General features: G+C 59.9%; 55 protein-coding genes (2 of these 55 only partly in view). 20 read left to right on the plus strand and 35 right to left on the minus strand.

Annotated features, from left to right (window positions below):
• Positions 1–858 carry the start of a DUF1217 domain-containing protein gene (locus tag GDN47_RS14330; RefSeq protein ID WP_152093626.1) on the minus strand. The gene continues 1,659 nt to the left of window position 1, outside the view, so only the first 858 of its 2,517 coding nucleotides appear in the window; it begins with the start codon at positions 856–858; the stop codon falls past the left edge of the window.
• 318 nt (positions 859–1,176) lie between these two features.
• On the opposite strand from GDN47_RS14330, the gene GDN47_RS14335 reads away from it, so the two are divergent.
• Complete coding sequence (locus tag GDN47_RS14335) at positions 1,177–1,743, plus strand: DUF6101 family protein (RefSeq protein ID WP_069613709.1); 567 nt, start codon at positions 1,177–1,179, stop codon at positions 1,741–1,743.
• Between the two features lie 69 nt (positions 1,744–1,812).
• Here GDN47_RS14335 and GDN47_RS14340 read toward each other — a convergent pair whose 3' ends face one another.
• From GDN47_RS14340 to GDN47_RS14350, 3 genes are all read right to left on the minus strand, one after another.
• Positions 1,813–2,268, minus strand: a complete 456-nt coding sequence (locus tag GDN47_RS14340; protein ID WP_113330474.1) for a GNAT family N-acetyltransferase — start codon at positions 2,266–2,268, stop codon at positions 1,813–1,815.
• Positions 2,269–2,308: 40 nt separating this feature from the next.
• Positions 2,309–3,271: a 4-hydroxybenzoate octaprenyltransferase gene (gene ubiA, locus GDN47_RS14345; RefSeq protein WP_113330473.1), complete on the minus strand. Its 963-nt coding sequence runs from the start codon at positions 3,269–3,271 to the stop codon at positions 2,309–2,311.
• A gap of 74 nt (positions 3,272–3,345) precedes the next feature.
• A complete protein-coding gene (locus GDN47_RS14350) occupies positions 3,346–4,131 on the minus strand; it encodes a MipA/OmpV family protein (RefSeq protein WP_371865514.1) in 786 nt (261 codons plus the stop codon).
• 300 nt (positions 4,132–4,431) lie between these two features.
• Here GDN47_RS14350 and GDN47_RS14355 point away from each other — a divergent pair, with 300 nt between their 5' ends.
• Positions 4,432–5,319 carry a three-Cys-motif partner protein TcmP gene (locus GDN47_RS14355; protein WP_233789926.1) on the plus strand — a complete coding sequence of 296 codons (888 nt, stop codon included), beginning with the start codon at positions 4,432–4,434 and terminating at the stop codon, positions 5,317–5,319.
• Here the strand turns inward: GDN47_RS14355 and GDN47_RS14360 are convergent.
• The 3 genes from GDN47_RS14360 to GDN47_RS14370 all read right to left on the minus strand — a co-directional run bounded on the left by GDN47_RS14360 (position 5,295) and on the right by GDN47_RS14370 (position 9,904).
• The gene (locus GDN47_RS14360; RefSeq protein WP_152093629.1) at positions 5,295–6,044 is read right to left on the minus strand and encodes a DUF5131 family protein; all 750 of its coding nucleotides are present in this window, start codon (positions 6,042–6,044) and stop codon (positions 5,295–5,297) included. The genes GDN47_RS14355 and GDN47_RS14360 overlap by 25 nt on opposite strands.
• A gap of 146 nt (positions 6,045–6,190) precedes the next feature.
• The gene (locus GDN47_RS14365; RefSeq protein ID WP_145322687.1) at positions 6,191–7,450 is read right to left on the minus strand and encodes a cyclopropane fatty acid synthase; all 1,260 of its coding nucleotides are present in this window, start codon (positions 7,448–7,450) and stop codon (positions 6,191–6,193) included.
• A 144-nt stretch (positions 7,451–7,594) separates the two neighbouring features.
• Positions 7,595–9,904, minus strand: a complete 2,310-nt coding sequence (locus tag GDN47_RS14370) for a Tex family protein (RefSeq protein WP_152093630.1) — start codon at positions 9,902–9,904, stop codon at positions 7,595–7,597.
• Positions 9,905–10,150: 246 nt separating this feature from the next.
• Here GDN47_RS14370 and purD point away from each other — a divergent pair, with 246 nt between their 5' ends.
• The 3 genes from purD to GDN47_RS14385 all read left to right on the plus strand — a co-directional run bounded on the left by purD (position 10,151) and on the right by GDN47_RS14385 (position 14,237).
• Positions 10,151–11,419 carry a phosphoribosylamine--glycine ligase gene (purD, locus tag GDN47_RS14375; protein ID WP_152093631.1) on the plus strand — a complete coding sequence of 423 codons (1,269 nt, stop codon included), beginning with the start codon at positions 10,151–10,153 and terminating at the stop codon, positions 11,417–11,419.
• Positions 11,420–11,633: 214 nt separating this feature from the next.
• A complete protein-coding gene (locus GDN47_RS14380; protein WP_152093632.1) occupies positions 11,634–12,062 on the plus strand; it encodes a plant virulence effector HPE1-like domain-containing protein in 429 nt (142 codons plus the stop codon).
• A gap of 360 nt (positions 12,063–12,422) precedes the next feature.
• Complete coding sequence (locus tag GDN47_RS14385) at positions 12,423–14,237, plus strand: methyl-accepting chemotaxis protein (RefSeq protein ID WP_152093633.1); 1,815 nt, start codon at positions 12,423–12,425, stop codon at positions 14,235–14,237.
• 74 nt (positions 14,238–14,311) lie between these two features.
• Here the strand turns inward: GDN47_RS14385 and GDN47_RS14390 are convergent, their stop codons facing one another.
• From GDN47_RS14390 to GDN47_RS14415, 6 genes are all read right to left on the minus strand, one after another.
• Complete coding sequence (locus tag GDN47_RS14390) at positions 14,312–14,806, minus strand: 2-thiouracil desulfurase family protein (RefSeq protein WP_145322677.1); 495 nt, start codon at positions 14,804–14,806, stop codon at positions 14,312–14,314.
• Positions 14,807–14,820: 14 nt separating this feature from the next.
• On the minus strand, positions 14,821–16,935 hold the full coding sequence (gene glyS, locus GDN47_RS14395) for a glycine--tRNA ligase subunit beta (RefSeq protein ID WP_152093634.1): 2,115 nt from the start codon (positions 16,933–16,935) through the stop codon (positions 14,821–14,823).
• A gap of 85 nt (positions 16,936–17,020) precedes the next feature.
• A complete protein-coding gene (locus tag GDN47_RS14400) occupies positions 17,021–18,955 on the minus strand; it encodes a DUF2207 domain-containing protein (protein ID WP_152093635.1) in 1,935 nt (644 codons plus the stop codon).
• A 94-nt stretch (positions 18,956–19,049) separates the two neighbouring features.
• Entirely contained in the window at positions 19,050–20,306 is a 1,257-nt protein-coding gene (locus tag GDN47_RS14405; protein ID WP_173002506.1) for a 3-phosphoshikimate 1-carboxyvinyltransferase, read from the minus strand.
• Between the two features lie 87 nt (positions 20,307–20,393).
• The gene (locus tag GDN47_RS14410) at positions 20,394–20,945 is read right to left on the minus strand and encodes a LemA family protein (RefSeq protein ID WP_113353865.1); all 552 of its coding nucleotides are present in this window, start codon (positions 20,943–20,945) and stop codon (positions 20,394–20,396) included.
• Positions 20,946–21,073: 128 nt separating this feature from the next.
• Entirely contained in the window at positions 21,074–22,033 is a 960-nt protein-coding gene (locus GDN47_RS14415; RefSeq protein WP_152093637.1) for a glycine--tRNA ligase subunit alpha, read from the minus strand.
• 119 nt (positions 22,034–22,152) lie between these two features.
• Here GDN47_RS14415 and GDN47_RS14420 point away from each other — a divergent pair, with 119 nt between their 5' ends.
• The gene (locus GDN47_RS14420) at positions 22,153–22,437 is read left to right on the plus strand and encodes a hypothetical protein (RefSeq protein ID WP_112722704.1); all 285 of its coding nucleotides are present in this window, start codon (positions 22,153–22,155) and stop codon (positions 22,435–22,437) included.
• An 8-nt stretch (positions 22,438–22,445) separates the two neighbouring features.
• On the plus strand, positions 22,446–22,760 hold the full coding sequence (locus tag GDN47_RS14425; protein ID WP_152093638.1) for a type II toxin-antitoxin system RelE/ParE family toxin: 315 nt from the start codon (positions 22,446–22,448) through the stop codon (positions 22,758–22,760).
• A gap of 122 nt (positions 22,761–22,882) precedes the next feature.
• Here the strand turns inward: GDN47_RS14425 and GDN47_RS14430 are convergent, their stop codons facing one another.
• The 4 genes from GDN47_RS14430 to GDN47_RS14445 form a co-directional block, all read right to left on the minus strand.
• Positions 22,883–23,074 (minus strand): hypothetical protein, encoded by a 192-nt coding sequence (locus GDN47_RS14430; protein WP_069612441.1) that lies wholly within the window; start codon positions 23,072–23,074, stop codon positions 22,883–22,885.
• Between the two features lie 16 nt (positions 23,075–23,090).
• On the minus strand, positions 23,091–23,951 hold the full coding sequence (locus GDN47_RS14435; RefSeq protein WP_113353862.1) for a S49 family peptidase: 861 nt from the start codon (positions 23,949–23,951) through the stop codon (positions 23,091–23,093).
• A 109-nt stretch (positions 23,952–24,060) separates the two neighbouring features.
• Positions 24,061–24,837, minus strand: coding sequence for a tRNA1(Val) (adenine(37)-N6)-methyltransferase (locus GDN47_RS14440; RefSeq protein ID WP_113330986.1), 777 nt, complete (start codon positions 24,835–24,837; stop codon positions 24,061–24,063).
• An 8-nt stretch (positions 24,838–24,845) separates the two neighbouring features.
• Positions 24,846–25,076 carry a putative signal transducing protein gene (locus GDN47_RS14445; protein WP_069612438.1) on the minus strand — a complete coding sequence of 77 codons (231 nt, stop codon included), beginning with the start codon at positions 25,074–25,076 and terminating at the stop codon, positions 24,846–24,848.
• Positions 25,077–25,184: 108 nt separating this feature from the next.
• Between GDN47_RS14445 and GDN47_RS14450 the strand changes: the two genes are divergently transcribed.
• From GDN47_RS14450 to moaB, 4 genes are all read left to right on the plus strand, one after another.
• The gene (locus GDN47_RS14450; RefSeq protein WP_069612437.1) at positions 25,185–26,201 is read left to right on the plus strand and encodes a polyprenyl synthetase family protein; all 1,017 of its coding nucleotides are present in this window, start codon (positions 25,185–25,187) and stop codon (positions 26,199–26,201) included.
• Positions 26,202–26,325: 124 nt separating this feature from the next.
• Positions 26,326–28,182: a tetratricopeptide repeat protein gene (locus GDN47_RS14455; RefSeq protein ID WP_152093639.1), complete on the plus strand. Its 1,857-nt coding sequence runs from the start codon at positions 26,326–26,328 to the stop codon at positions 28,180–28,182.
• 7 nt (positions 28,183–28,189) lie between these two features.
• Positions 28,190–29,104 (plus strand): 4-(cytidine 5'-diphospho)-2-C-methyl-D-erythritol kinase, encoded by a 915-nt coding sequence (locus tag GDN47_RS14460; RefSeq protein ID WP_152093640.1) that lies wholly within the window; start codon positions 28,190–28,192, stop codon positions 29,102–29,104.
• Positions 29,104–29,658, plus strand: coding sequence for a molybdenum cofactor biosynthesis protein B (gene moaB, locus GDN47_RS14465; RefSeq protein WP_095434093.1), 555 nt, complete (start codon positions 29,104–29,106; stop codon positions 29,656–29,658). Before GDN47_RS14460 ends, moaB begins: the two co-directional genes overlap by 1 nt.
• Positions 29,659–29,689: 31 nt before the next feature.
• Here moaB and GDN47_RS14470 read toward each other — a convergent pair whose 3' ends face one another.
• Positions 29,690–29,998, minus strand: coding sequence for a hypothetical protein (locus GDN47_RS14470; protein WP_069612433.1), 309 nt, complete (start codon positions 29,996–29,998; stop codon positions 29,690–29,692).
• Positions 29,999–30,276: 278 nt separating this feature from the next.
• A complete protein-coding gene (locus tag GDN47_RS14480) occupies positions 30,277–30,795 on the minus strand; it encodes a glycosyl transferase (RefSeq protein ID WP_069612432.1) in 519 nt (172 codons plus the stop codon).
• Positions 30,796–31,036: 241 nt separating this feature from the next.
• Here GDN47_RS14480 and GDN47_RS14485 point away from each other — a divergent pair, with 241 nt between their 5' ends.
• Positions 31,037–32,194, plus strand: a complete 1,158-nt coding sequence (locus tag GDN47_RS14485) for a PA0069 family radical SAM protein (protein ID WP_113330981.1) — start codon at positions 31,037–31,039, stop codon at positions 32,192–32,194.
• A gap of 105 nt (positions 32,195–32,299) precedes the next feature.
• On the plus strand, positions 32,300–32,959 hold the full coding sequence (gene rnhB / locus GDN47_RS14490; RefSeq protein ID WP_152093874.1) for a ribonuclease HII: 660 nt from the start codon (positions 32,300–32,302) through the stop codon (positions 32,957–32,959).
• Positions 32,960–32,963: 4 nt separating this feature from the next.
• On the opposite strand, the gene GDN47_RS14495 is transcribed toward rnhB, so the two are convergent.
• The 12 genes from GDN47_RS14495 to GDN47_RS14550 all read right to left on the minus strand — a co-directional run bounded on the left by GDN47_RS14495 (position 32,964) and on the right by GDN47_RS14550 (position 45,114).
• Positions 32,964–33,728, minus strand: a complete 765-nt coding sequence (locus GDN47_RS14495; protein ID WP_152093642.1) for a phosphotransferase — start codon at positions 33,726–33,728, stop codon at positions 32,964–32,966.
• A 117-nt stretch (positions 33,729–33,845) separates the two neighbouring features.
• Entirely contained in the window at positions 33,846–34,337 is a 492-nt protein-coding gene (locus GDN47_RS14500; RefSeq protein WP_069612429.1) for a F0F1 ATP synthase subunit B, read from the minus strand.
• Positions 34,338–34,340: 3 nt separating this feature from the next.
• A complete protein-coding gene (locus GDN47_RS14505) occupies positions 34,341–34,934 on the minus strand; it encodes a F0F1 ATP synthase subunit B (protein ID WP_069612428.1) in 594 nt (197 codons plus the stop codon).
• 78 nt (positions 34,935–35,012) lie between these two features.
• Positions 35,013–35,240: a F0F1 ATP synthase subunit C gene (locus GDN47_RS14510; protein WP_015338972.1), complete on the minus strand. Its 228-nt coding sequence runs from the start codon at positions 35,238–35,240 to the stop codon at positions 35,013–35,015.
• A 66-nt stretch (positions 35,241–35,306) separates the two neighbouring features.
• On the minus strand, positions 35,307–36,059 hold the full coding sequence (locus GDN47_RS14515) for a F0F1 ATP synthase subunit A (RefSeq protein ID WP_092709533.1): 753 nt from the start codon (positions 36,057–36,059) through the stop codon (positions 35,307–35,309).
• Positions 36,060–36,137: 78 nt separating this feature from the next.
• Entirely contained in the window at positions 36,138–36,482 is a 345-nt protein-coding gene (locus GDN47_RS14520) for an AtpZ/AtpI family protein (RefSeq protein ID WP_113330978.1), read from the minus strand.
• Between the two features lie 313 nt (positions 36,483–36,795).
• Positions 36,796–37,974: a cell wall hydrolase gene (locus GDN47_RS14525; RefSeq protein ID WP_152093643.1), complete on the minus strand. Its 1,179-nt coding sequence runs from the start codon at positions 37,972–37,974 to the stop codon at positions 36,796–36,798.
• 169 nt (positions 37,975–38,143) lie between these two features.
• Positions 38,144–40,009, minus strand: coding sequence for a potassium transporter Kup (locus tag GDN47_RS14530; protein ID WP_371864861.1), 1,866 nt, complete (start codon positions 40,007–40,009; stop codon positions 38,144–38,146).
• A 53-nt stretch (positions 40,010–40,062) separates the two neighbouring features.
• A complete protein-coding gene (locus GDN47_RS14535) occupies positions 40,063–41,040 on the minus strand; it encodes a magnesium transporter CorA family protein (protein ID WP_113330975.1) in 978 nt (325 codons plus the stop codon).
• A gap of 413 nt (positions 41,041–41,453) precedes the next feature.
• Complete coding sequence (apbC, locus tag GDN47_RS14540; protein WP_152093644.1) at positions 41,454–42,614, minus strand: iron-sulfur cluster carrier protein ApbC; 1,161 nt, start codon at positions 42,612–42,614, stop codon at positions 41,454–41,456.
• Between the two features lie 622 nt (positions 42,615–43,236).
• Entirely contained in the window at positions 43,237–43,977 is a 741-nt protein-coding gene (locus tag GDN47_RS14545) for a helix-turn-helix transcriptional regulator (protein ID WP_371864862.1), read from the minus strand.
• A 321-nt stretch (positions 43,978–44,298) separates the two neighbouring features.
• The gene (locus tag GDN47_RS14550) at positions 44,299–45,114 is read right to left on the minus strand and encodes an IclR family transcriptional regulator (protein WP_371865503.1); all 816 of its coding nucleotides are present in this window, start codon (positions 45,112–45,114) and stop codon (positions 44,299–44,301) included.
• Positions 45,115–45,232: 118 nt separating this feature from the next.
• Between GDN47_RS14550 and GDN47_RS14555 the strand changes: the two genes are divergently transcribed.
• The 5 genes from GDN47_RS14555 (at position 45,233) to GDN47_RS14575 (ending at position 49,486) form a co-directional block, all read left to right on the plus strand.
• Positions 45,233–46,003 (plus strand): SDR family NAD(P)-dependent oxidoreductase, encoded by a 771-nt coding sequence (locus GDN47_RS14555; RefSeq protein ID WP_152093646.1) that lies wholly within the window; start codon positions 45,233–45,235, stop codon positions 46,001–46,003.
• A 37-nt stretch (positions 46,004–46,040) separates the two neighbouring features.
• A complete protein-coding gene (locus tag GDN47_RS14560) occupies positions 46,041–46,973 on the plus strand; it encodes a 2-dehydro-3-deoxygalactonokinase (protein WP_152093647.1) in 933 nt (310 codons plus the stop codon).
• On the plus strand, positions 46,973–47,608 hold the full coding sequence (locus tag GDN47_RS14565; protein ID WP_152093648.1) for a 2-dehydro-3-deoxy-6-phosphogalactonate aldolase: 636 nt from the start codon (positions 46,973–46,975) through the stop codon (positions 47,606–47,608). Before GDN47_RS14560 ends, GDN47_RS14565 begins: the two co-directional genes overlap by 1 nt.
• A gap of 3 nt (positions 47,609–47,611) precedes the next feature.
• On the plus strand, positions 47,612–48,499 hold the full coding sequence (locus tag GDN47_RS14570) for an SMP-30/gluconolactonase/LRE family protein (RefSeq protein WP_113353851.1): 888 nt from the start codon (positions 47,612–47,614) through the stop codon (positions 48,497–48,499).
• Positions 48,500–48,850: 351 nt separating this feature from the next.
• Entirely contained in the window at positions 48,851–49,486 is a 636-nt protein-coding gene (locus GDN47_RS14575; protein WP_152093649.1) for a PRC-barrel domain-containing protein, read from the plus strand.
• A gap of 87 nt (positions 49,487–49,573) precedes the next feature.
• Here the strand turns inward: GDN47_RS14575 and GDN47_RS14580 are convergent, their stop codons facing one another.
• The gene (locus tag GDN47_RS14580) at positions 49,574–50,929 is read right to left on the minus strand and encodes a putative bifunctional diguanylate cyclase/phosphodiesterase (RefSeq protein WP_152093650.1); all 1,356 of its coding nucleotides are present in this window, start codon (positions 50,927–50,929) and stop codon (positions 49,574–49,576) included.
• 127 nt (positions 50,930–51,056) lie between these two features.
• On the minus strand, positions 51,057–52,790 hold the full coding sequence (locus GDN47_RS14585; RefSeq protein ID WP_152093651.1) for a response regulator: 1,734 nt from the start codon (positions 52,788–52,790) through the stop codon (positions 51,057–51,059).
• 344 nt (positions 52,791–53,134) lie between these two features.
• Here GDN47_RS14585 and mutL point away from each other — a divergent pair, with 344 nt between their 5' ends.
• Positions 53,135–54,967, plus strand: a complete 1,833-nt coding sequence (gene mutL, locus GDN47_RS14590) for a DNA mismatch repair endonuclease MutL (protein ID WP_152093652.1) — start codon at positions 53,135–53,137, stop codon at positions 54,965–54,967.
• Positions 54,968–55,129: 162 nt separating this feature from the next.
• A complete protein-coding gene (locus GDN47_RS14595) occupies positions 55,130–55,360 on the plus strand; it encodes a DUF2093 domain-containing protein (protein ID WP_069612411.1) in 231 nt (76 codons plus the stop codon).
• A gap of 26 nt (positions 55,361–55,386) precedes the next feature.
• On the opposite strand, the gene lpxK is transcribed toward GDN47_RS14595, so the two are convergent.
• On the minus strand, positions 55,387–56,433 hold the full coding sequence (lpxK, locus tag GDN47_RS14600) for a tetraacyldisaccharide 4'-kinase (RefSeq protein ID WP_113330964.1): 1,047 nt from the start codon (positions 56,431–56,433) through the stop codon (positions 55,387–55,389).
• Between the two features lie 84 nt (positions 56,434–56,517).
• Positions 56,518–57,083 carry the 3' portion of an HAD family hydrolase gene (locus GDN47_RS14605; protein ID WP_113330963.1) on the minus strand. Its footprint extends 166 nt past the window's final position, so 566 of the gene's 732 nt are visible here — the last part of the coding sequence; the start codon falls outside the window, past its right edge — the gene reads right to left on this strand; the stop codon is at positions 56,518–56,520.

A 57,083-nucleotide genomic window follows, 5' to 3' on the forward strand; every position in this document is an offset into this window, starting at 1 on the left:
ACTTGCGGTGCTGGCATCCTTGGCCGAAGCATTGAACTGGTCTGCCGTAATGTAGGACGGAATATTGAATGCCGTCTTGACGTACTGGAACAGCTGCGGATTGGACGTCAGCTGATCGACCGAGGTGACGCTGCCGATATTGGCCTCGTAATAGGCCGTGTCGCCGTCCGGCGTCGATGTCTTGACCGTGCCATCGGCATTGAAATTGAATTCCGCCACTAGGGCCTTGTCGGCAGTGCCGCCATTCTGATTGACGTAGCTGTTCGGATCGCTGAGATCGCTCGTCAGCATCTGCTTCAGAGCCGAATTCGACACATAGGTCGGGTCGATACCGTAGGCCTGCAGCACATAATTACGCAGGCGGGTATTACCGAGCAGGTCATCGACCGTCTTAACCGAGCTGATATTCTGGCTGTAATAGGTCGTTTCGGTCGCCGCCGACGTCTCCTCATTCGTAAAGGATTGTTGGTAAAGCCCGATGAGGTCGTCTTCCTGCGTGCTGGTTTGTGCCGTATTCGTCGTACCCGTCGCGCTCGTGCCGAAATTGAACGCCGCAGCGAATTCTTTGTAGCGCGGATCGGTGAGCTTATTGGCGAAACTGCTGGAGTCGCTGAGGTCGCTGGTCAGGACCTGTTTCATAAAGGCCTTGGCATAAGTCATGTCCGAAAGCCCGTAGGCTTCCATTGCGTAACTGTATAATTGATAGTCATTCAGGAAGCTGTCGACGTCAGTTACTTTGCCGATATTGGCGTTGTAATAGTCGATCAAACGCTTGTTTTGCGACTGCTGCGCCACCTGGTTGAGTGAGGTCGCCATATCTCTGGTTGCGATCGTATAACCAAGATAAGTGGAAATCATCAGCAGAATCCCAATAGATCTCTAATAAAGGGGGCGAATCTGGCTGACATTATTTCATACAAACCTTACCTGAGACTTACACGCACTCACCTTATGCGTGCACTATACTGACGCACCACCCTGCCCTGTGTTCACCTTATGGAAACCCTGATGCATTCGAGTTTGCTAACCATTTGAGGACGCAAAGTTTTCTTAACCTCGATTTTTAAGCTGTCTGGAAGGGACGGCGCCTAATCTGCCCAACAACGAGAGGACAAAAGTTCTCCGAGAGAAGACCGGAACAACCGGCTCTCAGGTAAAGCAAGGGTAGAAAAATCGATGACTAATACCGTCCTGAAGCCCGACTGGGCTGGAACCACACTGCGGCTTGATCCGGCGCGCTTCCCGCAACAGGTCAGCTACGCCATGCGAGGTGCCGAAGGTGATGTCACCATTACGATCGACGAGCGCGGCGCAGTGCTGCGCAAGATCCTGCCGTCCAGCGGCCTGCCGCTGTCCGTTGCCTTGCCCAAGCGTGCATTCCAGGGTGTAGCCGCCCGCGCCATAGATCACGGCGACGGCGAAGTCACCGTCACGCTGGAACTGCATCACTCCGATCCGGACCTCTGCATCCCCCTTCTCGTGGCCCACGATTTGAGCGACATCGCCGCCGACTGGCGCTCCTGGTCGGAAGCCTTCCGTATTCCGATGCTGATGATCGAAGCCGACGGCGTGGCCCGTCCGCTGGAAGAACATCTCGGCGGTGTCCGCTCGCAGGACAGCCAGCCGCGTCGCCGCCATTCCTATTTCGCAAATCGCCGCCCACGCTTCCTCGTGCGCCGCACGACCGGCAAGCTCGGCATCAAGATGAAAATCCAGGGTCGCGAGATCATCGCCAGACATTAAGCCGATAAGGCTTGAAACCGAATATCGGCAGAAACCGGCCGTGGGAAAACCGATTCCGCGGCCGAAATCTTATAGTATCAGCGAGCGCTCCATGATGATCGTTCGTTCATCGCCATGGAAACTCTCTCCGACAGCATGGAAGCCGAGCTTTTCGTAAAAGCCCTGCGCAGTGATCGACGAGGGGACGGACAGGGTGGTATTGCCACCTGCCCTCGCCGCCCGTTCGATTGCCGCCATCAGGTAGGCGCCAATGCCACGTCGCTGCGCGGAGGGAGAGACGAACACCGTGCGCACGACGGCGCGGTCAAGGCTCGCGGTGCCGACAATGCTTCCATCTTCGACCGCCACGAAGACCGTTCTGCTGCTCATGAGCCTGCGCACGCTAGCGGGACTAAAGCTTTCGGCAACGCGCGCGATGATATCGGGAGAATAGTCCCGTGCGTCGCTCTCGTGAAGTGCGGTCAGGATTACGACGCTGATCGCCTCGGTGTCCGCCTCTGAGGCCAGACGGATTTCGCATGCCATGACGCCCTCCTCTGGAACCTGATGCGGCGCATCCCTTCCTTCAGGGAGCAAGAAACAGGAACGACAGGAAAAGACCGGCGAAGATGATCAGCCCGACCCGATTGTTTGATTTGAAGAGGGCCAGGCATTGTGCGCCGTCGTTGATATCGAGCACGGCGATCTGATAGGCGAACATGCCGCCGGCGACGGCCAGGCCGAGATAGGCCAGCCAGCTTGTACCTGCGAGCGCAAAGGATAGCAGCATCAGAAGCAGGGTCGCTCCATAGAGTCCGACCAGCCAGAGGCGCGTCTGATCGCCGAAAAGCCGGGCGGTCGAGCGCACACCGATCAGCTCATCATCCTCCTTGTCCTGATGCGCGTAGATCGTATCGTAACCGATGGTCCAGAGGATGGCGGCGAGATAGAGCACGATCGGGGCAAGCGACAGGCTGCCGAAGAGACCCGCCCAGCCCATCAGGGCGCCCCAGGAAAAGGCAAGGCCGAGGAAGAATTGCGGCCAGTCGGTAAAGCGCTTTGCAAAGGGATAGAGCGCAACGATGCCGAGCGACAGGATACCGAGCACGACGGCAAACCAATTGAACTGCAGCAGCACCAGCAAGCCGACGAGAGCCTGCAATGCGATGAACACTTTGGCCTGAAGGCGCGTCACGCGGCCCGAGGGCAGCGGGCGCGAGCGGGTGCGCGCCACGGACATGTCGATCTCGTGGTCGACCAGATCGTTGTAGGTACAGCCGGCACCGCGCATCGCGACGGCGCCGATGAAATAGAGGGAGAGATGGCAGATCACCACGAAGCCGGGGGAGCCATGTCCCAGGGCGACGGAGGCATTGGCCGCAAGCGCGACGGACCAGAAGCATGGCCACATCAGGAGCTGCCAGCCGATCGGCCTGTCCCAGCGTGCAAGCTGGGCGTATGGCCAAAGCGTCGGGGGCAGAACGCGGTAGACCCAGTTGCCGGATGGCGCGTCAGCGACGCGCCCGTTGATGTCGCCTGTGTTTTGCATAGGCGAGTAGTAGTGATATCCGGCACCCGAGGTCAAGCGGCGAGGCCATAACGAGACATGACCTCGTCCGTTGCTCAGTTCATCGTGAAATTGAACTTGTAGCTGGCGGAAACCCCGATCAGCAGCTGGTTACGGTCGCCACGCTCGCGCACGAGGCTGCTGTCGGCAGCCGGGCCGGTGAGCCGGGTATATTCGAGGAAGGTGCTGGTGGTCCAGTTCTGCGAGGCCTTCCAGGTCAGTGCGCCGCCGAAACCGACGGATTTGATACCGCCGCCGGGCTTGTAGCCGCTGAGGCCGGAGGCAGCCGATTCGCGCGCATTGACGCCATAATAGGTGTCGAAATAGTCGCTGCTGGCGAGCGTCATGCGTGGACCGGCCGAAGCGCGAAGCTCCGGTGTGATGTCGGTAAAGGCATCCACCGCGGCATCGGCGACGACGCCGCTATGGGCGCGAATGCCCTGGCGAACTTCGACGCGGGCGCGCAGCCAATCCGTGGGATAGGCCTCGGCAAAGCCGCCGGCTTCCACACCCCACTTGACCTTCTTCAATCCCCTCAGCTCGTGCCCATCGCTGCTGTCGCGGCTCGGTACGAACTTGCCCACGATGCCGACGCGGAATGCATCGCTTTCGATCAGGGCGAAGGAGGGATTGTCGTTGCGCGAGGAAAAGCGCGGGCCAGGACCCTGCCGGCCGATGGATACCAACGGCGACCATTGCAGCTTGTTGTGCTTGCCGCCTTCGAATTTCGGTGCAGAGAAACCGGCCGCACCGACGCTTAGGTACCAGTCACCCGACCACAAATGCTGGCCGTCGCCCGCCTCAGCAGCGCCGGCATAGGCGATAGCGGAGAGGCCGCCAATGAAAAGGAACCTTAACTTTGCAAACACAACGAAACTCCATGATACGCAATACAAGGGGCCGGAGGACCCGAAAGTTGCCTCAAATTATGCGGATCGCGTTACCGCTCCCTTAACCACAAGACGGAGAATTTGGCGGAGGGACAAATGAGAACGTCGGCACATGCTGCCACGCCACTAGCGTATAAGCCGTCTGACTCTCACATCGCCTACTAAAAGTGCATCGCCAGCCTTGACGGAGAGAGTTTAGCTGCCAAACTGCCATTTATTGGTGTGCCCTGAATCAATTATTGGCGAGGCAATTTGGATCAAAGGCATTTCTTCGGAAGCTCCGAGACGGAGAAGAAACTCGACTGTCTCCGGCGGTATCTTACTGCCTATTCAACAGCGCTCCAGAACAAGCAGTTCGCCCGCATCTATATCGATGCGTTCGCAGGAACAGGTAGTCGGACAGAGACAAAGGCGGTGCTGCCTTTCATGGGCCACGGCGAGGAGACAACCGTTGAAATTTCTACTCCTGGGAGCGCAAGAATTGCTCTGGAGACCAGTCCATCATTTCATCATGTACTTTTAATCGAAAAGGACCCTGAGCGCGCTGCCGTTCTAAAGACCGTCTTGAACGAATATCCTGGTGCTCGGGGGCATGTTCGAACTGGCGACGCGAACACGATCGTTCAACGCGTGTGCGCACGCTATGATTGGCACCGCGAACGAAAGCGGGGCGTTGTTTTTCTTGATCCTTACGGAATGGAGGTATCTTGGGACACCGTCGAAGCCATCGCAGAAACGAGAGCATTGGATTGCTGGTATTTCTTCCCATTGTCAGGTTTGTATCGCAACGCGCCCAAGGATCCGGACCGCTTGGACGCGGGTAAGGTCGCGATATTGAACAGGGTATTCGGTACTGCCACATGGCGACAGGATTGGTATGAGCTGAACGCGCGTCAATTCGATATTTTCGGCGAATTGATTGTTGAAGAACGTCGGACATTTGACGTTGATCGGATCGAGGAATGGGTCGGTGACCGCCTTCGTTCTGTTTTCAAGGGAGGCGTCCTAAAGCCAATGCGGTTGTACCATCCAAATGGCGCTCCGATGGCGTCCCTCTTCTTCGCGATCGCAAACCCCAACAAAGCTGCCGTCAGGTTGGCGACCGAGATCGCTGGTCACATACTCAAGCGCGGCATTTGATCCCAAGTTTGGTGCCGGTATGTCCTTCCGGTCGCTTTTTTGTTTTTTCCGCCCCACTGCTTGAAAAAGAACGCAGCGTCGGCATCGCTGCACATGTCAAAGATTTCGTCGATCCATGTGGGATCCAAAGGCCGGGCATTCGGGCCTGACTCACCTCCGACTATTGCCCACTGAATTCCCGTTAGCGAACCGCGTGCAACCGAACCAATGAGAGGTTCGAACGAGACGAAACGAATTGCCGCCGGTATTGATCGGAGGTCATCCAACCGGTGAAGCACCCGATCATCTTCCACGCTCGTACCGAGCCAAACATTGGGCAGGGTCCGGAAATCATTGAGTAAGATTTCTTTCATGCGGTCCGGTCGCTTGGTCAGGATCTGATATGTGTGTCGTTCGGTCATCGCCATGACATCCCAGACTTTTCGAATAAAGTCGATTGGCACATCTGGATGGAACAGATCGGACATAGAGTTGACAAAGACGTTCCGAGGCTTCGACCAGGTTTCAGGAATGCAAAGCGCTGCCTCGTCAACACGGACTTCCCCGGTCCATTTTGCGCGGCCGCCGCTTTTCCGCGTCAATCCGCGATACTTCTCCAATCCCATGGCATCAAGCCGGGCGGCCATCCGCATAGCGTAACAGTTGGTGCACCCGGCACTCATGACCGTGCAGCCGGCCACCGGGTTCCACGTAGTATCGGTCCATTCGATTGATGTATCTGCCATGATCTCATCCTCGGTCTAGCGGCTGGAATACATCAGAAAAGCGTTTAAGACCCGTTTCTCAAAGAGGCGCAGTATTTCTCTGCCCTATGTCCGGCTGTCTAGTTCAGCATGCAAGGCTGCCTGTAAACTGGCAAAACAGAATCTTCCTAAAACGTCACCTTCTCCAAAGGTGCGCGCCCTGCCTCGAATTCCTTCAGCTTCGCCTCGCGTTCCGCGATGTAATTGCGGTTGTCGGGGACGGCGAACTGGTTCTTGGTGATCTGGAGCTGCATGATGAAGAGCTCATCCCAGCGGAAGCCCATTTCGGAGCCGGCCAGATAGAACTCCCACATGCGGAAGAACTTCTCGTCGTAAAGCGCGACGGCATCGGCCTTGCGCGCCACGAAGCGGTTGCGCCAGTGCCTTAGCGTATAGGCATAGTGCATCGGCAGGGTCTCGACATCCCGCGTGAGCAAGCCGGCCTTTTCCAGCGGCGGCGTGGTCTCGCCGATCGACGGAATGTAGCCGCCGGGGAAAATATACTTTTCGATGAAGGCGTTGGTGGCAAAGCTCGGCTTCGGGCGGGCAATGGAGTGCAGCAGCATGACGCCGTTATCATCAAGCAGCTCCGAAACCTTGCGGAAGAACTTGCCGTAATCGCCGATGCCGACATGCTCGAACATGCCAACCGAGACGATACGGTCGAATTTCTTGCCGGACATGTAGCGATAGTCCTGCAGTTCGAAGCGGACGCGATCGGAGAGGCCACGCTTGGCCGCCCGCTCACGCGATACCTTGAGCTGCTCTTCGCTGAGCGTGATACCGGTCACGTCGAGGCCGGGATAGGCCTCGGCGAGATACATGGCCATACCGCCCCAGCCGGAGCCGATTTCCAATACCTTCTGGCCGGGCTCGACCAGCAGTTTGGCAGCGATGTGCCGTTTCTTGGCGACCTGCGCTTCATCCAGGCTGATGCCAGGCGGATTGAAATAGGCGCAGGAATATTGCCAGTCCTCATCGAGGAAGAGGTCGAAGAGCTTCGCTGAGAGATCGTAGTGATGCGCAACATTGTGCTTGTTGCGATTGATCGGCGAGCGGCTCTTGATCTGCTGCCAGGCGATACGACCGATCAGCAGCGCCGCCATGCGGAAGTCGAAGACCTCATTGGTGGTATTCTGCTTCACCAGCGACAGGAATTCGTAAATGTCGCCCTGCTCCAGGATGAAGCGGCCTTCCATATACATTTCGCCGAGCTTGAGCGTCGGATCGCGCGCGACGGCATCTTCAGCCTGCTGATCGGCAAACCGGACGGCTACCGTCTCTCCGGTTCCGTCGCCGACCACATGGGTCTCGCCGGATGCGAGCGTAAGCCTGAGTGAACCTTTACGGATGATTTTCTGGACGAGAGGAAAAAGGGTCGACGCCATGGACGCCTCGAATGTTATGACATGACATTAAGGCAACTTTAACGCCTCACAGCGTTGTGGCAAGCGCACCTTTCCACAGTCATTGGCACTCTGGCAACAACGCTGCCAGAGTGTGACATTCTTGCACGAAGTTCCGCTAAGTCCTTATTTTCGTTTGAGTGCATCGGCCAAGGCGGCGCCAAAACTACCCTGCTGCTCGGCCTTGGGACGGGTATTTCCCTTAACGCCAGCGTTGCGCGCACCACCCTGTTCGCGTGTATCCCGCCCGGACGGGGCCGCCACAGTGCTGCCATCTTTGCGCATGGAGAGGCCGATTCGCTTACGCTTTGCGTCGACTTCCACGACCCTGACCTTGACGACGTCGCCGGCCTTCACGACCTCATGCGGGTCCTTGATGAAACGGTCCGCCAGCTGCGAGACATGCACCAAACCGTCCTGGTGGACGCCTATGTCGACGAAGGCGCCAAAGGCAGCGACATTGGTCACGGTTCCTTCCAGCAGCATTCCCGGCTTGAGGTCGCTGATCTCGTTGACGCCCTCCGCAAAGGTTGCGGTCTTGAAGCTCGGACGCGGGTCTCGGCCCGGCTTTTCCAGCTCGGCGATGATGTCACGCACGGTCGGCAGGCCGAATTTGTCGTCGATGAATTGCCGGGGGTCGATAGCCTTCAGCGTTGCCGTATCGCCCATCAGCGTGCGGAGATCACGGCCGCAGGCAGCGACGATCTTCTTGGCCACACCATAGGCCTCCGGGTGCACCGAGGAAGCGTCGAGCGGCTCCTTACCATTCGGGATGCGCAGGAAGCCGGCGCATTGCTCAAAGGTGCGCTGGCCGAGACGGGCGACCTTCAGGAGATCACGCCGTGTCTCGAATGCGCCTTCGACATCGCGATGCTTAACGATGGCGTCGGCGATCGATGGCCCGAGGCCGGAGACACGGGAAAGCAGCGGCGCCGAGGCCGTGTTCAGGTCGACACCAACGGCATTCACCGCATCTTCGACCACGGCATCCAGCGAACGCGACAGCTTCTGCTGGTCGACATCGTGCTGGTACTGGCCGACGCCGATCGACTTCGGTTCGATCTTCACCAACTCGGCCAGCGGATCCTGCAGGCGGCGGGCGATGGAGACGGCGCCGCGCAGCGAGACGTCGAGACCGGGGAATTCAAGCGCAGCCGTTTCCGAGGCAGAGTAAACCGATGCGCCGGCTTCGGAGACGATGACCTTGGTCGGCTTCGGCGCCGGCAGTTCGGCCAGCATGTCGGCCACCAGCTTTTCGGTTTCGCGGCTGCCGGTGCCGTTGCCGATCGCGATCAGTTCGACCTTGTGCTTGCGGATGAGCGAGGCAAGTGCGGCCTGTGTGCCGCGCACGTCGTTCTTCGGCGGAAAGGGATAGACCGTCGTCGTCTCTAGCAGCTTGCCCGTACCGTCCACCACGGCGACCTTGACGCCGGTGCGGATGCCGGGATCGAGGCCCATGGTGGCGCGGGAACCCGCCGGCGCTGCCAGTAGCAGATCCTTCAAATTGCGGGCGAAGACGTGGATCGCTTCTTCTTCGGCACGTTCGCGCAGTTCGCGCATCAGGTCGAGCGACAGCGACATCGAAAGTTTGACGCGCCAGGTCCAGCTTGCGACTTCCGTCAGCCAGCGGTCGCCGGGCAGGCTGGCGCCGATATCATAGGCCGCAGTTATCATGCGCTCGACCGGCTTGTTGGGCGAGACGGCATCCGTATCAACCTCAATGGTCAGCGTCAGCACCTCTTCGTTCCAGCCGCGCAGCATGGCGAGCGCCCGATGACCGGGCGCTGTCGCCCAACGCTCCTGATGGGCGAAATAGTCGGAGAACTTGGCGCCTGCCTCCTGCTTGCCGTCGACGACAGCGGCCTTCAGCGTGGCATGGGTCTTCATATAATTGCGCAGCTTACCGAGCAGATCGGCATTTTCAGCAATGCCTTCGGCGATGATATCGCGCGCGCCTTCCAGCGCCGTCTTCACGTCAGGCACATCGGCCGTGATAAAGCCCTCGGCCAGCACCGTGGGATCCTTGGAGCGATCACCGAGGATCGTGTCGGCCAAGGGGCCGAGGCCGCGCTCCCTGGCAATCTCGGCGCGCGTGCGGCGCTTCGGCTTGTAGGGCAGATAGAGGTCTTCCAGCTCGGACTTGGTGGCGACGGTGCCGATCTTGGCCATCAACTCGTCGGTCATCTTGCCCTGGCTGGTGATGGATTCAATGATGGCCGCACGGCGAGCCTCGAGTTCACGCAGATAGACGAGACGTTCCGAGAGCGTGCGAAGCTGGGTATCGTCGAGGCCACCGGTTACTTCCTTGCGGTAGCGCGCGATGAAGGGCACGGTCGCGCCTTCGTCCAGGAGTTCGATGGCGGCCTTGGCTTGATCCGGGCGGGCATTGATCTCGGCGGCGATGGTTGCGGCAAGGGAACGGATATCAGCGGCCATGTGTCTCTCTGAACTGAACGAGCGTGATGGGACCATAAGCATGATCCCGCGGACATAAGAAGCGGTTTTCGCCACGCAACACGCTAATCCCGGCGCGGAGATGGCGTGGAGGGCGAAAGCCGTTTCCGCTTTAGCGGGATAAAAAGGCATGGCAATGTTGCCGGCCCTGCCTCCACAGGATTTGCCGCTTGACCTTTGGCTCAACCCCGCTTAACCGCGCAAAAGGACGCAACGAAAGGGCAAGCCATGAGAGTTCTGTTGATCGGATCGGGCGGACGCGAGCACGCACTGGCCTGGAAACTGGCGCAATCGCCCCTGATGACGGAATTCTACGCCGCACCCGGCAATCCCGGCATTGCCGAGCACGCGACGCTTGCGGCGCTCGACATCGACAATCATGACGCCGTTGTCGCCTTCTGCAAGGACAAGGCCATCGACTTCGTCGTGGTCGGCCCGGAAGCGCCTCTGGTCGCCGGCATTGCCGATGCGCTGCGCGCCGCCGGCATAGCCGTCTTCGGCCCTTCCGCGGCGGCAGCCCAGCTCGAAGGGTCCAAGGGTTTCACCAAAGATATCTGCGCCCGCTACAATATTCCGACAGGTGCCTACCAGCGCTTCAACAATGCGCCGAAGGCAAAAGCCTATGTCCGCGCTCAGGGCGCGCCGATCGTCGTGAAGGCGGATGGGCTTGCGGCAGGCAAGGGCGTCACCGTCGCCATGACCATCGACGAAGCACTTGCCGCGATCGACGATTGCTTCGAGGGCGCTTTCGGCGAGGCCGGGGCGGAGGTGGTGATCGAGGCCTATCTCGACGGCGAGGAGGCAAGCTTCTTCTGCCTTTGCGACGGCAAGCACGCGCTGGCGTTGGCGACCGCCCAGGACCATAAGCGTGTTGGCGATGGCGATACCGGCCCGAACACTGGCGGCATGGGCGCGTATTCCCCTGCTCCCGTGATGACGCCAGACATGGTCGAGCGGACCATGAAGGAAATCATCGAGCCGACGATGCGCGGGATGGCGGAAAGCGGCCATCCCTTCAGCGGCGTCTTCTTCGCCGGGCTGATGATCACCGCCAAGGGGCCAGAACTGATCGAATACAATGTCCGCTTCGGCGATCCCGAATGCCAGGTGCTGATGATGCGGCTGAAGAGCGATCTGCTGCCGCTGCTTTATGCCTGCGCCAACGGCACCCTGGATCAGATGACGGCCGAATGGAGCGACGACCCGGCGCTGACCGTCGTCATGGCCTCGAAGGGCTATCCCGGTTCCTATGCCAAGAACACGCCGATCACAGCGCTGCCCGCGGGCGGTGAAAACGAGAAGGTGTTCCATGCCGGCACAGCCCTGAAGGACGGAGCGCTGGTTGCAACCGGTGGTCGGGTGCTGAATATTACGGCAACGGGCAAGACAGTGGGCGAAGCAAAGGAACGCGCCTATGCCCTGGCCAGCAAGGTGAAATGGGATAACGGCTTCTACCGCAATGATATCGGCTGGCGTGCAGTGGAGCGCGAAAAGTAAACATCCCTGCGGCTCTGCAATTGCAAGTCCATTAAATTTTTACCTAATCTCCTGACGGGATGGAAATAAAGCGACACTAATGTCTTCGTCACTATAGAGCCATTGCGCTTTTCTTCGAAACGCGAAAATGCTCTATCCCTTTGTTTTTACGCAATTCCGGACGGAAAACCGCTGCGCACTTTTCCTGGAATTGCTCAAGGCGGAGTTCTTGGTTATGCGTTCCTTTTTTCTGACCTTGGCGTGCGTACTGGCCGGCGGCTCCGCCATGGCTTCGTCGATTCAGCCGATCAACGGCACGATGATCGGCGGCAAAGGCAGTATTATCGACAAGAGCTGTGCCGAATGCCCTCCGCTGAAGCCGCCGGTCACGGAAAAGGAATATACCGTGCCGGCGCTGGAGCCTGGCACCCAATCCGTGGTCGTGCGTGATATCGATGGTCAGAAAAGGGTCGTCCGCACCGAAGCGTGGATGGGAGGCTCGCCTGTTAACTTCGTCAGCAAGCCGACGCCAGAAGCGCTTGCTGCGGCCGGTGAACCTGCCGATGGGATCGACATGACCGCTCAGACGGCGGCTTTGCCCAACTCCTTCGTAGCTCGCGAACCTGCGCCGCTCGATATCTCCGGCTTCCAGCTTCGCCAATAATCTTCACAAGGCGTTCCCGCGTTTGGGCGCTTGCGAAATGCCGACTATATTCATACTTCGAAATATATCCTCTTCGTATTCGGCAGAACTAAATAATCTCTCACAAAACCTAAGTTTCGCTGGTGTGATCTTCAAATATAATTGCGTATTACTTACAATGATTGCACATATCTGCGGTTTAATTCGAAATTAAATACAACCAAGACCCCATAATTAAAGCTTTTTTAGACATAAACAGCGATTTTACTGTCACCGGACAGCAGCATGTCATTTAAGCGGCGGCAAGCGTATTGGGATTCTCTCAGGCGATCGCACAGGCGGTAGGAAACCGCACCGGTATTCACCCTTGTGGGAGGCACCATGAAGAATCTCAAGATATCGCATCAATTGTTTGCCCTGCTTGGCGTCCTGATGGCCGCCTTCGCGGTGGCCACTTATTTCCAGATCCGGTCCCAGGCCGATTCCATTTACGACGACCGCTTCGACATGCTGCGCACGCAGGTCGAATCCGGCATCTCGGTTTTGAACCAGTATTATCAGCGCGAAAAATCCGGCGAGATGACCCATGAGGCGGCCCAGGCCGAAGCCTTCAAGGTTCTCTCGCATGTGACCTTCGCGCCGGCAGGCTATCTCTTCGGTTTCGATTACAATGTGATCCAGCGCATTCATCCGAGCCCCGTCAATATCGGCAAGGACATGTCCGGCCAAGTCGACAAGAATGGCACCCATTTCAGCAAGGAAATGGTCGAGAAGGGCATCAAGGGCGGCGGCCGCACCATCTATTACTGGAACAAGCCGGGTCACTCCGACAGCGAGTTCTTCCTGAAGGGCAGCTATTCGGCAGCTTTCGCTCCCTGGCAGATCGTGCTCGGCTGCGGTGTCTACATGGATGACCTCGAGGCACAGATCAATGCCACGATGTGGCGTGCTCTCATGATCTGCGGCATCGTCTTCCTGATCGGTATCGGCGCCGCCTTCTACTTCATCCGCGGCATCACGAAGCCGCTGACCGACGTCCACGCAGCCCTGAAGGCCGTCGCGGACGAAGACGTGAAGACCGCCATCCCGCATACCGAGATGCGCAATGAAATCGGCCTGATGGCGAAGGCGACCCAGGCGCTGCAGGAAAAGGTTCGCGAACGTCATGCGCTTGCCGACCGTCAGGCGGCACAGGAGCTGGAAATCAGCAACGAACGCGAACAGAACCTGCGCCAGCAGCAGGACGAGGCCCGCGAACAGGCCCGCGTCGTTGCGGTCATCGGCAAGTCGCTCGAAGAGCTTGCTCGCGGCGATCTGACGGTGCGCTGCGGCGATCTCGGCGCCAGCTATGCCGGCCTTCGCAACAACTTCAATGAGGCACTGTCGCACCTCGAAGCCGCGATGGGTCGCGTCAATGCCAAGGGCAACGACATCGGCCTCAGCAAGGAAGAAATCCGCCGCGCCTCCAACGAGCTGTCGCAGCGCACCGAGCGTCAAGCCGCTAGCCTGGAAGAGACCTCGGCCGCACTCGACGAACTCACTGTCGCCGTCCGTCAGACCGCGGAAGGCGCCGATGAGGCCAGCAAGCGCGTCCATGCCGTCAGCGCCGAAGCATCGCGCAGCGATGCCGTGGTTGCTCAGGCGATCGAAGCGATGAGCGGCATCGAGAAATCTTCGGCCGAAATCGGCAAGATCATCGGCGTCATCGACGAGATCGCCTTCCAGACCAACCTGTTGGCGCTCAACGCCGGTGTGGAAGCGGCTCGTGCCGGCGAATCCGGCAAGGGCTTTGCGGTCGTCGCCCAGGAAGTGCGTGAACTCGCCCAGCGCTCCGCCGCAGCCGCGAAGGAGATCAAGGACCAGATCGCCCGCTCTTCCGGTCAGGTCGATCAGGGCGTTCGCCTTGTCGGTGAGGCAGGCGAAGCGCTGAAACGCATCTCCGGTCAGATCAAGGCAGCCAATGAGATCGTCTCGAAGATCGCCCACAGCGCCTCCGAGCAGGATACGACGCTGCGCTCGATCTCCTCCTCGATGAACCAGCTCGATGCCGCCACGCAGCAGAACGCCGCCATGGCTGAGGAAACCACCGCATCGGCCGAGACGCTCGCCGCCGACACGGAAGATCTTCTTGCCCTCATCCGCGGCTTCCGTGTCAACGAAGGCCGCGCGGTCATGGATCATCGCCGCGCCGCCTGATTAGTACAGCTGCAAAAATGGGAAACCGCCGGCCTCGCATCCGGCGGTTTTCTTTTGAGCAAGGCTTTGCTGCGTTAGTCTGCGACCTTCAACCGCTCGACCAACCTGTCGATCTCGCGATCGGAATAGACCTCGATACCGGCCTGCTTGAGCAGCGCCGCCGTGACGCCGCGGCCGTTCTGCTTGCCGCCGGAAAATGTGCCGTCATAGATGAAGCCGGAGCCGCAGGATGGGCTGCCGTCGATCAGGAGAGCGTAACGACAGCCGGTTTCCGTTGCGAGCGCCAGCGCATTTTCCGCCGCCTGGCGAAATTCCGCCGTGACATCGCCGCCGGTGATTTCCATTACCCGTGCGGTGCCGGCAAGCACATCCTCGCCGGTCGCGCCGCCTGCAATTTCGGCAGGCGGTCTTGGAACCGCCATGCCGGCGGACATTTCCGGGCAGATCGTCACCAACCGCCCCTCCTCCCGCCAGCGATCGATCGCCGGATGGACAAGAGGCTTGGAGCGGCCGTCATAGCGGACGGCATGGCCCATGAGGCAGGCGCTGACGAGGATTTTTCCGGTCATCGCGCCCCCATGTCTTATCCCGCGATCTTCGAGAAGTCAGCGACCGTGCCGGTTGCCTCACGGATCAGGCGCAGCAGTGCCAGGCGATTGGCGCGGATGGCGGCGTCTTCATCGTTCACGAGTACGTCCTCGAAGAAGCGGTCTACGGGCGCACGCAGCTTGGAAAGAGCTGCCATGGCCGAGCGGAAATCTTCCTTGGCGATCGCGTCAGAGGCCTCCGCAGAGGCGGCCTTCACGGCAGCAAAGAGATCCTTTTCGGCATCGAGCTTCAGCAAGGCTTCCGAAACGCCGTCGGCGACGACGGTGCCCTTCTTCTCTTCGGCGGCCAAAAGCTGGGTGGCGCGCTTGGTGCCGGCGAGCAGGTTCTTGCCATCCTCGGAGGTGATGAAAGCGGTCAGCGCTTCGACACGGCGGGCGACCATCAAGAGATCGTCGGCCTCCGGCGTCAGCACCGCGTCGATCAGGTCATGACGGGCGCCGAGATCGCGCAGGTAGACCTTGAGGCGATCATGGAAGAAGGCGAGCAGGTCGGCATCCCCAGTGGTCGCGAGCAGCGGCAGGCGAACGCCGCGCTCCAATAGGATACGGACGACACCGAGGGCTGCGCGGCGCAGTGCATAAGGGTCCTTCGAGCCCGTGGGCTTTTCATCGATCGCCCAGAAGCCGACGAGCGTATCCAGCTTGTCGGCCAGCGCGACAGTGATCGCAACCTTGTCTTCGGGAACGCGGTCGGACGGGCCTTGCGGCTTGTAGTGATCTTCGATCGCTGTTGCCACGGAAGCATTCTCGCCCTGCAGCGAGGCGTATTTGCGGCCCATCACGCCCTGCAGTTCGGGGAATTCGCCGACGGCTTCGGTGCGCAGATCGGCCTTGGCGAGCACGACGGCGCGGTCGACCAGGGCGGCATCGGCGCCGGTGATCCTGGCGAGGTCGGCGGCGAGCGCCCGGATGCGGGCAACACGCTCGCCCTGACTGCCGAGCTTGGCATGGAAGGTAACATTCAGCGCATCGAGCTTGGCCATGCGCTGATCGAGCGGCTTCTTCAGATCGAGGCCGAATTTTTTAGCGGAGGCTTCCAGCATTTCGAGATCGGGCAGATCGCCCTGATCGCGCTTCCAGAAATGCAGCGCGTCCGACAGACGGGCGCGCACGACCTTGCCGTTGCCGTGGATGATTTCCTTGCCGCCATCCGTCGCCTGGATATTGGCGACGAGGATGAAGCGGTTGGACAGCGTCTCGCCGGCCTGCGGCCGGGTGACGAAGCATTTCTGGTTGGTCTTGATGGTCAGGCGAATGATCTCCGAGGGGATCGAGAGATAATCCTCCTCAAAGGAGCCCATCAGCACCTGCGGCCATTCGACAAGGCCGGAAACCTCCTCCAGCAGGCCTTCGTCCTCAACCAGTTCGAGGCCATTGGCAAAGGCGACATCGCGGGCATCATGCAGGATGATGTCCTTGCGGCGCTCGGCATCGAGAACGACGTGGGCCTTTTCCAAGCTCGAGGCATAATCCTCGAAACGCTTGACCGTGATCGGGCCTGGCGCATGGAAGCGATGGCCATAGGTCACATTCGAGGCGACGATGCCGTCGATCTCGAAGGGGATGACGACGGTTTCCTCATGCTCGGTGCCGTAGACGCAGACGATCGATTGCAGCGGGCGCACCCAGCGCAGCGAGCCGGGCTTTACTGATGCCTTACCCCAGCGCATCGATTTCGGCCAGGGGAAGCTTCTGATGATGTCGGGCATGACCGAGGCGACGATTTCCTCGGCAGCACGGCCGGGCTTGGAAATGATCGCAACGTAAAAATCGCCCTTCTTCGGGTCGCTCTGCACCTGCGCCTCGGAAATGGAGGACAGGCCGGCACCGCGCAGAAAGCCTTCGATCGCCTTCTCGTTGGCATCGGTGCGTGGGCCCTTGCGCTCCTCGCGCACATCGGCCGAGCGCGCCGTCAGGCCGCGAATATCGAGCGTGAGGCGCCGCGGCGTCCAATATTCCCTGGCACCCTCATAGGAAAGACCTGCTTCGACCAGGGCATCGGTCACCAGCTTCTTCAGGTCGCTGGCAGCCTTGCGCTGCATACGGGCGGGAATTTCCTCGGAGCGGAGTTCGAGAAGGAGATCGGGCATGGGAGCTGTCTTTACGTTGAGGCAGAAATGATCCGGGCGGACTTAGCAAGCCCGGCGGCAAAAGTCACCAAGGCAAACGGCGAATTTACCACCCTCCTCCGCCTCCACCGCCTCCTCCACCACCGGAAGATCCACCATCGCCGCCTCCACCGCCGAAAGCGGAGGATGAATTCGATGCCGGTGCAGGAATCGTCGAGGCTATGGTCGACGCCATGGAAGAGGAAAAGTCGCCGATCGTGCCGCCGATATTACCAGGGCGGAAATCGCCGGAATACCAGACCGGTGCGTAGGCTGCCGCTGCTGCACCTGCGGCGGTCGCAAGCCAGGTCTCGAAAGCGCTCGACCAGGGCTTTTCGACACCGAGCGCGACCGCATAGGGCAGCAGTTTTTCGAAATGCTGCGGCGACATCTGCGGCACGCCCTGCATGTTCATCCGGTCTCGTTCGGCGAGCGTCAGATATTGCCGGAGGCCGGCGATGCCATCCATCATCTTGCGTCCAAGCGGTGTCGGCGCGCCCATCAGGAAATAGAAGACGACGTTGAGCGCAAAAATGCCGACGATGCCGGCGACCAGCGGCAGCAGGCCCGCTTCCCACAGTGGCACGACCGCGGCGGCAAAGCCGTTGACCGCGACGGATACCAATACGAAGCCGAAGAAGGCGCAGATCAGAACGGAAAGAATTCGCTGGCCGAGACTAGCGTTGGGACGCCGAAATCGTCGACCGATGATGTTGGTGAAGATGGTCACGAAAATCGACAGGACACCGGGCATGACGATCAGCGGCACCGCATTTTCATGCAACCGCCCGAAGATGATGATGGATGCCAGGATCAAAACCGAGAGAGCAACACCGATCACGACATAGAGCGAGTTGGCCTTGTAATACTCGCCGCGATGATCGCGCTCGATCGCGCTGCGAAACTTCGCACCCAAACCCTGCACCGCCTCGCCGTTTTCCTTGTCTATGACGAGCGGAGAAAATGGTCCGACGGCCTGCATCAGCACCTTGTCGCCGCCGCTGAGATCGCCGCCGGCCTTGCCGGTCGGGCGGATAACGACCTTTTCCTTCAGATCATCGAGAATGACATAGCCGCGCACGGCAAGGTCGATTGCCGTCGCGGAGAATGCCGTCCAGCCGGAACTGGCGAAGCCCCCGTTATCGATATAGTTCACGAGCGCCGGCGAAATACCGTCAGGCGGGTCCCAGCGTGGGACCATAACACCCGCAGGTGGGTCTCGGCCGACAGCGATCCAGCTTCGCATGTAATAGGCAAACAGCAGGAGCAGCCCGCCGATGGCGATGATCGTATCGAGATGATCCCGAAGGAACCAGCCCCATTGCTGGCTGTCGCTGGGCGGCGCAATCGCTCCTTTGCCTAGCTTGATGGCGATCGTCAGGCCCTCGGCGGTGGCGAGCGGCCTAGTCGTCGCGAAGGTAACGATATTGCCCTGTTGGCTCGCACTCGCGTTCTTGCCCGTAGCGCCGCGCGGCCCCGTAAAGAAGGCAAGCTGCTGCGGCTGCACGCCATCGGGCAAGGTGACGGTTGCCTTCGCATTGATGATCGGGAACAGCCAGCCGTTGCCCGTCACATTCCAATAAAGTTCGTCGTGATCACCGAAATAGCGCATCTGTCTGTTGGTGTCATACGTCAGGCGAAATATATGCGGGCCTGGGTTCAGAATACGATCGGCCTTGCCGATATAGATGCGTTCGCCGCCGCTAATACGCTCGCTACGCCAATCCTCCGGCTGGCCGTCACGCTCGACGGCGACGACCTTGAAATCCACCTCGATCTGACGGCCACCGGCATCTGTCATTGTCAGCGGGAAATCCCGAAAGATGCCGCGGCGGATATCTCGGCCCTCGGCATTGACGGAGATCGTCTCGACGACCCGCATGGAGCCGTCGCGATGCAGCGCGATTGCCTGATCGAAATTGGTGATGAGCTCGGCTGCCGTCACCGCCGTCGCACAGAGCAGCAGGCACAGAGCCAGAAAGAATCCGCAAAGCCGTGTCATCACTCCCCCAAAGGATGGCCGCGGCGCCGCTGCTGCCGGCGCCGCTTTGCGTCATGATTATTCCGCGCTCAGCCTCCCTTGAGATGGCGGAGCGTCAGTCTTCGTAGGTGACCCCCAGCGAAGCCAGCACGTTCCAATAGGACGGGAAGGTCTTGGCGACACAATCGGGGTCGAGAATGGTGATGCCGCCGATCTTCAGACCGGCGAGCGCAAAGCTCATGGCGATGCGATGGTCGGCGAAGCTGTCGATCTCCGCCGGCAGCACTTTGCCGGCAAGGCTCGGGTCGGATGCGACGATGAGATCGTCACCCTCTTCAGTCCCGAGGTTTGGCACGATGCGCGACAGGCCGCTCGACAAGGCACGGATGCGGTCGCATTCCTTGACGCGAAGGTTCTCGATGCCGATGAAGCGCACCGGCGTTTCGTTGAAGGCAGCGAGAACGGCGAGCGTCGGGATCGCATCCTGCATCTGCGAGCCATCGATCACGGGGGGAAGATGCGGGAACTTCGAGATGAGCTCATAGGCTTTTGCATCCGGCTGCGAGAACTGCTCTGCCGGCGTGCCGAGATCGATCTTGCCGCCACCAAGCACTTCCGCCGCCCAGAGATAGGTTGCGGCGGAAGCATCCGGTTCGATCAGGAAATCGGCCGCATGATAGCCAGTAGGCTCGACGCGCCAGGCGACCGGGCTCACCCGCTCGACCTTGGCGCCGAAAGCGCGCATGGCCGCGACCGTGAGATCGATATAGCCGAGAGCGCCGATATGCTCGCCGAGCAGCTCGACATCGACGGCGCGGTCGCCGCCGGCGGCCATCATCAGAAGCGCAGAGACATACTGGCTGGACAGGCCGCCATCGATCTGCACACGGCTTGCTTCGAAGCGGCCGGTGCCGTTGATGGTGACAGGCGGGCAGCCGGTTTCCGTGGAGGCATCGATGCCGAGCGAGCGCAGCGCGTCGACGAGCGGGCCGATCGGCCGCTTGCGCATGTGAGCGTCGCCGTCGACGACGACCTTGCCGTCGACCAGCGCTGCAGCGGCCGTCAGGAAGCGTGTCGCGGTGCCGGCATTGCCGAGAAAGAGAGGGGCAGCAGGCGCCTTCAGCTTGCCGCTACCGGTCACGATGAAGGTCGTGTCATCGGGCTCGTCGATGACAACGTCCATGGCGCGCAACGCTTCGGCCATATAGCGGGTATCGTCGCTCTTTAGCGCGCCGGTCAGCCGGCTCGTGCCCTTGGCAAGGCCAGCCAGCAGCAGTGCGCGATTGGTAATCGACTTCGATCCGGGCGGCATGGCGCGTCCGGTCAAAGGCTTGCCCGGCGGGATAATCGTGAGTTTGGCTCTACCCATCATCATTCTCTTTGGTCAGTCAGGAAGCCAGCCGACGGCCAGCAGTCGGCATCCTTTACCGCCTCGCATGAAAAACCGATAGCGGAAATCTCAGAACTTTACCGTAGGAACGGCGCGGTCCGCCTCGTTGGTGATCTCGAAATAGGCCTTCTTGGTAAATCCGAAGGGGCCGGCGATGAGATTGTTCGGGAAGGTCTCGACCTTGACGTTCAGATCGCGCGCGGCACCGTTGTAATAACGGCGCGACATCTGGATTTCGCCTTCCACGCCCTCCAGCGAGCGCTGCAATTCGAGAAAGTTCGTGTTGGCCTTAAGGTCGGGATAGGCTTCGGCGAGCGCGATCACCCGGCCAAGCGCCTGCGACAACAAGCCCTCCACTTGACCACGCGCCGCGACATCCCCTGCCGGCACGGCCTGCGCCTTGTTGCGCAGTTCGACAACCTCTTCCAAGGTCTGGCGTTCATGGCCGGCATAGCCTTTGACCGTCTCGACCAGATTGGGAATGAGGTCGGCGCGGCGCTTCAACTGCACGTCGATGCCTGACCAGGCCTCCTCAGCCACCTGACGCGCGCGGACGAGCCCATTATAGGCGAACACGACATAGAGCGCGGCCAGCACTATGATCGCGAGAAGAATAAGCATCTGAAATCCCCCGTGGCGACTGCAACCCAAGGGACACTAGGCAGATTTCACGCCAATGTCACCCGGCTTTAACGACGGCGCAGAGCCAAGATGGGCTGTGGCGATGCCCGATCCTGGGGAAGCTTGCCTTATGCGGCCTGCTGATTCCAGTTGATGCCGCCGGCATCGGTCAGCAGGAAGGCCTCACCGCAGGCCTTGGCTAGCGTGCGCACGCGCAGGATGTAGCTCTGGCGCTCCGTCACCGAGATGACGCCGCGAGCGTCGAGCAGATTGAAGACGTGGCTCGCCTTGATGCACTGGTCGTAAGCCGGAAAGACGCATTTGTGCAGGCGATGATTTTCACTGTCGCCGGGCGCGCCGGCTGCCAGCAATGCCTGGCATTCCTTCTCCGCGTCGATGAAATGGCGGTGCAGCATCTCGGTATTGGCATATTCGAAATTATGCCGCGAATATTCCTGCTCGGCCTGCAGAAAGACATCGCCGTAGGTGATCTTGTCTTCGCCGTCGAGGCCGTTGAAGTTCAGGTCATAGACGCTGTCGACGCCCTGAACATAGGTCGCAAGACGCTCCAGGCCGTAGGTCAGCTCACCGGCGACGGGCGCGCACTCGATGCCGCAGACCTGCTGGAAATAGGTGAACTGCGAGACTTCCATGCCATCGCACCAGCATTCCCAGCCGAGCCCCCATGCGCCGAGCGTCGGGCTTTCCCAATCGTCTTCGACGAAGCGGATATCGTGCAGAAGCGGGTCGAGGCCGATTGCCTTCAGCGAACCGAGATAGAGATCCTGCAAGTTCGGCGGATTGGGCTTCAGGATGACCTGATACTGATAATAATGCTGCAGGCGGTTAGGATTCTCGCCATAACGGCCATCGGACGGACGGCGTGACGGCTGGACATAGGCAGCCCGCCACGGCTTCGGACCCAGCGAACGCAGCGTGGTGGCCGGATGGAACGTGCCGGCGCCGACTTCCATGTCGTAGGGCTGCAGAACCGCACAACCCTTGTCGGCCCAGTAATTGTGCAGCGTCAGGATCAGCGCCTGAAAGGAGCGCTTCGGGTTCATATGGTCGGGCACGTTGGCAGTCATGGGATCAGCTACTATCTGCTTGGTGTAGGGTGGCGCGACAGGTGCCACGATAGGAGACAAGGGTCAAGACATGACGTATAGATAGCGCTATGCGTCTCCGCGCCTTCCTGGAGAAGATAATGAACATCAAAACCGAAATCACACTATCCGAACACCATCTTCGCCTTGCTGAAAAGATGGTCGAGGAAGGTGCGTTTCCATCGATTTCCAGCCTCGTCGAAGCTGCGATCGAGCAGATCGACCAAATAACTCACCATGATGATGCACCCAATGATGCGGTATCCGGCATGGCGGATGAAATTCGCCGGCGCATGGAATTGCCCGAGGATCGGTGGCTCCCTTGGGACGGCAAGGTAATGGCCTCCAGAGTGAAGGATCGGCTGCGCCAGAAATACGCCAAGTAAGTCGGCCCATGCGTTATGCGATAACCAAACATCCGCTTGTCGAAGGTGATCTCTTCGACATCGTCGATTTCATTTCCAGCTATGCAGGTATCGAAGTCGGGCTAGCAAAAATCGATGAAATCACGGAATTCATCGATAAGCTTACCGACTTTCCACATGTAGGCACAGTGCGCACCGATATCGGGCCAAAGCTGAGAGCAATTCCCGCTTCAGAAAAGGCGGTCGTATGCTTCACGGTAGATGATGCGACCCAGGTCGTCCACATTATCTGCATCAGCTACGCGGGAGCGGATTGGATGTCACGGGTGGAAAAACGACGCTGAGATCCGAATGATCGCTACGCATATTGGCTTCATCGCGATCAAACTTCCAATCGGCGGGAAACTCCAACCTGAACGACTTGACTTTCTCCAAAGCCGACTTCCGCCGCTCTGCTTCGTCCATACTACTTATCCTCGCGCTTCACATGATACTCGCCGGTTTTCGGGTCCTTAACCAGCGTTCCCATCGCGCCGGTGCGGCGTTCCGTTTCGGCACGGCGGGATTTTTCGGCGAGCCGCTGGGCATCGCGGACGAAACGCCGATACAGGAACCAAATCCCGCCGACTGCGATGATGAAGAAGATGATCCGGGACATTAGCCAGCGCTCCCGCTTACAATCCGTACCGGCTCCACAATGCCCTTTCCTCTGCCGCTTCCGCAAGCCCGGATGCAAGCCCGGCGCCGAGGCCATCCATGCTCCCAAGCGAGATGCCCGGAGCCTTGCGGCCGAAAAGGCTGCGCGGCGTGGTGATCAACATAGGCTTGACCTTGTCGCCGAAGCGCTTCCTCAGCTCCTGGCGCATGTCGCCGAGACCATCGATCAGGCCGAGCTCCAGCCCGCGGCTGCCGGTCCAGAACAGGCCGGAGAACACCGTTTCGTCAGCCGAGAGTTTTCCTGTACGACGCTCGAGCACCATTTCGATGAAGACCTTGTGGATCTCCAGCTGCAGGCTCTTTAGATATTCAATGTCCTTTTCCTTCTCCGGCTTGAAGGGATCGAGGATCACCTTGTTCTCGCCGGCGGTATAGACGCGGCGCTCGACGCCGATCTTCTTCAGGAGCTCCGGAAATCCGAACCCGCCGGAAACGACGCCGATCGAACCGACGATCGAGGTGGCATCGGCAATGATTTCATCGCCGGCCAATGCAATCATGTAGCCACCGGAGGCCGCAACGTCCTCGACGAAGACCAGAACCTTCTTGTTTTTCTCGGCGGCCAGATCGCGGATACGATTGTAGATCATCCGCGACTGCACCGGAGAGCCGCCCGGCGAATTGACGATAATGGCGACAGCCGGCGCCGGCTTCATACCGAAGGCTTTTTCAAGAGCCTGGGATGAGCCTGCCAGATTCAGCGATTGCCGCAGCGGCCCTCCCCCGGAAGAGATGACGCCGCTCAGGCGGACGACGGGTACGATCACCTCCTCCTTGCGGAAGCGCTTCGGAAGCATGCGTCTCAAGAACCCAACCATTCGTCATCCCTGTTTCATGATGTTTGTTGCCCGTGATGTATGCATGGAAATGGCAAACGCAATATTGCGGATTGTATTTGATGCTCTGACGCTGAGGGCGGCCGAATGGCTATCGGCGCGGATATGAAGCGCGGCCGTTGTTCATATCATCGACGAAATCGGTGAATTTATGCGTCCCTTCGCCGTGCATGATCAGAGGTGCGCGCAGTGCCAGCCTCGCCCGCGAACCCTTGATCGCCGTCACCAGAATGCGCACGGCACTCTCACCTTCGCGGGGATGGATGGGGGTGATTTCCATGCCGCCGAAGCGGCGGCCGCAGGCGGCGATGATCTCGCCGATCGACTCCGGCCGGGCGATCAGCGACAGCTGCCCACCAGGGATCATGATCGCACCTGCCGTGCGAATCCATTTCTCGAACAGTCCGTCCGTCATGGCATGCGCCTCTGCCTTCAAGGCGTCGGGCGTCAGCCGGTCGCTGGCATCGTTGAAGGGCGGGTTCATGATGACATGGTGGAAGCTGTCGTCGACGAGCCCCGCCTCGTTGCGATCCTTGCCGGTCAGCGTCACGTCGGCCTCGATAACGGATACGCGGCTGGCAAAACGGTCATTTTCCGGCAACGAAAGGCTCTTGCGCGCGAACTCGGCCATGTCGGACGAGCGCTCGAACAACACGACCTCCGCCCGGTCGAGTCTCGAGGCCACCGCCATTCCGGCTGCTCCAGCACCTGCGCCGAGATCCGCCACCCGGATCGTCCGCTCATCTGCGACAAGCGCCGCCAGCAACATGGCATCCATGCCGGAGCGGTGCCCCCTGCCTTTCGGCTGCACGACATGGAAAGCGCCGCGGTGGAAGGCATCGATGGTTTCGGAGGGCTTGCCGGTCATGGCCGACCTCAGGTCCGCACCGGGCGCAGTTCGTCACCGAGACCGGCATCAATGAGGATGCGGCGGGCCAGATCGGCACGCTCTTCCTCCACCAGAAAGCGGCGGGGCAGCATGCCGAGCGAACCCTCCAGAACGCTCATCGCCTGATCCGCCACCAGACAATGGATTCCAGCATCCTTCATCAGACTCTCCGCGAATGAGAGAAGGACCGGGTCGTTGGTGCGGATCAGCTCGTGCATAAGCCTTAGAATTCCTGTCAAATTTACGCGACGAGACAATTCGCCTCTTGCCGCCTCTTTCGCCCCTTCTTATTGTGCTTTGCAGGAAATGAACAGGAGTCCGGATCGTTGGGCGTCGTGATACCGCTGGAAGAAAGCAAGAATAAACTGGCATCCATCAAGCCTTTGGTGGACCTGACCAAGGCGGACATGGAACGCGTCAATCAGCTCATCCTGTCCAAGGCTGGCTCCGATGTGCAGATGATCCCCGAGGTTGCGGAGCACCTCATCTCCTCCGGCGGCAAGCGTTTGCGGCCGATGCTGACGATCGCCTCCGCCGCTCTTTACGGCTATCAGGGCGACAATCACATCAAGCTCGCGACCTCGGTCGAATTCCTGCATACGGCGACGCTGCTGCACGACGACGTCGTCGATGAAAGCGATCTGCGCCGCGGCAAATCCACGGCCCGGATGATCTGGGGCAACCAGGCGAGCGTTTTGGTTGGCGATTTCCTGCTCGGCCAGGCTTTCCGCATGATGGTGGAAGTCGGCTCGCTCGAAGCGCTCGACGTACTCTCCTCGGCAGCCTGCGTGATCGCAGAAGGCGAAGTGCTGCAGCTTTCCGTTTCCAAGAACATGGAGACGACGGAAGACGATTATCTCTCGGTCATCCGCGCCAAGACCGCGGCGCTCTTTGCCGCCGCGGCCGAAGTCGGCCCGATCGTCGCCAATGCCGGCAAGGCGGAGCGCAATGCACTGAAGTCCTACGGCACCAATCTCGGCCTAGCCTTCCAGCTCGTCGACGATGCGCTCGATTACGGCGGCAAGGCTGCCGACCTCGGCAAGAATGTCGGCGACGATTTCCGCGAGGGCAAGATCACGCTTCCGGTAATCCTCGCCTATCGCCGCGGCACCGAGAAGGAACGCGCCTTCTGGCGTGAGGCCATCGAAACCGGCGATAACAGCGACGAGAATCTCGAAAAGGCCCTCGGCCTGATCACGAAATACGGCGCGCTGGCCGACACAATTGCCCGCGCCGTACACTACGGCACGATTGCCCGCGACGCCTTGGCGCCATTGCCGGAAACGCCCTGGAAATCGGCACTTCTGGAAGTGATCGATTTCTGCATCGAACGCGTTAATTGATAGCGGCGGCCTGAATTTGTTGCAGGGCCGCTTCAAAAAAGCCATCCTGTTGTGAATCAGTTGACACGAATGCGTTGTGCCGCCGGCGAAGTCGCCGGCCATTCCCTTGATGAAAGGCTTTCTAATGCGGCAGAGACTTGCCATCCGTTTCCTTTCGGGCGTAGCCTTGGCGGCAATCCTTTCGGTGTCCGCCCTGACTGGCGCGCGCGCAGAGGATAAGCCGGCAGCGCCGGAGGCCAGTGCTCCGGTCACTTCTTTCGATCCGGATAGCGTCGATACGTTCGCAGGCGCGTTCCTCGCCGCCCGTACCGCAGATGTCGATCATGACTACGATACTGCCATTGCGCTCTACAAAAAGGCGCTGATGATCGATCCGAGCAATCCGGAAATTCGCCAGCGGCTGATGATCTCGCTGCTGCTGAACGGTAATCTGGAAGAAGGCGTCAAATACGCCAACGAGTTGAAGAGCGATCCTTCGGTCGAGCGTGTCACGACGATCGTGCGCGGCATGGATGCCATCCGCCGCCATGAATACCGCACCGCGCAGGAAATCCTCAAATATAACGGTCCGAACGATCTCGACCGAATGATGACCAACCTGCTCGCCGCCTGGGCGCGCGCCGGATCGGGCCGCGGCAAGGAAGCAATCTCGATGATCGACAAGATGAAGGGCCCGGATTGGTTCAACATCTTCAAGAACTATCATGCCGGCGCCATTGCGCTGACGCTGGGCGACCTGAAGTCGGCGCGCTCTCACCTTAACGATGCCATCCTCGACAAGACGGGCGGCGCTACCGCACCTGACACCTTCATGCGCGCCGTCATGGCGCTCGCACGCCTCGAAGCCAAGGCCGGAGACAAGCAGAAGGCCCTGGATGCGATTTCCGTCGGCGACAATCTCGTCAGCAATTATGCGCCGCTGAATGCACTGCGCGACAGCATCAGCAAGGGCGATACGCCGGATCAGCAGGTGACGAACGCCAGCGAGGGTGCGGCCGCCGTTCTGTTCACCATCGGTGCCGCGCTGAACCGCGACGGGGCCGAAGATGTCGTCTCGCTCTATCTACAGATTGCCAACTCCCTCGACCCGAAGGCGGCCGATACGCTGGTCCTGCTCGGCGGGCTGGCCGAAAAACAGGAGCAGACCGATCGCGCGATCGCCTTCTACAAGAAGGTGCCCGATAATTCGCCGATGGCCCGCATCTCCGAGCTGCAGCTCGGCCTCGCACTCGCCCAGGCAGGTAAAATCGACGATGCACGCAAACATCTGAAGGCACTGATCGATTCCGATCCCAACGATGTCCGCAGCTATCTCGCCTATGGCAGCGTGCTTTCCGACGCCAAGGACTTCCAGTCCATGGCCGATAATTACGACAAGGCCGTGCAGATCATCGGCCCGGTGCCGAAGCGCAGCGATTGGGCGGTGTTCTTCCAGCGCGGCATTGCTTATGAGCGGCTGAAGAAGTGGGCGGATGCCGAGCCGAACTTCAAGAAAGCCCTCGAGCTCAATCCGGATCAGCCGCAAGTGCTGAACTATCTGGGCTATTCCTGGGTCGACATGAACATGAACCTCGACCAGGGTCTGGACATGATCAAGAAGGCCGTCGATCTGAGGCCGGATGACGGCTATATCGTCGATTCCCTTGGCTGGGCCTATTTCCGCCTCAACCGTTTCGATGATGCGGTGAGCGAACTGGAGCGTGCAGCGCAGCTCAAGGCCGGCGATCCGACGATCAACGACCATCTCGGCGACGCCTACTGGCGCGTCAATCGCAAGCTCGAAGCCGTCTATCAGTGGAACCGGGCGCTCGCCTCGAAGCCGGAAGAAGCCGATATTCCGAAGATCAAGGAGAAGGTCGAGAAGGGCTTGCCGCCGCTCGACAACGATCCGAAGACTGTCGACAAAAGCAAGCTGCCCGATCCAGCACCCGTGCCTTCGCCCGACACGAACGCTCCGGCGCCGGTCGACAAGAAGTCCTAAGATTTCCATGAGCACGATCTTGGCTGCGGGCGATTTCGACCTCACGGAAGAAGCGCCCGCAAAGATCAATCTTGCACTGCATGTCACGGGCCGCCGAGCCGATGGCTATCATTTGCTCGACATGCTCGTCAGCTTTGCCCGCCATGGCGATCGTCTTTTCTTTCGCGCAAGCGAGGATGATGATTTCAGCCTTTCGGGACGGTTCGGCCCGCTCCTCTCAGCCGATGCCGAGGCCGGCGACAATCTCGTGCTGAAGGCGCGCGATCTCTTGCGGCAGGCAGTCAACTCGGCCGGCTTCGATGCCTCCCCTGCCCATATTCATCTGGAAAAGAATCTACCGATCGCATCCGGCATCGGCGGCGGCTCGGCGGACGCGGCGGCGACCTTGCGCGGGCTGATGCGGCTATGGCGCGTTACCCTGCCGGAGGCGACGGTCAAAACCATCGCCTTGAAACTCGGCGCCGATGTGCCGATGTGCCTTGCCAGCCAACCGCTGGTCGCGCGCGGGATTGGCGAGGCGATAGACCTGCTGCGGGGATTTCCCGCCTTTGCCGTGGTTCTCGGCAATCCGCTTGTCGGCGTCTCGACATCGGATGTGTTTCGGCAGCTCACCCGCAAGGACAATCCGCCGCTCTTGTTTCCATCGCAGATGCCGCAGGGACACGGCGAATGGATCGACACGATCAAGACCCTGCGCAACGATCTCGAACCGCCGGCACGCTCAATCTGCGGTGAGATTTCAGCGCTCTCCGGCCTGATCGAAAGCCAGGCGCCGATCATAACGCGCATGTCCGGTTCCGGTGCGACGTGCTTCGGTATTTTCAACGATATCGAACAGGCGGCGGCCGCCGCCGCTTTGCTTCACAGGCAGCGGCCGGACTGGTATTTCCAGGTGACCGAAACAATCGCGGGAGAGGCATGATGGCAGCGTCAGGCAACGAAAGATCCTTCATTCCCGTCGGCATCGCCGTGCTGACCGTTTCCGATACACGCACGCTCGCTGACGATAAATCCGGCGATACGCTGGTTGCCCGCATTGCGGAGGCGGGCCATAGGCTTGCTGCCCGCGCCATCGTGCCAGACGACAAGGAGCGCATCCGCGCGCAGGTGGAAGCCTGGACGAAGGACGATGCGGTCGACGTCGTGATCACCACCGGCGGGACTGGCTTCACCGGCCGCGACGTTACGCCGGAAGCGCTGGAGCCTTTGTTTGAGAAGCGGATGGATGGGTTTTCCGAGGTCTTTCATCGCATTTCCTATGACAAGATCGGCACAGCGACGATCCAGTCACGGGCGACCGGCGGTGTGGCCAATGCCACCTTCATTTTCGTACTGCCGGGTTCGCCTGGCGCCTGCAAAGATGCATGGGACGGCATCTTGAAGGCGCAACTCGACTATCGCCACATGCCCTGCAATTTCGTGGAGATCATGCCGCGCCTCGACGAGCATCTAAAGCGCGGCGCCGGCTCGAGATAGGTCTTCTGCTCAACGCGATATTGCGCGTCGATCATGCCTTCGGCAGAACAGGAATTGATTCCCAAGAATCGCCGGTGAGAATGATGCAGCTCCGGCCGGATACGTCGCTCATCAGCAGTGTCCAGTTGCCGCTCTCGGCGGCGTAGATCTCAACAATCGTGCTCTGATCGAGCTTGCCGACGGCCGAAAGCTTTTCCGAAAGATGGTCGCCAAGAAACGCGACGATATCGACGCGTTGAGCGCAGGCCAAGGTCACCTGAGCGGCGGCAATGCCGGGGAAAAGAGTTGCACTTGCGACGAAGATCGTTGCCATGAGGCGGTAGAGCATCGTGCGTTTCATAACGCACCTCCTTTCGCCGAAATCCCGGCAGAAAAGGAGAGTTCCGCTGACCAGTTCCGCCTGATATCGGCATCTTCATGGTCGGCCGCCTGACGCGACACGCATAAGGTGCCGCCACATGCAAATTATCGCAGCTATTCGCGCGTTTACAAATGGAATCTGCGGAACGCTAGAGCAGTTCCAGCAAAAGTGCGAAGCGATTTTGCGTCCGGAGCTGCGTAAAAACAAGAAGATGGAGCGTTTTTGCAATTCGAAGAAAAGCGGAAATGCTCTAGGCCCTATCGCGCCGCGCGTGCCACCCAGGACGGAATGAGCTCGCTTGAAAGCCGTCGGCCCTTCTGTCCCTTGGCGAACTCCGCCAGCCCCATGCCCGACCTGGCGACAGCGATCGCCTGGTGCTTGGAAAGCAGCAAACCCAGCTCCAGCGGCGCCGTACGACGGCCGATTCGCTTCAGAAACGGGCGACGATAGCCGCGCGATGCTGTAAAGCGCGCCGGCACCTTGTTCAGCGAGACATATTCGGCGATCTCATCGATCCAGCCGGCTTGCGGCCGCGCGCCCGGCTCGACCAGCAGCAACCATTCGCCCCTCGCAGACCGCAATATATCCTTGATATCCCACTGCGAATAAAAGCGGCAGCCGGCGGCATCGGCCACCTTCGATGTACCGTCCCTGGAACCGTGATCGAGCACGACCACGTCGCTGACCAGCCCTTCGACCGCTCCTGCCACCAATGCCGCCAATGTCTGCGCCAGCTCGGGTTCGTGATCCTGGCATTCGATGATGACCGTCAACATTGCCCATTTATAGAGCGGCGCATAATTTATTGCCAGCACCTAACCCTCAGGCTCGAGCGTTTAAGAAAAGCATCATAAGCGGCCGAAAATTCTCACGGCCGGCGCCGCCGAATACCTCCCGTGAATGAGATGGAAAATGACGGTTGCGGATTTTTGTTCTTGCAATGTTCTCATTTGTCGGATAGGAATTTAATCATCTTAGACGCGGCATGCGATGGCATGAGCCGCCCTGGAGCTACCGATGAACGAGCAGTCCCTTGCAGGGCAGGCCGCTTTCGCGCCTGCCAACACGGCAGATGTTGCCAATGCTTTGATCGCCGATGCCGGTCTCAGGGTCGACGTCGAGCGCCGGCGTGGGCGCGGCGCCGGATTGAACCCGAGCGGCCGGTTCGAGCCGCAGCAGCGCGAAGCCTTCGACGACGGCTGGCAAAGCTGGGAAGAGTTGCCGCCATTCAAAACCGAAGTGCAGGTGGAGAAGCCGCGCACGGCCATTACCCGCAACGAATCCCCCGATATTCCCTTCGACCGATCGATCAATCCTTATCGCGGCTGCGAGCACGGCTGCATCTATTGCTTCGCACGGCCGACGCATGCCTATATGGGACTGTCGGCGGGGCTGGATTTCGAATCGAAGCTCTTTGCCAAGCCGGATGCCGCCAAACTTCTGGAGCGTGAGCTGGCAAAGCCCGGCTACAAGCCGCGGGTGATTGCCATCGGCACCAATACCGACCCCTATCAGCCGATCGAGAAGGAATGGCGGATCATGCGCCAGATTCTCGAAGTGCTGAACCGGGCGAACCATCCGGTTGCCATCGTCACCAAGTCGGCGCTGATCATGCGCGATATCGACATTCTGAAAGAGATGGCCGCCAAGAACCTGGTGCGCGTAGGCCTGTCGGTGACGACACTCGACCGCAAGCTCGCGCGCACCATGGAGCCGCGAGCCGCGACGCCGCCGCGGCGGCTGGAGGCGATCCAGGCTTTGAGCGAGGCGGGGATCCGCACCTCGATCATGGTGGCACCAATCATTCCAGCGCTCAACGACCATGAGATCGAGCGTATCCTCGACGCCGGCAAGGCGGCCGGTGCGCTGGAGGCAAGCTATGTCATCCTGCGGCTGCCGCTGGAAGTAAGCCCGCTCTTCCGCGACTGGCTGCTGCAGCATTATCCGGATCGCTACCGTCACGTCATGTCGCTGATCCGCTCGATGCGCGGTGGCAAGGATTACGATGCCGAATTCGGCAAGCGCATGAAGGGTGCCGGACCCTATGCCTGGCAGATCAGCCGCCGTTTCGAGATGGCGACCCGCCGGCTCGCGCTCACACGCCGCAATATTGCGCTACGCGACGACCTGTTCGTGCCGCCGGATGGCAGCGGCGTGCAGCTGTCGCTGCTCTGACGATCCCTGCGGGTTTTCCCTGTACCCGCTGGAAAAGCCCCTGGCTTCGCCGCCATGATCCACCGGGGGCTTGCAGGAGATCGGGTGGTGTGCGAGCTTCGCCGCATGTCACGCCGTGCACCACCCGATTCTCAAATGCTGTTCGAGGATGTTCCGCTCGTCCCCACTTTCGAGCTGGAACTGATTGCGCGCCGTGCCGGCCATTGGCCGGTTGCCGGGGCCGATGAGGCAGGCCGAGGCCCGCTTGCCGGACCGGTCGTGGCGGCCGCCGTCATTCTCGATCCAGAGCGTATCCCGAACGGGCTAAACGATTCCAAACAGTTGACAGCCGCCAGACGTGAGGAACTGTTCGTCGAAATCCTGGCGACGGCAACCGTGTCCATCGCCTCGTCGAGTGCCGGCCGTATCGACACGACCGATATTCGCAAGGCAAGCCTCGATGCGATGCGCCGTGCCATTTGCGGGCTTGCCGTGCCGGCGAGCTATGTGTTGACCGATGGGCTCGACGTGCCTGTTGGGCTCGCCTGCCCAGGAAAAGCCGTGGTCAAAGGTGATGCGCGCTCCTTCTCCATTGCCGCCGCTTCGATCGTCGCCAAGGTGACACGCGACAGAATGATGGCGCGTGCTGGTGTCGTTTTTCCGGCCTATGGTTTTGCGGCCCATGCCGGCTATGGCACGGCGCAGCATCGTGCAGGTATCGAGGAGCATGGTCCCTGCCCGCTGCACCGCATGAGCTTTCGCCCCTTGCGCAAAGAGGCCGTCTGAGCACTCAGCCCGTCAGCCCCGCGGCGATTTTAGCCGACCGCTTTCTGATATAGGCGACATCTTCTCTGTAGATGCGGTCATGTCCCTCGTGGAGATTCCGACGATATCTCTCGATGCCGCGGGCAGCTTCCCGTTCCATGAAGGCCAAAAGAGCCTCGAGCCGCTCGACGATGACGTCAGGCAATGAGGGACGCTCGGCAGTGGACAGGCCATAGGCATCGACAAAGATGCGGGCACGAGCGACCTGGGCGGCAAGTATCTCCATTCCCTCGACGGCGACGCTGGAGGACAGCGGCGCCCAGCGATAGACGGCATAGGCCAGATCCCACATTCGCGAACCGGGATGCGCAGCCTCGAAATCGATGATACCGGTCACTTCGCCATCGTTCAGGACGACATTGTAGGGAGCAAAATCCCCATGGCAGATGACCTCGCACGGCGAGCGGGCCGGCAGTTGCCAGGTGTGATCGGCCTTAAGGTCCTTTGCGAACAAGCGGGAACAATCGTGATAACGACGCAGCAGCGATGCAGCCGACCGCAGCGCCATTTCGCCGCGCATATCAATGCAGTCATCGAGATCGCCCGTATCCCCGAGCAGATAGGTTACCCGCTCCCAGGCCTCGTCATATCCAGCCGAAATCGGAGCTGCATCGAATCCGTGCCGATGCAGCGCAGCCAGCAAGGCGTGGACGCCGGGTGTCCATGCCGCAGCCGGTCTCACGATGAGATCGCCTTGACGAAACGGTTCGCCGCCTGTCGCTGCCTGCATCCATCCCTCCTCAATCTCATGATTTTGCTGTTGGTTCCGGCAATGATCAAGCCAGCAGGAGGGAAATAAAAAACCCCGCCGAAGCGGGGCTCTTTCGAATTTCGATATTCCCAGGGCTTAGTTCAGCCGCGTCTTCACTTCCTTGACGGCATCGCTGAAGAGACCGGACTGGACGTTCCCATCGGCCTTCTTGGCAAGCACCGATTCAGCAGCGGCGATCGCGAGGTCGACAGCAGCGGAGCGGACCGCCTTCATCGCATCGGCTTCAGCCTGCTTGATCTTCTGCTCGGACAAAGCCGTGCGGTTGGCAACAAATTCCTCGGTCTTCTTGCGAGCCTCGGTCGTCAGCATTTCCGCTTCGCGCTCAGCTGCGGCAACGATGTGTGCTGCCTCAGCCTCGGCTTCCTTGCGCTTGCGCTGATATTCGGCCAGCAGGTGCTGGGCCTCTTCGCGTAGGCGCTTGGCTTCCGCCAGCTCGTTGCGGATTTGATCTGCGCGGTCGTCCAGCGACTTTGCCATCATGCCCGGAACCTTCAGGTAAACGATCAGGCCGAGGAAGATGAGAAGGCTGACAAAGGCGAAGAAGGTGTTGTCCAAAGCAAACTCCATGGATCACCCCTCCTGCTTGGCGGCAGCTGCTGCAACCGCAGAGGCGACATCGGCCTTGCCGGCGACATTGCCGACCAGCTGCTCGACGACGGCACTAGCCGTCTCCTCGGCAATCGCACCGACATCACCGAAGGCTTTCGCCTTGATTTCAGCAATGCGGCCTTCTGCGGCCTTGAGCTTCTCAGCCAGGCTTGCCTCGATCGCCTTGCGATCCTCTTCGGCCTTGGCCTTGGCGGCATCGCGGGCAGTGGCGCCGATGGAATTCGCCTTGGCGCGCGCAGCGGCCAATTCGCTTTCATAGGTCGCGACGGCGGCATCGGCTTCAGCCTTCAGACGCGAGGCCTCTTCGATATCCTGGGCGATCCGGTCGTGCCGGCTTTCCAGAATGCTGCCGACGCGCGGAATAACGATCTTCTGCATGGCCACGTAGAAGATGACGAAGGTGATCACCAGCCAAAACAGCTGTGACGGATACGTCGTATGGTCAAACGGCGGGAATACGCCGCCGTGATGGCCTTCATTCGGCGCACCCGTTTCCGTGTGCACCGCTCCGGCGGCCGGCGGTGCTTCTTCAGCATATGCCGGGGTCACAAACATGCTCACCTCCAGGTGGTCTGCAAATACAAAGAATCACGGCTCGCTGCCCGCGAACCGTGATCTATGACGCCGCTGATATCAGACGGCGAAGAGCAGGAGGAGAGCGACGAGCAGCGAGAAGATGCCCAGAGCTTCCGTAACGGCGAAGCCGAATACCAGACGGCCGAACTGGCTGTCAGCAGCCGACGGGTTGCGCAGTGCGCCGGACAGGTAGCTGCCGAAGATATTGCCGAGGCCGAGAGCCGTGCCGGCCATACCAAAGCAAGCCAAACCTGCGCCGATGAACTTTGCTGCTTCCGCGTCCATGTTGAACTCCTTTGAAATGGTTGTGCGGTGAATGACTGACGCCGTTAGACGCCAATGTCTTTATCCTTAGTGGCCGCCCGGATGGATTGCGTCGTTGAGGTACATGCAAGTCAGCACCGCAAAGACGTAAGCCTGAAGGAAGGCGACAAGGAACTCGAGACCGGTGAGGGCGACGGTCATGATAAGAGGGAGAACAGCCCCGCCGATACCGAGCGCGCCGAGTGCTCCGAGCGAGGCGACGAAGCCTGCGAACACCTTAAGCGTGATATGACCGGCCAGCATGTTGGCGAAAAGACGAACGGAGAGCGAAACCGGACGGGACAGGAAGGAGATGATCTCGATCGCCACCACCAGCGGCAGAAGAACACCCGGAACACCCTGCGGGACGAAGATCTTGAAGAAGCCGAAACCATGCTTGATCAAGCCGTAGAAGATAACGGTGAAGATGACGAGCAGCGCAAGCGCCAGTGTCACGATGATCTGGCTGGTGACGGTGTAGAAGTAAGGAACAAGGCCGAGCAGGTTTGCCGTCAGGACGAACATGAAGAGAGAGAAGACCAGCGGGAAGAACTTCATTCCCTTTGTCCCCGCCCCCTCTTTCAACATCGAGGCAATGAACTCATAGGCCATTTCCGCCACCGACTGCGAGCGCGTCGGGATGACGCCGCGCGGCGCACTGGCGAAATAAAGGAAGCCAGCGGAGAGAACTGCGGAGGCAACCATGAACAGCGAGGCGTTGGTGAACGAAAAATCAATTCCGCCGATATCGATCGGGATAATCTTGAAGATCAGGAACTGATGGGTAGGATCGTTTGCCACCGCTTGTTCTCTTTCATTTTTCCGCTCCACCGAGCGGATGCTTCTCATCTGGAAACAGCGCCGCAGCGTTGCTTCCGCTCATTTCTTATCAGACCTACCCTCGCCCGGCACCGGTGTCGCCACCTTGCCCGCAGAGCGCAGCACATTCAAAACGCCGGCACAAAATCCGAGAAGCAGCAAGATAATCATGCCCCACGGCGTCGTACCGACAAAACGGTCGAAGACATAGCCCAGAACGGCGCCAACGATGATTGCGGCTATGAACTCGCTGGAAAGCTTCATCGCCTGAGCGTAGCCCTTACGGCTTTCCTCGGCGCGAACCTCCCCGCGTTCATCCTCTCTCACCGCAGCGCGCTTGGTCGCCAATTCGGCTTCCAGCTGCGCCCGCCGCTGTTCCAGACCTTCGTCGCGGTCATCCGTCATGGTGGCATCCTCCCCATTTTCGTTGCGCGTAATCCCTGTACCCCGGTCAACGCGTAAACGAACAGCAGGTTTCGCCACCTTTCGGCCCGTTTTGAAGTCGCGCGCAACATAGTTTTAGGAAAAAGCATAGTCAAGGCGTAGGCGTCATCTGTCCAGCCATAAATTAGCCCAATTAAATCATGATCTTAGAGCGAAAGAGCCATATTGAGCGAAAACTGAGCCGAAGAATCCTCTTCAGCCCGCGCTTTCCTGTGGCTTTTTTGCCAGGAGAAGCGACCTCGCCCGCTGTGTCAATCTGCCGGAACCGGGCGCATCAGCTCCAGCCGCCGCCATAGGTCCTGTAAAAGATGTGCATGCCTATGCGGCCGACCTTCACCATTTCGGCAGCCCATTTCGGCCGGACATAGACAGCATGGTAATGAGTGGCGGAACCGACTTCCGGCAGCCAGATCTTGCCGGCGGTCACGGCCATGGCGACCTGACGGGCAATGCGCCAGTGTTCGGGAGAATTGACGCGCTCCTTGACGTTGTCGCAGGCGAAGGAAAACTGGCAAGCGTTGGTCCAATCCTCGTTCTGATAGACGACGCCGCAAATGGTCTTCGGGTAGGCCGGGTTGCGGACACGATTGAGGATGACCTGGGCAACGGCCGCCTGTCCTTTCACGGACTCGCCCCTCGCCTCGAAATAGATGCCAGTGGCAAGGCACTGCTGCTCGTCGGGCGAGAAAACCGATGGCGGCAGGACATTGGCGGCCCAGGCATGATCCTTCGGGCCGATCTGCGGCACGAAGCGGCCTTCACCGTCCTGATCCTTGGCGAGAATGGAATCGAAGGGCGAGACACGGGCATAGTCCGGCGCCGGCGAGGCATAGGCCGCGGCCAGAACATCGGCATTCTGATTGGTGACCAGATTGGCGATATAGGCCGGCACGCTATCATCAGGCTTTGGCGGCTCTTTCTTGTAGAAGGCGGTGGCAATCTGGATTTCCTTGCCGCCGAGCTTCGGCTTCAGGAAGGCGGTGCGCTCGCCAGTCGCAGATTCCGGCCGAAGCAGCATGCTCTGGCGCTGCAGCACCGAGCCTGCGGAAAAATCCTTCGGCGGCTGCATCGGCGTGATGGCCACCACCCTGCCTTTCTTGTCCTGCCGGTTGATGCGGTCTTCATCGGGCCGGGGATCGCTGCCCTTGGCTTCGGATTGGAACGCGACGCGGCGCCCGTCCGGCAACACCAGACCGCCATCTCCAATGGCGGCAGAAGCCTTGACATCACCGAAGGCCAGTTCCGCCTGATGGGTGGAGCCGGCCGGCGAGTCCGTCATCACCATGCGCCAATTGGCCCCTTCCCTGTCGATCCCGGCAAGCAGGCCGGCAAGGTCGCCATAGGCTGCTGTCGATGGAAAAATAAGCCAGGCGCAAAGCCCGAAGACGGCTGGAGAGGTCCAATTTTGTGGCAGGAACCGCGACTTGCGGCTAACGGAACGCGAGCGAGACAACACCGGACTCCAAACGGCACTCGAAACTAGGAGCCGGAATAATCTCCCATTAACCTTGATGGATGGTTAATTCGGGCGAATCTATGGTTATGCAGGCGGTGAACCGAAAACAAAAAAGGCCTGGCGGAGATCCGCCAGGCCTTTTGAACGAACAGCACGAATATCTGCGTCAGATGATGACGTGCGAACCCAGTTCCACAACGCGGTTGGCAGGCAGGCGGAAGTAGTCGGAGGGGTCGGTCGCGGCGTTGGCGAGCGCGATATAGAGCCGGTCCTGCCAGTGCGGCATACCGGATTTCGCATCCGGCACCAGCTTGCGGCGGCCGAGATAGAAGGAGGTCGACATGATGTCGAACTTCAGGCCCGTCTTGCGCAGGGTTGCGAGCGCCTGCGAGACATTCTGCGATTCCATGAAGCCGAAGCGCAGCTCGACGCGCGAGAAGCGCTCCGAGACCTTCTCGACCGAATAGCGATCCTCCTGGGCGACGCGCGGCTTGTTGATGGTGCGGATCGTCAGGATGACGTTCTTGTCGTGCAGGACGTGATTGTGCTTCAGATTGTGCAGCAGCGCGGCGGGCGCAGATTCCGGATCGCTGGTCAGGAAGATTGCCGTACCGGGCACATGCGCGGGCGAATGATCGCTCTTGCGCTCGATGGAACTGACGAAGGACGACAGCGGAATATCGGTGTGCCGCGTCTTTTCCATCAAGATCGAGGTGCCGCGGCGCCAGGTCCACATGATCACCGTGAAGGCCGTTGCGATCATGACCGGAACATAGCCGCCATCATGGATCTTCAGGAGGTTGGCGCCGAGGAAGACGAATTCCAGCAGCAAGAGCGGCGTGAGCACGGCAACCGCCATCGGCAGCGTCCAGTTCCAGCGGACCCGGACGAATTCAAATGCCATGATCGAGGTGACGACCATCGCGCCGGTCACCGAAATACCATAGGCCGTTGCCAGCGCATCCGAGGTCTTGAAGGCCAATACGAGGAAGATGACGCCGAAGAACAGGACCGTGTTGACCGACGGCAGGAAGATCTGCCCGGTATTGGTCTCGGAGGTAAAGAGGATTTCCATGCGCGGCAGGAAGCCGAGGTGAATCGCCTGACGCGTGAGCGAGAAAGCACCCGTGATGACGGCCTGGCTCGCAATGATCGTCGCCATCGTGGCGAGAATGACCACCGGCAGAATCGCCCAATGCGGATACATCAGGAAGAACGGGTCCGACATGGCCATGGGCTCGCGCAGCACCAGCGCGCCCTGACCGAAGTAGTTCAAGGTCAGCGACGGAAACACCAGTACGAACCAGGCCCACTGAATCGGGCGGCGGCCGAAATGGCCGAGGTCGGCATAGAGCGCTTCCGCGCCCGTCACCGTCAGGAACACAGCACCGAGAACGACGACGCCGAGGAAGCCCTCGCGCATCAGAAAGCTCACCGCATACCAGGGATTCAGCGCTGCCAGAATGCTGTAATCATCGGAAATATGCATGATGCCGGCAAGACCCATGACGATGAACCAAAGCGCCGTGATCGGACCGAAGAAACGGGCGACGGCACCGGTACCATGCGACTGGATCGCGAAAAGCAATGCCAGGATCGCCACCGATATCGGGACGATATAATCCGACAATTGCGGGGTCACCAGCTTCAGACCCTCGACAGCGGAAAGAACGGAAAGCGCCGGGGTGATCATCGCATCACCGAGGAAGAGCGCGGCACCCAAAAGGCCCAGCAGCATCAGGATGGCGGTGTGGCCATTCGCCGTCTTCATCAACAGCGCCAGCAGCGACAAGGTGCCGCCTTCGCCGTCGTTGTCCGCACGCAGCAGAAAAAGGACATATTTAATCGTGACGATGATGGTCAGCGTCCAGAACATCAGCGACACGACGCTGATGACTTCGCCGCGCGTCAGGCCATCGGCGGCCACCGGCTTCAATGCTTCGCGAAAGGCATAAAGCGGGCTCGTACCAATGTCGCCATAAACAACGCCAATCGAGCCGAGGGCGAGGTATGCGAGCTTACGAGCGTTCATTTTCCCGTCGGGAGAATGATGGGTTTCGTTAGACATTCAGGATCACTAGACTCTCAGAGCCAGCCTTTCCAGCGAAAAAAGAAAAACGGAACGATGGCGGAAACCACCATCAGCAACAACGATGTCGGGTAACCGTAGGCAAAGTGCAGTTCGGGCATATGCTCGAAATTCATGCCGTAGACGGACGCCACGAGCGTCGGCGGCAGAAATACCACCGAAGCGATCGAAAAGATCTTGATGATGGCATTCTGCTCGATATTGATCAGCCCGAGCGATGCATCCAGCAGGAAGGTGATGTTTCCCGCGACGAAGGATGCATGCTCCGACAGTGACTGCACATCCCGCGAGACGTTGCGACACAGTTCCCTGGCCTCGTGGTCCTGCTGCATGGCGGGGATGGTATGAAGAAAGGTCAGCAGCCGGGACAGCGAACTCAGACTGTCACGCACCTTGCTGAGCGTACGGTGATAGCCTGCGATGTCCTTGAGCTTTTCTTCCAGATAGTTCGCCGGGCGGCGGATCTTCTTTACACGATCGCCGAACACGTGCACCGACAATATATCGATACCCGCCACGGTCTGTTCAAGGACCTCGGCGGTACGGTCGACGATGGTTTCGAGAAGCTTGGCAAGAAGCGCGACACCCGTGCGCCGCTCCTGCGGAATACGCTGCAGCGCTGCGATGAAGAGTGCGAAGGACTTCGGCTGCGCATAGCGGATGGTGACCAGCCGATGTCCCGTCAGGATGAAGGCGACATCGGTGAGCATCGGCAGATTGGTGTCGGCCTTCCACAGCAGCGAGGCCGTGAGAAAGACAGAGCCGTTTTCGACATAGAGGCGGCTCGACGGCTCGATGTCCTTCATGTCCTCGCGCGTAGGCACCTCGAGCCCTAGCAGGCGCTCGATATTAGCCTCTTCCTCACGCGTGGGATCGACCATATCGATCCAGACGGCATTATCAGGCAAGCGGTCGGCGGCCGAAAGATCGGGCAGCTGAAGCGGCTTGGAATCTGAGCAATAGGCAGTTATCAACTGCTTGCTCCCACAGCAGCGGAGAGGAAGCCGCCATCAAGGCGCCTTGCGCGCTCTTGCCGCGATCCCACCAATGGCCAATGAAAAAAGCTCATAAAACCCCGGTCGTATCCCGCCGGTCCGGCCGGGAATCCGTGTCCATGTTCCATTGCGCTGCTGTACCAATCCTTCGCCCGTCCTGGCGAAGCCGCCTGCTCGGACGAAATAAAACCACCATGCGGCGGAGGGCGGTCATCGGAAATGCCCGACCAGTTCCACGCCGGCGGCGCATATGCAGCAAAGCTCGCAAAGAATCAAGTCACAACCTCTTCATTGCGCGATTTCACCGCAGTTTGGCTAAACTTGCGAAGTCATAGCACAGGACGCCGACAAGACAATCCGTCACTATACGGAAAGCAGGATGTCTTTGTGAATTATTCAAATACGATCGATGGCGCCGCGCGCTGCGGTGCGCCTGCCACTTGCTTCCAGACATTGGCTGCGATCTCGCGATAAATATTCGCAACCACCCCATTTGGCTCGGCAGCGACGAGCGGCGTGCCGGCATCCGAAGTTTCGCGGATGCCCATGGTCAGAGGCACCTCCCCCAGGAAAGGCACGCCGATGCGCTCGGCTTCCTTGCGCGCGCCACCATGGCCGAAAATATCGTAACGGGCGCCGGTGTCCGGAGCGATGAAATAGCTCATGTTTTCAACGATGCCGAGGACGGGAACCTCGACCTTGCGGAACATGTTCAGGCCCTTGCGCGCATCGATCAAGGCCAGATCCTGCGGCGTCGAGACGATGACGGCGCCGGTAAGCGGCACCTGCTGCGCCATGGTGAGCTGCACGTCCCCGGTACCGGGCGGCATGTCCACCACGAGCACGTCGAGCTCGCCCCAGGCGACCTCGCGCAGCATCTGCAGCAGAGCGGACTGCACCATCGGCCCGCGCCAGATCATTGCCGTTTCCTCTTCGACGAGGAAGCCCATCGACATGACCTTGAGGCCATAATTCTCCATGGGATTGATGATGCGCCCATCGATCTGGGTGGGCCGTCCGGAAATCTTCAGGAGGCGCGGCATCGAAGGACCGTAGATATCGGCATCCAGGATGCCAACCTTCAGGCCGTTGGCAAGCAGCCCCAGTGCCAGATTGACCGCCGTCGTCGATTTGCCGACGCCACCCTTGCCCGAGGCGACCGCGATGATAGCCTTGACGCCCGGAACACCGATCTTGGCGGCGCGGGGCGGCTGTTGCGGCGCGTGCTGATGAGGATGCGAATGGGAATGGCCCTGTGGAGCAGCTTGCGCAGGCGCGGCCCGGGACGCCGGGGCGCCAGCCTTCTTGTCGGCCGTCAGCGCGACCAGGGCGCCCTTGACACCGGGCATATCCTTGACGACACGCTCGGCGGCAAGGCGCATCGGTTCCAGATCCTTGGCGCGCTCGGCGGGTACGGTAATGGAGAAATAGACCTTGCCATCGGAGATGAAGACATCCGACACCATGCCGAGTTCGACGATGTTGTGCTCCAGGTCCGGGCCGCGAACCGTCTTCAACGTTTCCAGCACCTGTTCCTTGGTGATGTCTGCCATTTCATCCTCACTGCAGAATCCTTTTCGGCAGCGCCGCAGGGAGCGCACGCTTTCCGAAATCATTCTGGCTTAGATAGTAGAGAGGCGGGACTTCGCCAAACGAAATTCGGGACGCCGTCGATAAAATGCGTCTTCGTTGCGGCCGGCAGGTCCGCCGGGTCCATAAAGAACCCTTACCAGCCGCAACGCGCTCCCAATTCGGGAAGACATGATCGCGGGCCGAGATAAAACACTCGTCTGAAAGGAATAGGGCAAAGGCGCGAAAATCGTCCCACAAGCGCGCCCGAAATTGCTAAGCGTGTTAAATAAGCAACAACCGCCGCCGACCCCCTCGCCGGGAGAAGCTATGGCGACGGGGCATCGGCGACGGTCGTTTGATCCGCGCACGTTTCATCGGCGCTGTTATCAAAGTCCCCTCTGGACCTCTGTCTTTTTATAAGCAGGAAGCGTGCCAGTTTTCAGAAAACCAGGGAAATAACGGTATTTCAATTGGTTAATCGCTGTCCGCCTGGATCGGCATGATCGATCATCGCCATGGGGTTCATCATATTTTATTCGCAGCGCACAAAATTCATTCACACGCTGCTCGAATCTCGATCATCACGTCGAGACGACAATGTCATTATTTGATCAATCCAACGCGCAAAGCCTTGGCGACGGCCTGAGTGCGGTTGACGGTGTCGAGCTTTTTGGTGGCGCGGTTGAGGTAGTGATTGACCGTATGTTCGGACAGAGACAGGATTTCGGCGATCTCGGCGCTGGTCTTTCCGGCCGCTGTCCAGTTCAGGCAATCGATCTCCCGGTCGGTCAGGGCATCGACGACGCGAACATCGAGATTGCGGATTTCCGCAAGCCGGTCATAGACGTGAACTGCTATATAGAAAAGGTCCTTGACCTCCTCCATCGAAAAGAGCTCGCGATCGCCAGCCAAACAAACCGCGCCGCGAAGACCGGAGGCATCGTGCGTCGGGAAATAGACGAAGCGCGTCATGCGGAAACGTTCGAACAGAGCCACCACGAGCTGCGACTTGCTCTCCTCGCGATTGGGGCTTGTTGTCACCTCATAAAGAAAGGGCAGCGTGGAGCCGCGCAGACGCTGCAGCGGGGGGCTGGTCGACAACAGGTTTTCCTGATCGTAGATCGACAGCAGCTCTGCCGGCCAATTGTTGATGACTGAATTGCTCTGCAGGTCCGAGGACGTAATAGGCGGCAGATTGAGCACCATGAAGGCCCGGCAACGATAGGCCTCCGTCAGGCCCTTCATGAAACGGAACACATCGAACTGCGTCTTAAGCCTGCTGATTTCCTCGATAAAGTCCCCGCCACGAGGGGACATGCCCGCCTGTATCAATGCCGCCATCATCAGTCTTCTTTATGTAAAAGAGGAAGAAAATACGAAACTTCCGTCTCTTGTCCCTCACGATTATCGTACGGCAGCCGGTCTCAGCCGCTCGGCAAAATATAAGTTTTCCAAAATCACGACTGCATCAACGCCCGTTACTATTATGTTCGCCCAACACCTCGCCAAATCCTGTATGGTTCCAATAATCACTTGCGGATAATGGCAGTTCTTCCGCATATCTCAACAGTAAAATTCAAGATAAACGAGCAATTTCGCTAAGATCAGGCACCGACAGCATTAAATCCGCGAGTTTCCGACAGCCGTTGCGCGAAATTTATGGAGTCAGCGCTTAGGCCCCATGCGGTTGCGCATGTCCGTCATGATCGAATCAGCAGCAGCAACCACCAAAGGCGCCCATGCCTGCAACTTTTCCAGTGTGACGCGATAGGCTGGGCCGGTCACCGAGACGCCGGCCAGCATATGCCCATCGTCGGAACGGATCGGGGCGGCAACGCAGCAAATGCCGCTTTCATGCTCCTCGAGATCGAAGGCATAGCCTCGCTTCCTGATTTCCGAAACATCGACAAGCAGCTCCGAGACATTGCGAAGCGTATGCTCGGTATAAGGGCGATATTCGAGGCATGAGATTCTCGCATCCAGCTCGGCATCGTCGAGCGCGGAAAGCGCCGCCTTGCCGACACCGGTACAATAGGCCGGAGATGCATTGCCGACCTGCGAATACATGCGTACGGATTGGCGACCCTCGACCTTGTCGAGATAGATGACCTCCGTGCCACGCAGGACGCCAAGATGGACGGTTTCGCCGGTCACCTCCTGCAGGCGGTGCAGATGTGGCTCAGCAACCGCGCGAAACTCGTTGCGCGCCCAGCTGCGCGAGGCAAGCGTCAAGAGCCGCAATCCAATCAGATAACGACCATCGCGGTCGACCTCCAGCAGCCCTTCCTCGACAAGGTGCGACAATTGGCGATGCAATGTGCCGCGCGGCTGATCGGAGAGCGAAAGGATGTCGGTAAAGCGCATCGGGCCATCGGCGAGCGCGACGAGATCGAGCAGGGAGACGAGCTTTCCCAGCGTTCCGGTTTCCCGGTCGCGATGCCCTTTATTTTTTCCACCCTCTGAACCCAGATCCATGTTCATTCATTTATCTCTGGCAGAGCCGCACTATCCTTGACACCGCGCAAGGGTAGATCGATAATTCCATATAGTCAAATTATGTTCCGAATAATGGAACTTTCGATTGATCGGGAGGAAACATTTGGTGGATACTCAGGCGCAATTTCCCGATCTGAAAGATCGCACCGTCCTCATCACCGGCGGCGGCTCCGGCATCGGCGCAAGCCTTGTGGAGGCCTTTGCCAAACAGGGCGCAAAGGTTGCCTTCATCGATATCATCGAAGAAGCGAGCAAGGCACTGGCGGCCAAGCTTTCGACGCAATCCGCCCATCCTGTCTCCTTCTATCACGCCGACCTGCGTGATGTCAGCGCGATCAAAAGCACGGTTGCTGCGGTTGAGTCCGATCTCGGGGCGGTCCGCGTCCTCGTCAACAATGCAGCCTGGGACGACCGGCACGATATCGACACCACGACCGAAGAATACTGGGACAACAATCAGGCAATCAACCTGAAGCAGGTCTTCTTCGTCTCGCAGGCGGCTGCACCCGGCATGCGCGCCGCCGGCGGCGGGGCCATCATCAATTTCTCCTCGATCGTCTTCAAGATGAACCCGCCGCTGCTGTCCTCCTACGCGACCGCGAAGTCCGGTATCATCGGGTTGACCAAGAGCTTTGCCGGGCGCTTCGGTCCCGAGAACATCCGCGTCAATGCCGTCCTGCCGGGAATGATCGTCACCAAGCGACAGCTCGACCTCTGGCTGACCGAAGAGGGCATGGCGAAGACGATAGACCGGCAATGCCTGAAGCGCGTGCTGAGCGCCGACGATCTGGTCGGTCCGGTGCTCTTCCTGGCTTCGGACTGCTCCGGCGCCATGACCGGACAAGCTATCACCGTCGACGGCGGTATTTTCTAATCTCAAGAGTTCTGACGTAAGACTTGGAGCATTTCTCATGACGAAACCCGCATATGTCGCGGTGGACTGGGGCACCAGCAGTTTCCGGCTGTGGCTGATCGGCGAAGACAGCAGCATATTGGCGGAGCGCCGCAGCGGCGAAGGCATGACCACGGCGGCCCAGACCGGCTTTGCCAAGGTCCTGCAATCGCATCTCGACGCCATATCCGCACCGGACGCCCTTCCCGTCATCGTCTGCGGCATGGCCGGAGCGCGCCAGGGCTGGGTGGAAGCCGGATATATCGACACGCCGACCTCACTTGCCGCCATCCTGACAGGCGCCGTTTCCGTGCCCGGACAATCCCGCGACGTGCGCATCCTGCCGGGTCTCGCACAGCGAAGCCAGCAGGTGCCCGATGTCATGCGCGGCGAGGAAACGCAGCTGCTCGGCGCGATTGCCGCCTATGCGAAGGGCGAACAGCTCGTGTGCATGCCGGGAACGCATTCGAAATGGGTGCGCGTGCTGGATGGCCAGGTGACAGGTTTTTCCACCTTCATGACGGGCGAGCTTTTCGACGTCATTACCAAGCACAGCATCCTGTCGCATGCCGTTGCCGGCGCTGCGGACATGCCTCCCGACACGAAGGCGTTCGAGGCTGCCCTTAAGACGGCCCTCGACAAGCCGGCCCTCGTCACCAACCTGCTGTTCACGGCCCGCTCCGGCCAGCTCCTGAACGGGCTTACGGCCGCCGGCGCCCAGGCACTGATCTCGGGCACCCTGATCGGTGCGGAAATCGCCGGCGCGCTCGCTTCGGCGGGGCAGAATGCGACCATCACGCTGGTCGCTTCCGGCCGCCTCCAGGCGCTCTATGAAGACGCCTTCCGCACCCTCTCCCTCAATTACAAGACCATCGATGCCGATGCCGCCGTCCGTCGCGGACTGTCCGCTGCGGCCGAAGCGATCTGGTTCAAGAAAGAAAGCAAAAGCTGATGACGACCCGCACTCCCTTCCCGCCCATGAAGCGCCCGCTCATTGCCATTCTTCGCGGCATCAAGCCGGAGGAGACGGCCGATATCGTCGGCACGCTGATCGAAACAGGTTTCACGGCAATCGAAATTCCGCTGAATTCGCCGGAGCCGTTCCGCTCTATCGAGATCGCCGCCAAGATGGCGCCTGCGGATTGCCTGATCGGCGCAGGCACGGTGCTGACGGTGGAAGACGTCGACAGGCTGGATGGCGCCGGCGGCAAGCTCTTGGTGACACCGAATGTCGAGCCTGCGGTCATCAGCCGCGCCCGCGACAAAGGCATGGTGACGATGCCGGGTGTGTTCACCGCCACGGAAGCGCTTTCGGCCGCCTGCGCCGGTGCCACCGGTCTCAAATTCTTCCCCGCCGGCGTGCTCGGCGCCTCCGGCATCACAGCCATTCGCGCCGTCTTGCCGCCTGAGCTCATCATTGCCGCGGTCGGCGGCGTCTCAGACAAGAATTTCGCCGATTACACCAAGGCCGGCGTGCTCGCCTTCGGCCTCGGCACCAGTCTTTACAAGCCGGGAATGACGGCCGCAGAGGTTGCCGAACGTGCCAAGGTCACCATTTATGCCTATGATGCAGCCGTAGGAGCCTGATCTATGACCGATATTCATGATTTCCAGGGCAATATTCTCTGCAACACGTCCTCCGTCCTGGGAGAAGGCCCGACCTACGACCCCGATACAGACACCGTGTGGTGGTTCAACATCCTCGGCAAGGAACTGCACGAACTGCACCTGCCGACCGGAAAGAAACAGGTTCACGAGCTGCCGATGATGGCAAGCGTGCTGGCTCGCGTCGATGCGGAGCGGCAGATGATCGCCACCGAGCAGGGACTGTTCCTGCGCGATATCGCAACCGGCGAATTGAGCTTCTATACGGCCATTGAAGCAGACAAGCCTGAAAACCGTTCCAATGACGGGCGCACGCATGTTTCCGGATCGCTCTGGATCGGCACCATGGGCAAGCGCGCCGAGATGCAGGCAGGCGCGATCTATCATGTCGCCGGCGGCAAGGTTACGAAGATCTTCGACCAGATCAGCATTCCGAATTCCATCTGCTTTTCTCCCGATGGCACGATCGGCTATTTCACCGATACCCGCGTCAGTCAGCTGATGCGCGTGCTCGTCGACCCCGAGACGGGACTCCCGACCGGCGAGCCGATCGTCATGGTCGACAGCATGGAAGATCCTGGCGGCCTTGATGGTTCGGTCTGCGACGCGGACGGCTATATCTGGAATGCGCGCTGGGGTTCCGGCTTCGTCGACAAATACAGCCCGGACGGCCTGCGCATCGAGCGCTATCGCGTGCCCGCCATGCAGCCCTCCTGCCCCGCCTTCATCGGCAAGAATGCGGACCGGCTGGCCGTGACGACCGCCTGGGAAGGCTTGGATGAGGAAGCGCGCTCCATGCAGCCGCAGGCGGGTGCTCTTCTGGAACTCGGCCTGACGGTGAAGGGCGTTTTCGACCCTCCATACAAGCTTTGATTGAAATCCCTCCTCAGCCGTTCGATGCGGAAGAGGAGATTACTTCTATGATCGATGCGATATCCAGCTTTTCCGGCTTGCGAAAAAACCGCGATCCGCATCGATCCATTCTCTAATTCGGCCAATCCCCAGGTTGTTTCTCAAAACGTCGACCCGCTGTTTTCATGCTATATTCCGTCCGTTTTCAACTTCCGCCTGTTGGCTTCTGCAACTTTTGACGGAACCAAAACCTCACTAATCCATTTGCCCTTATGACCGGTACGATGAAGGCCGGCAAACGGAGGTTTCACCGCGCTGGTCAGCATGCGCGCCCGATAAAGCATGCCCATCGGAATGAAAGGTAGGTTCACGATGACTGGGAAACTCTTCACTTCTGTCGCTGCAGGCGCAATCTTCGCCACGGCCTCGGTACTTTCGCCGATGGCGTTCGCTCAAGCGCAACAACCGTCGAACGGGGGAGCCGGCAATACCGGCAACAATGCGCCAATGACGCAATCCGCCCCGGCGACACCGGATGCCACAAAGCCGAATAACCCGACGCCGCAAACCAAGGCTCAGGCACCCGCACCGTCGCCAGGCGCCGAACAGGCCGGCGGCTACATGACCACGCAGTCGGCCGATCAGATCAGTGCCAGGACCTATATGGGCCAGTCTGTCTATAACGGCCAGAATGAAAGCATCGGCAGCATCAACGACCTGATCCTGCAGAAGCAGGGCGGTGTTATCGCCGCGGTCGTCGGCGTCGGCGGTTTCCTTGGCCTCGGCCAGAAAAACGTCGCCGTACCGTTCGACAAGATCAACGCCACGCAGAATCCGCAGGACGGCACCGTCAAGCTCACGACGACCGAAACGGCCGACTCGCTGAAGGCTGCCCCAGAATTCAAGACCCTGTCGATGCAGGCTTCCGAAAAGGCGGCACAATCGTCCGGTACGTCGACAATGCCGGCCACCGACAACACCACGACTTCGTCGACCACCAACAAGTAACTATCGACAAAGGTTGGACGAAATACGGAAGCGGCGGCCTTATGGGCCGCCGCTTTCTTTGACCATCTTTCACCCTACTTTTTGGGATTAGGCAATTTCGCGTTCGTGGCTGAGATCGAAATAATGGGTCTGCAGGTAGCGAAGCGTCGCAGCGCTATCGACCGGCTTTCCAAAATAGTAGCCCTGCCCCATGGCGCAGCCCAGTGCCTTCAGCTTCGCCGCTTCAGCATGGTCCTCGATACCTTCCGCGACCACACGCAGGTCAAGCCCTTCGCACATGGCAAGAACAGCCTTGATAATGTGCTCGGAGGCCCTGTCCGAATTCATGCGCGAGACGAAGGCCCGATCGATCTTGACCTTGTCGAAAATGAATTCGCGCAAGCGTCCAAGGCTGGACTGACCGGTGCCGAAATCATCGAGAGAGATGCGCACGCCGACCGCTCGAAGATCGGCGATGATGCGATGGGCGGTATCGGCCGAGCTCATGACCGCCGTTTCCGTGATTTCAAGTTCGAGGCGGTGCGGGTCCAGACCGGCGCGTGTCAGGATGGCGAGAATGCTGCTGCTGGTGCCGGGATCCATCAGCTGCGCCGAGGAGAGATTGAAGGACAGAAACAGTTCGCGCGGCCACGAGAGCGCCGCCTCCGCCGCTTTTCGCAGCAGCGTCTCGGATAGCGCATCGATAAAGCCTCGTTCCTCGGCAAGCGGCACGAAGACAGCCGGTGAGACAAAGCCGAGATCCGGATCGTTCCAACGCGCCAGGGCCTCGAAACCGAGAACCATGTTGTTGGCAAGCGAGACGATCGGCTGGAAATGCACATCGATGAAGTCGGAAATGATGGCGTTGCGCAGCGCCTGCTCCAGCTGCGTCGCACGCTTCATCTCCTGCGCAATCTCTCTGGAATAGACGGTGATCTGGCCGCGGCCGCGACGCTTGGAGCGATAGAGCGCCGTATCCGCATTTTTCAGGAGATCGTCGAATTCTTCTCCGGCGAAAGGATGAATGGCAAAGCCGAAGGATGCGGAAAGGCGGACATTGCGATCGCCGAGATCATAGGGCGCCGACAGCACTTCGCGGATCATCTGCCCGAATTTCTCGGCGCCGACGCGTTCGAAGACAAGCGGCAGTACAAAGGCGAATTCATCGCCGTCGTGACGCGTCACCAGTGCGCCGTCGGGTATGCAGGCCTTCAGACGATGAGCAACCTGGCAGAGGATCTCATCGCCCGCGTCGACGCCGAACAGGTCATTGATCGGCTTGAAGGCATCGAGATTGACGATGCCGATCGTAAAGGGTGCGGGATCGCCGGCACGCTCAAGCGAAAGCGCGCGCGCACGCTCGCGCATGCGATGGCGATTGCCCAACCCGGTGAGCGGATCGGTATAAGCGGTTGCCTGCGGCTGCTGATTGACTGGCCCCGGCAGCATCTCAGTCGATTTCATATTTGGTTCCGGCCTTTTCTCCACCCGGGTGAAGAGCATGCCGAGGAAGTCTTAACAAAGGATGCCAAGACGACAGTCATTCGGCGTCGGCGATAAGTTGCCGTCGGGGGTGATATCATTGTAACATTTATCTATTTTGCGCCTTCAGGGCACCGCGCATATGCTTCTGAAATACCGTTTCGATGATATCGGGACTAACCGGTTTCAGGATGACGTCGTCCATGCCGACATCGGCGCACTCCTTGCGGTCGCGCTCGAAAGCCTGCGTCAGAACACCGATGATCGGCGTATGGGAGCCGGTACCCTTTTCCGCGCCGCGGATCAGCCGGGTGGATTCAAAGCCGTTCAGTCCCGGCAGCGAAATGTCCATCAGGATCAGTTCCGGACGATGCTCCTGCCACAGGCGCACCGCCTCGTCACCACTTGCGGCGATCACATAGCTGTATCCCAAACCCTCGAGGATCTGCGAGAAGACGATCTGGTTGATATCATTGTCCTCAGCGACCAGAATCTGCGCCCGGCGCTCCTCGCCGGTCGCACGCCGCCATTCGGGCGCGAGCCCCGGCTCTATGCTCTCGCCAGGCTCGCCACGGATGTTGCGATTGAAATGGCGCGCGATCAGGAAGGCAAGCTCGGTTGCCAGCTGCGATCCGTTCAGCGACAACGCGGCTAGGTTCTGCCGCTCGGCCAGCTCAATTCCGCGCTTGCCGAGCTGGTTGTCGACGATGACCAGATCGATCTTGACGCCATGCGCGCTTGCCACGTCCAGAAATGCCGCCTCTTCGTTCTCGTTGTGTACGACGCAGGCTTCGAAGCCGTATTTCTCGAGCGTCTTCAGAGCCGCCGTTTCGGCAGCGAAATCCGGCGTGACGACGAGCACCTTGCGGCCGCTGAAATTCTCCGGAACGAAGGTCTCCATCGCCGCCGGACGGCGCGAAATGGTCTGCAGCGCGACCATCGGAACATAGGCGCGGCGATAGGAGCGATCGCCGTTTTCCCGAATGCTCGACGCGAGCGCGAACTCGTCGAAGTCGCCGCCATCCTTGGGCAGGTCCTGCATGGTGCAGACCAGGAAATAGCGGCCCGGCTTGCCGATGCGCTGCTTGCGGGTGACGATGTCGCGCTCGACACCGTCGCGGGCGATCTGGCGCTGCCGCGAGATCGACATTTCACCGGTCTCGATCACATGCCGATCGCTCTCATAGAAGCGATTGGCAAGGTCGGTGGAAAATATATCGATGCTCTTGCGACCGCGCACTTCGTCAGCCGCCGTCTGGTACTTGTCGCAGAACGCCCGGTTGACTGCGACGTAGACGAGGTTCTGGTCCTTGACGAAAACCGGAAAGGGCAGATTGTCGAGAATATCCTCGGTCAGCTGCACGCGCTCCATGTCGACGCGCCATTGCTCTTCGCGTTTCCTGGCTTCGGAAACATCGGAAATAATGCAGAAACCGATACCCGAAGATAGCCGTCGGTTAAGGACGCGCACCCAGCGGTCGTCGGCAAAATGCTCGGTGGTCTCGAAGCGTTCGCGCCAATGGGTGGCTATGCGCTGCGATATCCAATCGTCGCGGCTCGCAGCTGTTTTGGTCTGATGCCGCTGATAGGCTACTCCAGTATCGAAGACGGCGCCTAGAAAATCGCGCAGACGCGTGGAAGGTTGCAGGAAATCAGGCGTGATTGGGAAGAAGTTCAGAACCTGACGGCTGGCAAACAGCAAGAGATCGTTCTTGTCGTAGGCGAAAAAGGCGCTGGAAAGACCATCGCAAAAGGCATCGAAGAACATCGTCTGCAGACTGCCGCCGAAAGGGGCATCAGCCGTCATCATTGCCAAAGCTGCCTTTTCAGTCTCGGCAGTCATTCGTCGGATTCCTACGCTCAACCAGTTTCACAACACGGCAAATCGACAGGGCGGCATTCGCTCTGCAAGGCAAGTTCATGGGAGTTGCATGCTGGCCTTGGCACTTGAAGCAGATGGCACCTGGCTCCATTTTGACTGATGGCCACCAACCTGCCATCGAGAGCCGTCAGCATGCACGAAACGCGCCACCTGCGGTCATTTCAAGTTCTGTCTCCGCAACCTGTCATCATTCCCTTAAACATTGATTAAATTTCTTAACAAAGTCGCCATGTAAACGGGTGGATCAAGGCGGCAAAATCGCCTTTCCTCTTCCCTCGCCGCCGCGAATCCACGAGAATGCAGCCATGGCCATCAAGCAACTTTCCGAGACCCTGATCAATCAGATCGCCGCCGGCGAAGTCATCGAACGCCCGGCGAGCGCCGCCAAGGAACTGATCGAAAACGCGCTCGATGCCGGTGCAACCCGCATCGAGATCGCGACCGCTGGCGGCGGCAAGGCACTGCTAAGGGTGACCGATAACGGCTCGGGCATGGAGGAAACCGACCTCGAACTCGCGGTACGGCGCCACTGCACCTCGAAGATTTCCGATACGCTGGAAGACATTCGCACCCTCGGTTTTCGCGGCGAGGCCTTGCCCTCCATCGGCTCGGTGGCGAAGCTTTCGATCGCAAGCCGCAGAGTGGGTGCGGCCGGCGGCGCCGAGATCGCGGTTGCAGGCGGCAAGGTTCTGCATCTGCGCCCGGTGGCCGCCAATCCGGGCACGATCGTCGAGGTACGCGACCTGTTCTTTGCAACGCCGGCGCGCCTGAAATTCCTGAAGACCGAAAAGGCGGAGGCAGCCGCGATCACCGAAGTCGTCAAGCGCATGGCAATTGCCTTTCCGCGCGTGCGCTTCGTTCTGTCGGGCACCGACCGCTCGACGCTGGAATTTCCCGCGACGGGCGATGATCATCTCGCTCGCATGGCACAGATACTGGGCGCCGATTTCAAGGACAATGCTATCGCGCTCGAAGCCGTGCGTGAGGATGTGAGCCTTACCGGTTTTGCCGGCGTGCCGACCTTCAACCGCGGCAACTCCGCGCATCAATATGCTTTCGTCAATGGCCGGCCGGTGCAGGACAAGCTGATCCTCTCGGCGATCCGCGGCGCCTATGCCGAAACCATCCCCGCCGGACGCTATCCTATCGCTGTCCTTTCACTGACGCTCGATCCGGCGCTGGTCGACGTCAACGTGCATCCGGCGAAATCCGACGTGCGCTTCCGCGATCCCGGTCTCGTACGCGGCCTGATCGTCGGCGCTGTGCGCGAAGCGCTCTCGCGGGAGGGCGACCGCGCAGCAACGACCGGCGCTGACGGCATGCTGCGCGCCTTCACCGCCGGACGCTCCGCCTTTCAGCAGGGTTGGCGACCCTCGCCGGCAGCGGCTCCCTGGACGCCGACAACGTCTCCATCTCGTCCCTATGAGCAAGCCGCGGCAACAGCAGGCTACGGATTTGCCGAAAGACCGCAGGCTGCCTTCGACGGCCTTGCCACGCCGACTGCACGTGCCGAAGTCGCCCCGCCGCTGCTATCAGCACGTGCCGAGGAACCCGCTCGCTTTCCGCTAGGTGCTGCCCGCGCCCAGCTGCATGAGAATTATATCGTCGCCCAGACGGAAAACGGCCTTGTCATAGTCGATCAGCATGCCGCCCATGAGCGGCTGGTGTTCGAGGCCATGCGTAAGGCGCTGCATTCGAAGCGCTTGCCCTCGCAAGTCCTGCTCATTCCCGAGATCGTCGACCTGCCCGAAGAGGATTGCGACCGGTTGATGGTATTTGCCGAAGAACTCGGCGAACTCGGGCTCGCGATCGAACGCTTCGGCCCCGGCGCAGTCGCCGTACGGGAGACGCCGGCGATGCTCGGCGAAGTCGATGCGCAGGGCCTGATCCGGCAGTTGGCCGACGAGATCGCCGAATGGGAAACAGCCTCTGGCCTTGCCGCCAAGCTGGAATATGTGGCCGCGACCATGGCCTGCCACGGTTCGGTGCGATCCGGCCGGCGCCTGCGCCCGGAAGAGATGAATGCGCTTTTGCGCCAGATGGAAGCCACGCCCGGCTCCGGACAATGCAATCACGGCAGGCCGACCTATATAGAGTTGAAGCTTACGGACATCGAACGACTGTTCGGGCGCAGCTAGCCTCAGCCATTTCCAAAAGGAACTTTTCCGGGGAATAGTCTGGAGAAGTCGCGTCTGCTGCGTAATTTTAAAGTGTCACAGCGACCTTTGCGCGTCATATTTGACGTGCGGCGCTGTAGTGCGGTATGGCAAATAGATGACACAGATCAAGGACGGCATCAGATGAATCTTTTCGAAGGACATGGAAACCGCGAGGCGAAAGTTCGCTATCTCGACGGCGATTTCCAGATCCTGATGCCGGGCTCCTATGTCGTCTGCGCCATGACTGGCAAACATATCGCGCTCGACGAGCTGCGCTACTGGAGCGTTGCTCGCCAGGAGCCCTATGCCGACGTCATCACCTCGCTCGAAGCCGAAAAACGCGCCGGCGCACTGCCCAATCAGAAGCGCTGATTTCCCGCTGGGCAGCTGATCTAGTTTTAAGCCGGTTTGCCGCGCTTTTCCCGCAGGCGACGCTCTCTGGCGGCTGCAACAGCCCTGTCGATAATCAGGGCCGGAGCCAGCGGATCGTCAAAGACCATATCGATCTCGATTACCCTGCAGCGCTGTAGCAATTCCTCGGTGCGGCCATGATGGCCAATGAGGCGGACATAATCTTTCGAGGTTGTGACGATCTCGAGCCCTTCGCGCGAGGCGATGTCGAGCATGTCGGAGACGTCGTCTTCGCCAGGATGTTCGTGATCTCCGAAGCTGCGCCGGACGGCGATCTCAGCCCCTAGCGTCTCCACTGTGCGGAAGAACTTGGCGGGATCGGCGATGCCGGCAAAGGCAAGTACCTTGCGGCCGCGCATATCCTCCTGCCCGCGCACCCTGACGCTTGCGGAAAAGAAGGGCTTCCCCGCCCTTGCCGCAAGGCGAACGACGCGATCGGCGGCAGTGCCCTCGCCGACTTTCAGCAGGCCGGATGCAAAGAGGAGTTGCGTGCGCAGCGGCGCGCGCACAGGACCGCCTGGAACGAGGTGCCCGTTGCCGATACCTCTGCCGGCATCGATCACCACAAGGGCATAGTCGATAGCGAGCTGCGCGCTCTGGAAACCGTCATCCATGATGATGATGTCGGCGCCCTCGCGCACCAGCCTTTCCGCGCCATCGGCCCGACGACGGGCAATGACCGTCAGCGCCTCGCGGGCAAGCAGCAGCGGCTCGTCGCCAACAGCCGTGGCATGATGGTGCGAGGGATCAACGATCGTGGTGACATCGAGCGAGCCGCCATAACCGCGGCTCAGGAAACCAGGCTTCAGCCCCTTCGCCTTCACGGCCTGGGCAAGTGCAAGCGCCGTCGGCGTCTTGCCGGCGCCGCCGACCGTGAAATTACCGACGCAGATAACAGGCACCGGCACGGAAGCCCGTTTGCCATTCACCATGCGATGCCCGGCGATACGGCCATACAGGAACGAAAAGGGTAAGAGCCCCCAAGCACGCCAATCCGGCTTTCGCCACCAGAAAGGTGGGGCTTCCGATACCATGCGTCTAATCCAGCCCTATTCTTGTGCCCGCGACAAAGCGGCAAGAAAGGCCAGATTGCGTGAAAAAGCAAGCCATTGCCAGGATCAGGCCGATTGTGCCACAGGCATGAGCAGGCTTTCCAGCTCGGTAATGTCGTTGAGGCAATAGTCCGATGCCGCCGTCAGCGTTTCGCGCGAGCCGGTGCCCGTCAACACGCCGACGGTCAGGCCCACACCGGCATTGCGGCCCATGTGGAGATCATGATTATTGTCGCCGACGACGGCGACCTGTGCCGGCGAAAGGCCGGTCGCGGCGTAAAAGCCGAGTACCATTCCCGGCTCCGGCTTGGTGCCGAAGCCGCTGTCGTAGCCGGCGATATAATCGACATAGTCGATGAAGCCGAAGCGGCGCGCCGTCTGGCGGATGGAGCGCTCATTATCGCTGGAGGCAACGCCGAGTTTGTAGCCGCGCTCATGCAGGCGCCGGAAGAAGGCGGCGAGATCTGTCACGGGCGAAGAGAAATCGGCTGCATGTGCAAAAAGCGCGTCGAGTTTTTCCACCAGCTCCGCGACATCCACTTTCGAGCCGGCGGCCACCAGGCCCTCGGAAATCTGCCTGGTATTGCCGGCGGCAAGCAGGCTGTCGGGCACAATGTGACCGGAAATCGGGT

Origin of the sequence: Martinezella dioscoreae (assembly GCF_009176305.1) — a bacterium.
GTDB classification, from domain to species: Bacteria; Pseudomonadota; Alphaproteobacteria; order Rhizobiales; family Rhizobiaceae; genus Rhizobium; species Rhizobium dioscoreae.

Excerpts from the sequence above, each read along its gene's own strand:
- GDN47_RS14335 (WP_069613709.1), top strand. The coding sequence starts at position 1,177 with ATGACTAATACCGTCCTGAAGCCCGACTGGGCTGGAACCACACTGCGG.
- GDN47_RS14340 (WP_113330474.1), bottom strand. The coding sequence starts at position 2,268 with ATGGCATGCGAAATCCGTCTGGCCTCAGAGGCGGACACCGAGGCGATC.
- ubiA (WP_113330473.1), bottom strand. The coding sequence starts at position 3,271 with ATGCAAAACACAGGCGACATCAACGGGCGCGTCGCTGACGCGCCATCC.
- GDN47_RS14360 (WP_152093629.1), bottom strand. The coding sequence starts at position 6,044 with ATGGCAGATACATCAATCGAATGGACCGATACTACGTGGAACCCGGTG.
- GDN47_RS14365 (WP_145322687.1), bottom strand. The coding sequence starts at position 7,450 with ATGGCGTCGACCCTTTTTCCTCTCGTCCAGAAAATCATCCGTAAAGGT.
- GDN47_RS14370 (WP_152093630.1), bottom strand. The coding sequence starts at position 9,904 with ATGGCCGCTGATATCCGTTCCCTTGCCGCAACCATCGCCGCCGAGATC.
- purD (WP_152093631.1), top strand. The coding sequence starts at position 10,151 with ATGAGAGTTCTGTTGATCGGATCGGGCGGACGCGAGCACGCACTGGCC.
- GDN47_RS14380 (WP_152093632.1), top strand. The coding sequence starts at position 11,634 with ATGCGTTCCTTTTTTCTGACCTTGGCGTGCGTACTGGCCGGCGGCTCC.
- GDN47_RS14385 (WP_152093633.1), top strand. The coding sequence starts at position 12,423 with ATGAAGAATCTCAAGATATCGCATCAATTGTTTGCCCTGCTTGGCGTC.
- GDN47_RS14390 (WP_145322677.1), bottom strand. The coding sequence starts at position 14,806 with ATGACCGGAAAAATCCTCGTCAGCGCCTGCCTCATGGGCCATGCCGTC.
- glyS (WP_152093634.1), bottom strand. The coding sequence starts at position 16,935 with ATGCCCGATCTCCTTCTCGAACTCCGCTCCGAGGAAATTCCCGCCCGT.
- GDN47_RS14400 (WP_152093635.1), bottom strand. The coding sequence starts at position 18,955 with ATGACACGGCTTTGCGGATTCTTTCTGGCTCTGTGCCTGCTGCTCTGT.
- GDN47_RS14405 (WP_173002506.1), bottom strand. The coding sequence starts at position 20,306 with ATGATGGGTAGAGCCAAACTCACGATTATCCCGCCGGGCAAGCCTTTG.
- GDN47_RS14410 (WP_113353865.1), bottom strand. The coding sequence starts at position 20,945 with ATGCTTATTCTTCTCGCGATCATAGTGCTGGCCGCGCTCTATGTCGTG.
- GDN47_RS14415 (WP_152093637.1), bottom strand. The coding sequence starts at position 22,033 with ATGACTGCCAACGTGCCCGACCATATGAACCCGAAGCGCTCCTTTCAG.
- GDN47_RS14420 (WP_112722704.1), top strand. The coding sequence starts at position 22,153 with ATGAACATCAAAACCGAAATCACACTATCCGAACACCATCTTCGCCTT.
- GDN47_RS14425 (WP_152093638.1), top strand. The coding sequence starts at position 22,446 with ATGCGTTATGCGATAACCAAACATCCGCTTGTCGAAGGTGATCTCTTC.
- GDN47_RS14430 (WP_069612441.1), bottom strand. The coding sequence starts at position 23,074 with ATGTCCCGGATCATCTTCTTCATCATCGCAGTCGGCGGGATTTGGTTC.
- GDN47_RS14435 (WP_113353862.1), bottom strand. The coding sequence starts at position 23,951 with ATGGTTGGGTTCTTGAGACGCATGCTTCCGAAGCGCTTCCGCAAGGAG.
- GDN47_RS14440 (WP_113330986.1), bottom strand. The coding sequence starts at position 24,837 with ATGACCGGCAAGCCCTCCGAAACCATCGATGCCTTCCACCGCGGCGCT.
- GDN47_RS14445 (WP_069612438.1), bottom strand. The coding sequence starts at position 25,076 with ATGCACGAGCTGATCCGCACCAACGACCCGGTCCTTCTCTCATTCGCG.
- GDN47_RS14455 (WP_152093639.1), top strand. The coding sequence starts at position 26,326 with ATGCGGCAGAGACTTGCCATCCGTTTCCTTTCGGGCGTAGCCTTGGCG.
- GDN47_RS14460 (WP_152093640.1), top strand. The coding sequence starts at position 28,190 with ATGAGCACGATCTTGGCTGCGGGCGATTTCGACCTCACGGAAGAAGCG.
- moaB (WP_095434093.1), top strand. The coding sequence starts at position 29,104 with ATGGCAGCGTCAGGCAACGAAAGATCCTTCATTCCCGTCGGCATCGCC.
- GDN47_RS14470 (WP_069612433.1), bottom strand. The coding sequence starts at position 29,998 with ATGAAACGCACGATGCTCTACCGCCTCATGGCAACGATCTTCGTCGCA.
- GDN47_RS14480 (WP_069612432.1), bottom strand. The coding sequence starts at position 30,795 with ATGTTGACGGTCATCATCGAATGCCAGGATCACGAACCCGAGCTGGCG.
- GDN47_RS14485 (WP_113330981.1), top strand. The coding sequence starts at position 31,037 with ATGAACGAGCAGTCCCTTGCAGGGCAGGCCGCTTTCGCGCCTGCCAAC.
- rnhB (WP_152093874.1), top strand. The coding sequence starts at position 32,300 with ATGTCACGCCGTGCACCACCCGATTCTCAAATGCTGTTCGAGGATGTT.
- GDN47_RS14495 (WP_152093642.1), bottom strand. The coding sequence starts at position 33,728 with ATGCAGGCAGCGACAGGCGGCGAACCGTTTCGTCAAGGCGATCTCATC.
- GDN47_RS14500 (WP_069612429.1), bottom strand. The coding sequence starts at position 34,337 with ATGGAGTTTGCTTTGGACAACACCTTCTTCGCCTTTGTCAGCCTTCTC.
- GDN47_RS14505 (WP_069612428.1), bottom strand. The coding sequence starts at position 34,934 with ATGTTTGTGACCCCGGCATATGCTGAAGAAGCACCGCCGGCCGCCGGA.
- GDN47_RS14510 (WP_015338972.1), bottom strand. The coding sequence starts at position 35,240 with ATGGACGCGGAAGCAGCAAAGTTCATCGGCGCAGGTTTGGCTTGCTTT.
- GDN47_RS14520 (WP_113330978.1), bottom strand. The coding sequence starts at position 36,482 with ATGACGGATGACCGCGACGAAGGTCTGGAACAGCGGCGGGCGCAGCTG.
- GDN47_RS14530 (WP_371864861.1), bottom strand. The coding sequence starts at position 40,009 with ATGAACGCTCGTAAGCTCGCATACCTCGCCCTCGGCTCGATTGGCGTT.
- apbC (WP_152093644.1), bottom strand. The coding sequence starts at position 42,614 with ATGGCAGACATCACCAAGGAACAGGTGCTGGAAACGTTGAAGACGGTT.
- GDN47_RS14545 (WP_371864862.1), bottom strand. The coding sequence starts at position 43,977 with ATGATGGCGGCATTGATACAGGCGGGCATGTCCCCTCGTGGCGGGGAC.
- GDN47_RS14550 (WP_371865503.1), bottom strand. The coding sequence starts at position 45,114 with ATGAACATGGATCTGGGTTCAGAGGGTGGAAAAAATAAAGGGCATCGC.
- GDN47_RS14560 (WP_152093647.1), top strand. The coding sequence starts at position 46,041 with ATGACGAAACCCGCATATGTCGCGGTGGACTGGGGCACCAGCAGTTTC.
- GDN47_RS14565 (WP_152093648.1), top strand. The coding sequence starts at position 46,973 with ATGACGACCCGCACTCCCTTCCCGCCCATGAAGCGCCCGCTCATTGCC.
- GDN47_RS14570 (WP_113353851.1), top strand. The coding sequence starts at position 47,612 with ATGACCGATATTCATGATTTCCAGGGCAATATTCTCTGCAACACGTCC.
- GDN47_RS14575 (WP_152093649.1), top strand. The coding sequence starts at position 48,851 with ATGACTGGGAAACTCTTCACTTCTGTCGCTGCAGGCGCAATCTTCGCC.
- GDN47_RS14580 (WP_152093650.1), bottom strand. The coding sequence starts at position 50,929 with ATGAAATCGACTGAGATGCTGCCGGGGCCAGTCAATCAGCAGCCGCAG.
- GDN47_RS14585 (WP_152093651.1), bottom strand. The coding sequence starts at position 52,790 with ATGACTGCCGAGACTGAAAAGGCAGCTTTGGCAATGATGACGGCTGAT.
- mutL (WP_152093652.1), top strand. The coding sequence starts at position 53,135 with ATGGCCATCAAGCAACTTTCCGAGACCCTGATCAATCAGATCGCCGCC.
- GDN47_RS14595 (WP_069612411.1), top strand. The coding sequence starts at position 55,130 with ATGAATCTTTTCGAAGGACATGGAAACCGCGAGGCGAAAGTTCGCTAT.
- lpxK (WP_113330964.1), bottom strand. The coding sequence starts at position 56,433 with ATGGTATCGGAAGCCCCACCTTTCTGGTGGCGAAAGCCGGATTGGCGT.